Source organism: Capillibacterium thermochitinicola (assembly GCF_013664685.1).
GTDB lineage: Bacteria > Bacillota > UBA4882 > UBA10575 > UBA10575 > Capillibacterium > Capillibacterium thermochitinicola.
Genome location: NZ_JAAKDE010000004.1, coordinates 173014 through 229765 on the forward strand (window position 1 = coordinate 173014; position 56752 = coordinate 229765).

The following is a 56752-nucleotide window of genomic DNA, read 5'->3' on the forward strand; positions in this document are numbered from 1 at the left end:
TTGTTTCACCGTCGTTAAAGGTGGACTGGTGTACTGGCAGATCCGGAGATCGTCAAACCCTACCAGGGCGACATCATCCGGAATCTTGACGCCCATCTGTTGCGCTGTTTTGAGGACGCCCAAAGCCAACTCGTCATAGGCACAGAAAATGGCATCGGGAGGTTCCGGCAGTTCCATTAAATGCGTGAAAACCGTACTGATCGTTTGGGTTGGACCGCCCGCGATGTATTCAGGCTTGATTTCATAGCCGCATTCCTGTAAAGCCGCCCGGTACCCGTCCAACCTTTCCTTCCGGTCCGGCAGGTGCGGGGCTTCGTCTCCACTGATGTAGGCAATTTTTTTATAACCATGAGAGACCAGATGCATAACGGCTTTATAGGCTCCGCGCTTGTTATCCACCGTAATCGAGGGGATGTTGTACGCCTGCATGTTCCGGCCAAAAAGGATGATCGGTTTGCCGCTCTTTTTGATCTTCACCAGTTCGTCATCGGACAAGGACGTGAGAATAAAGATCATGCCGCTAATGCTTTTGTCATAGAGGAAACGGACAAAGTCCAGCTCTTTTTCGAGTTTTCCTCCCCCGTCACAGACAATTAACCTTAAATCATACTCATTGGCTTTATTCTCAATCCCCTGAATAATCTCACCGTAAAAAGAGTTGGCGATCTCAGGAACGATAGCCCCGATCACATCAGTCTGGTTTTTCCGCAAGGCTTTCGCCGAAAAGTTGGTTACGTAATTTAACTCTTCAATCACTGATAAGACTTTTTGCCTCGTCTCTTCCTTCACCCGGTCCTTATTGTTTAAAACCCGCGAAACTGTGGCGATGGAAACACCGGCTTTCTTTGCGACATCCCGAATTGTATATTTCATTGTTTACCTCTTAGCTCTAATGTAAACGTTTTTACATCCAGTATTATACTCTTTATTTACATGATAGTCAAGATTTATTTTCTTTGGTGTTACGCGGCGACTTTAGCCCAAAAACACCAACATGCTCCAAGCACCGGATGGCGAAACCGGGCAAATTGCCAATTGACAAGCCGACTCGTTTCCATTATTATTTTGGGTAATACTTAAATATGCTAAATAATATTAAAGACCAAAAACAAAGGCGAGGAAAGGGAAGAGTAAGTATAAAAAGTTTTCCCAGCGAGCCGGGGTTGGTGGAAGCCGGTAAAATGATTTATACCGAAGTTCTCCCTGGAGCCGCAGGCTGAACGCAAAAACTTATGTTATTAGGCTGCGCCGGGTTTCTCCGACCGTTATCAAAGGAGGGCATATCGGAAAAAGGCCGAAGCCGGCAATTTTTCCCGTATGCTTGAGAGTGGTTTCCTGAGCAGGATTCAATTTGGGTGGTACCGCGTGGATAATAATCTCCTCGTCCCAATCCGGGGTGAGGAGTTTTTTCTTTAAGTAAGAAGGATAGTGGGATCGCAAGGAGGGACCAAAAAATGATCGTTGTCATGCAAACAGGAGCAACCAAAGAGCAAGTCCGACAGGTCGAAGAGGTTCTGATCCAGCTGGGCTTTAAAACCCATCCCATTTACGGCGAAATAAAGACCGTCATCGGAGCGATTGGGGACAAAAGATTACTCAACCCGCAATTAATCACCGACATGCCAGGGGTGGAAGGCATTGTGCCGATCATGAAGCCCTACAAACTGGCCAGCAAAGAACTGAAACAAACCAAAACCACCATCCAAATCGATGATCTAACCATCGGCGGCCGGGAAATCGTCATCATGGCCGGGCCTTGCGCCGTCGAAAACGAACAGATCTTTTATGAAACCGCCCGGAAAGTAAAAGCCGCCGGCGCTAAAATCCTCCGCGGCGGTGCCTATAAGCCCCGTACTTCCCCCTATTCCTTCCAAGGGCTCGAAGAAGAAGGGCTCAAAATGTTGGCCCTCGCCCGCCGGGAAACAGGACTGAAGATCGTCACCGAAGTGGTAGATACCCGTGATGTGGAAAAAGTCGCCGAGTACGCTGACATCCTGCAAATCGGGGCCAGAAATATGCAGAATTTCCGCCTGCTCAAAGAAGCAGGAGCCAGCGGTAAACCGATTTTACTGAAGAGGGGACTGGCGGCCACCATTGAGGAGTGGTTGATGGCGGCCGAGTACATCATGTCTTCCGGTAATCCCCATATAATTCTCTGTGAAAGAGGGATCCGCACCTTCGAAACAGCCACCAGAAATACCATTGATATCAGCGCCATTCCGGTCGTCCAAGAACTGTCCCACCTTCCCGTTATTGTGGATCCCAGCCATGCCACGGGATCATGGAAATATGTCGATGCGCTCTCGAAAGCGGCGGTGGCGGCAGGTGCGGACGGGCTGCTCATTGAAGTCCATGATGATCCGGCCCGGGCTTTGTGTGATGGACCCCAGTCCCTCCGGCCGGATAAATTTGCCTTCTTGGTTGAAGAACTAAAAGCGGTGGCCGCCGCCGTCCACCGGAGCCTGTGAGGACAATAACAAAGGGGGTTACTTCATAGCGTTAACCCCCTCTTCCACGCCTATTACACCCAAGCACTAACTTTCGTCGCTTATTACTATCGCACGCTGCCTGTCTGCCTTGGCAAGTAAAGCAGACCCGGTTTTCGCCCTTTGGCCGTGCCCCCAGCTTGTTGGGTCAGCACCTGCCTTGAGCTCCCCGCGGTAGATTATTCGGCAAGCTCAAATTCCTCTTTACCGGCGCCACATACGGGACAGGTCCAATCTTCAGGCACATCCTCCCACTTGGTCCCCGGCGCAATACCGTCGTCAGGATAACCGGCCTCTTCATCATAGACAAAGTCACAGAACAAACAGTTATATTTTGCCATTACATCCCCATCCTTTCTGGTTATGGATTAAGTATAGTATTATTGTTCGGCTCTCCGAATTCCTCTTTCTTTGCCAATCTTTTTTAAAATATTGTTTCAATGAAATCAAAACAAGCCGAACTGACCAAAAGCGCCGGTTAATCCGGCGCTTCATCATGCCCTCAGATGACCTCTTCTTCAATACTTAATAAACTTTTCACCCGGTAATTGACAGATGGCGCACTTGTCCGGTACGGATTTTTCGATATTACCGCAGACCGGACAGAGATAATAAAAGACCTCTTCCGTCTCTTCCAAATTCTCCAGCGCTTCCTGGAAGAGTCTGGCATGGACCTTTTCCGCTTCCAGGGCGAATTTAAAAGCCCTGGCCGCCGCTTTATTCCCTTCTTCCTCGGCCAATTTTAAGAATTCCGGGTACATCTCCTTAAACTCGTGAGTTTCTCCGGCAATCGCCGCCTCCAAGTTTTCGCTGGTCGAACCAAGCTTCCCTGCCAGCTCAAACTCTTTTAAGGCGTGAATCGTTTCCGCCTCGGCGGTTACCCGGAAGAGTTTGGCCACGTTATGCTTTCCCTCCGCCTCCGCCTTTTTGGCGTAAGCAAGGTACTTCCGGTTGGCCTGGGCTTCCCCGGCAAAGGCGGCCATCAAATTACTCAGGGTCTTTCCGTCTTGCATCGATGATCCCTCCAAAATACTAAGATGGAAAACAATTTCTCCCGGCCAAACTTGTTCCCCTTTCTGTTTTCGTCTTTTTAAGCAAAATATTGCCGATTCTTCTTCATTCATTATCTCCCAATTACCCGCTGCCAATCCCACCTGGCGGCGCATACCCTATTAGGGAGGTGAGACCAATGCCGAATCAACTCGCCGGATCCCCGAAGACAAAACACGTCTTTTCCACAAAGCCCAATATTCTCCTTATTATGGTCGATCAGCAGCGTTATCCACCCGTCTATGAAAACGAAGAATTAAGAATTTGGCGCAAAAAACATCTGAAAGCCCAGAATATATTGGCGGAAAATGGCTTCACATTTAAAAACCACTATACGGGAAGCACCGCCTGTTGCCCTAGCCGGGCTACAATTTACACTGGACAATACCCGTCTCTCCACGGCGTGACCCAGACCGACGGTGCGGCCAAAGGAGCCTATGATCCGGACATCTTCTGGTTGGATCCCAATACGGTTCCGACCATGGGCGATTATTTCCGCGCCGCAGGTTACCAAACCTATTGGAAAGGCAAATGGCATGCTTCCGCCGCCGATATTCTCATCCCCGGGACCAAGACCGCCTACCTCACTTACAATCCGGATAACGGTGTGCCAATCCCCGCAGAAGAGGAACGATATCTGAGGGCCGATGTTCTTAATGCTTTTGGCTTTAGCAGCTGGGTCGGCCCCGAACCCCACGGTGCAAACCCCAGAAATTCCGGCTCTTCCGCCGCAAATGGCGTCAGCGGCCGCGATGTGGTTTACGCCGAGCAGACCGTCGCTTTGATTAGAGAATTGGATCTAGAGTACCGTAAAAAAACAGGACACCCGGTAAAACCCTGGTTTATCGTCTCCTCCTTTGTAAATCCCCATGATATTGCCATCTTTGGTGCAATTTCGCGCGCCTCGCCAACCGGCCAAGGTGGAACCAAGGAAATTTGGAAATACTCCCGTTACTTTGCCAACCCGCAATTTCAGACCGTCCCCGGCCGCCCCGAGCAGTTTCCATACCGGGGCCCAGTCGTCGAAACCTTCAACCCCGGTTGTCAAATTGATCCGCCAAACGGCAAAGCGATCCCGGACCAATATGAAATGTATAATTTAAACCGCGATCCGCTGGAAATCGATAACCTCGTCCATCATCCTACCCCGGTTCTTAAGCAAATCCGGGCAATCCTCGCCGGGCTTCTATGGGAGCAGTGCCAAAAGAAACGGCTATATCCGGGCGGTGGTTTAAACCCACCTGGCATAAAAAAACGCGCCGGTTGAACCGGCGCGTTCTCAATTCATTTTTAATCCCGCAACAAAAATACCTGCGTTTCGTCGTACCTATTACATCATATTCCCAGTATCATAGTGGCGATCCGGAAATAAATCAGCAAAGACAGCGCATCGACGATCGTCGTGATGAAGGGGCTGGCCATCACCACCGGATCAAAGCCCGCCTTTTGCGCCAGCATGGGGAAGATACACCCGGTCAACTTCGCCACACAGACCGTCAAGAACAAGGTCAAACAGATGACAAAAGCCACCAACAGGGTAACCTGGTCAAAGAACATGAGTTTGACAAAGTTGATCGCCGCCAGAGTCGCACCGGCCAAAATAGCAACCTGAAACTCCTTCCAAACAATCCGGAAAAGATCACGAAACTCCAACTCATTCAAGGAAAGACCGCGGATCACCGTGACCGACGCCTGGCTGCCCGAATTACCGCCGGTATCCATCAGCATGGGAATATAGGCCGTCAACAAAACATAAGTCTTCAAAGCATCTTCAAAATGACTAATAATCAATCCGGTAAAAGTGGCCGAGATCATCAAAACCAAAAGCCAGGGAATACGGCTTTTCCAGATCTCCAGGACTGAAGTTTTCAAATACGGCCGGTCGGTTGGCGTAATCGCCGCCATCTTTTCAAAGTCCTCGGTGGTCTCTTCCTGCAGGACGTCGATGGCATCGTCAACAGTAACAATCCCAACCAACCGCCCCTCACCATCGACGACCGGGAGCACGGTTAGATCATACTTGGCAAACATCTTCGCCACCGTTTCCTGGTCCTCCGTGGTCCGCACCGACACCACATACCGGTTCATGATCTTTTCAATCCGGTCATTCTCGTTAGCCAAAATAAGCGTGCGGATAGAGACAACCCCAATCAGACGCCGGCCGTCATCCGTCACATAGCAAGCATTAATGGTCTCGCTGTCCACCCCTAACTGCCGGATCCGCTTGATCGCATCGGCAACCGTCATATGGGCACGGAGACTGACAAACTCCGTGGTCATAATGCTCCCGGCCGAATCTTCCGGGTACTTCAGGATCTCATTAATTTGCCGGCGGGTTTCCGGGTCGGCTTGTCTAAGAATGCGTTTAACCACATTGGCGGGCATCTCCTCAATGAGCGCCGCCGCATCATCCACGTAAAGCTCGTTGACCACCGCCTGAAGCTCGGCATCGGAAAAGCCTTGGATCAAATGATGTTGCAAGTCGCTGTCCATTTCGACGAAGGTCTCGGCGGCCAAATCTTTCGGCAATAACCGGAAAACCAAAGGCAGGCTTTTTTCCGACAGTTCGCTAAAGAGCGCGGCGATGTCCGCCGGGGGCATGGTGATTAAAATATCCCGTAAACGCTGGAAACTTTTCTCCTCAATCAGCGTAAGAACGGTTTTCTTTAAGTTGGTATAAACTTCCGCCATTGGTCTTTTCTCCTTTCTGCAGATGCTAAATGAGATCGGTTATACGGTACCCTACGAGAACAGGAGTAAGACACAATACGGCTGAAGCCTCAGCGAAAAGTGGACGCTGCGGTAGCAAAGGTCCACACACGCCGGCTTCGGCCTAAAGTTGTGCCATTACTACTGTCAGCGTCCATCCTTTTCACCTCACTTTTCTTTTCAATAGTTTAAATAATGAAGGGCCATCATCCATCTCCAAAAAAATAATAACACCGCAAGTTCTTGACGTTTCGTATAGGGTGTTTCTCTACAATTTTAGAGTACTGCGAAGTGAATACCAGTGTCAAGACAAAATCCTAACGCACACCCGCCAATACTAATTCTTACCCCAAATATAAATTTCATCCTTCAGGCCGTCGCTGTATAATGATCCCATATTCTCTCCAAAGCTACAGGCATAGGTACCATAAAAAGACTATTCGCCTGCGAAGCCGACTGTGTTGTGCAATAGTCCTATGTTTAAAATCCAGTTTTCAGCTTCATCTTTATTGTTAAATACTTTAAAACTGTTTCCTTTATTGGCCTCGGTGATAAATTCCCCGAATTTACCCTTCACTTTTTGCTGATCCGGCAGGACAAGCGCCACTTTTATCCGGTAATTGATAAACTTTTGCAAGACACTTCCGGCCAAACCCGTCCGGAGGTTAAAAAAATCCTCCGCTAAAGCCGGGGCATGGATCATCACCAGATTGGGGTCGTTTTCAAAACAGGCCGACCTTCACCGTTGGATTTTGCCATGACTGGGCGCAGAATAAAAAAAGAGGCTTTGTAAAAGCCTCTTTCATCATTTTTTAAGATGGTAGTCCCAACGGGAATCGAACCCGTGTCTCCGCCGTGAGAGGGCGGTGTCCTAGGCCGCTAGACGATGGGACCAAAGATGGCTGGGGGAGAAGGACTCGAACCCTCGCTAACGGGGCCAGAACCCGTCGTCCTACCACTAGACGATCCCCCAGTGAATAATCGCATTGGTTATTATAGCACTTCTACCCGCCCGCGTCAAGGGCAGATTGCAAACCCTTTTCCGCAGAATTGTATCTCCTGTATAAGGTATACAAGATATTTACGCAATGTTCAAACCGAAAGGATTTTTTTTTCGACAATAGTTGTGCTAAAGTGTTATTATCAGTTAATATGAGGAGAATTCGATTTTTTTAGGAATCGTCCAACTAATAGTTATAGTAATGGTATTATCTCCCGAGTTCTCCTTATTTTCTGTCGTCTATCGACAAGACGCGGAGACCAATACTATAAAGTAAGGAGGATTATTCATGTTGGACAACGTCAGTCGAGCTAAACTTGAAGCCCTAAACAACCCGAAGGTCATGGCTTATGTGGAGGAAGCGATTAAAATCTGCCGCCCGGCGAAGGTCACCGTGATCACCGACTCCGAGGAAGATACCAATTACATCCGGGAACTGGCCATTAAAAACCGGGAAGAAACCCCATTAAAATTAAAAGGCCACACCATCCATTTTGACAGCCCAAAAGACCAAGGCCGGGATAAACAACATACCAGATATCTGGTGTCCAAAAAGGTAGATTGGGGTCTTGACGTTAACTATATCCTTAAGGACGAGGGCTTACCCGAGATTCTTTCCATCATCGACGGTATCATGGAAGGCAAGGAGATGCTGATCGCCTTCTTCTCCCTCGGCCCGACCAATTCCCCCTTTTCGCTAAGGGCAATGCAGATCACCGATTCGGCCTACGTTGTCCATAGCGAAAAGATCCTCTACCGCAGCGGTTATGAAGAGTTTAAACGCTTGAACGGTTCCGATGATTTCTTCTATTTCCTGCACTCGGCGGGACGCCTGGTCGACAACGTAACCGCCGACATCGATAAACGCCGGATCTACATCGACCTGGAAGAAAACCGGGTGTACACGGTGAACAACCAGTACGCCGGTAACAGCGTCGGCCTGAAGAAACTGGCCTTCCGCCTGGCCATCCAAAAAGCGCAACGGGAAGGCTGGCTGGCCGAGCACATGTTCCTCATGGGTGTTCACGGGAAACCAGGCCGCACCACCTATTTTGCCGGAGCCTTCCCCAGCGCCTGCGGGAAAACCAGTACCGCGATGCTGCCGGGGCAGAGCATTGTGGGCGACGACATCGCCTATTTCCGTAAAATCAACGGGGAAATCCGGGCGGTTAACGTCGAGAAAGGAATCTTTGGCATTATTGAAAATGTCAACCCCAATGATGACCCGTTGATCTACGAAGCCCTCACCACCCCGCGGGAGGTTATCTTCTCCAACGTCCTGGTCAACGACGGCACGCCCTATTGGTTGGGTATGGGGAAAGAGCCGCCGGCCGAGGGAATCAACTTTACAGGCCATTGGTATAAGGGGAAGAAGGATGAAAACGGGAAAGAAATTCCCTATGCGCATAAAAACGCCCGCTACACCATTGCCCTTGAAGAACTGGACAATGTTGACCCCAATTTAAACGACCCAAATGGCGTCCCGGTGAAGGCGATTGTCTACGGTGGCCGCGATTCCTATACGACGGTCCCGATTTGTGAGTCCCTCTCCTGGGCCCACGGTGTCTTCATGGGGGCGACCGTTGAGTCGGAGACGACCGCTGCTACCATCGGGAAAGAGGGTGTACGGACCCATGACCCAATGGCCAATAAAGACTTTATCTCCGTACCCCTGGCCACCTACCTGGAAAACCACATCAAATTTGCCGAGGGGCTTAAAGAAGTCCCGACCATCTTCGCCACCAACTATTTCTTGAAGAACAGTGAAGGCAAATACCTCAACGGTAAACTTGATAAGCTGGTCTGGATTCTCTGGGCCGAAGGCCGCGTCAACGGCGACTACGATGCAATCGAGACTCCAGTCGGCCGGATTCCCAAGTACGAAGACCTGAAGAACCTGTTTAAACAGCACTTGAACGCAGACTACACCGAAGAAGACTACAACGAACAGTTCGCGATCCGGATTGCCAAGTACTTGGAGAAAATGGACCGGATGACCGAGGCTTTCAGCCATATTAAGTTGCCCGCGGCGTTTGCCGCCGAAATGGAAAACCAGATTAAACGGTTGCAAGAGGCCAAAGCCATTTACGGCGATGTGGCCACTCCGGATAAATTCCGGAAATAATCTAAACTTGTGACCCACTACCAACCTCATAATAACAAACGAGCCTGTTTCACAACAGGCTCGTTTGTCTTTAACCCTCCGCCGGCAAAGCCGCCAAACACTGAAATCAAATTGTAAACAGTCACCAGAAAGGATTTAACCCTTCTTTGTGGAAATAGAACCTACCGCGGCGAAAGGAAGATCAAGCGATGGCTATGTTCGACAATAAGTTTTTTAAAATCGCCTTTTCGATCCTTCTGGTTCTCTTGATTCTCTACCTCTGGAAGCAAGTGCATTATATCTACGATCCGCTTAATTCGGTGATCGCTGTCTTGTTAACACCCTTACTGGTCAGCATCTTTTTCTACTACCTTTTGCGCCCGATCGTCCGCTTTTTAATGAAGTATCTGCGCTATAAAGTTTTGGCCATCCTCATCACTTTCTTGCTGCTTGCCGTGATCATCATCACCGTTAGTTACTTTGGCGGCAGTATAATTCAAAAACAGGTTAAGGACCTTACCCATTTGTTCTCGAACTATTATACTTCCATCCGCAACAGCCTGCGTAATGCCGATAACGAGTTACTTGCCCACTATTTCGAGAAGTATAAGATCGAAGAGAAACTCGCCGCTTTCGTCACCCGGTTACTAACGGTGATTCAGAATAACTTCTTTGGCTTTTTTTCGAAAATTACCAGCACCGGAACGGTTATTATTCTCATCCCGGTGATCGTCTATTATTTCCTCAAGGACGACCACGCGATTTACCACGGGTTGCTTAGCCTTTTGCCCGCAAAACTGAGAACACTGGGCAGAACAATCCTGGACGAAGTTGACCAGACCCTTGCCCGGTATATTTCCGGCCAACTGATCGTGGCCTTGATTGAAGGAAGTCTGGCGCTGGTTGGCTACCTCATTATTGGGCTTCCCAACGCATTGATTTTGGCGCTGACAATTACGGTAACTGCATTTATTCCGTTCATCGGTGCTATACTCGGGGCTTTACCCGCCGTTTTAATCGGGATTACCACCAGCTTTGCCCAGGCCTTTAAGGTCGTGCTCGTCCTGATTGTGGTGAACCAGTTGGAAAGCAACCTCATTGCGCCCCGGCTCCACGGGAGCAGGTTAAAGATCCATCCTTTAATTGTTATCTTCTTCGTAATGGCTTTTGTGACGGTCTTCGGTTTCCTTGGTGCGCTCTTTGCCGTTCCCTTCTGTATCGTCGCCCGCATCCTCTACCGCCAAATCCGGCAATATAAAGACGCGCAAAGCGCGGTGTAAGACACCGCGCTAGCTGCTAGGTAAGTTCCTTAATTGCCGCCCTGGCCAGCTCATCACAACGGTTGTTCTCAACCGAATCCGCATGCCCTTTGACCTTAATCCATTCAATTTGGTGTTTCCGGCTGAGCGCCAAAAGTTCCTGCCAGAGATCCTTGTTTTCCACCGGGGTTTTTTTCGCGGTCATCCAGCCGTTCTTCTCCCAATTCCGGAACCAGTTTTGCTGAAAAGCATTCACCAGATAGGCGCTGTCGGAATACAGTTTTACCCGGCAGGGATATTTAAGGCAAGACAAAGCCTCAATCGCCGCCTTTAATTCCATCCGTTGGTTGGTGGTCTCCTTTTCCCCGCCGGACAGTTCTTTCCGCTGTCCTTGGTAGAGGAGGACGGCCCCCCATCCGCCGGGGCCCGGATTGCCGCTGCAAGCCCCATCGGTATAGATCTCAACTTCCTTCATCCTCAGCCTCCCCTCAACCGGCACTGGACATTCGCCTTTCTCTTCCCCGCTTGGTCCAACCCTTGGTCCGGTCAATCTTGCACAAACTTAATCTCCCGCAGGACCCGTTTAATTACGTCCGCAGAGTTCTTCAGCTTTCGTTCTTCCTCCGGCGACAGATTGAGCATAATCCGCTTTTTAATCCCATCCCGGGCAACAACCGTGGGGATGCTCAAACAGACATCATAGATCCCATGCTCCCCTTCCAGCAGGGAAGAGACGGTGAGCACTGAGTATTCATTCCGGAGAATGCTTTCGGTGATCCGGACCAACCCAAGCCCAATCGCATAATAGGTGGCCCCTTTCCCCTTTATGATCTTATAGGCGGCATTTTTAACCTCTTCGAAGATTTCCTCTTTGGCTAACGGCCCGCAGTTTTTCCCGCATACCGGGCAGTATTCAGTAAAGCGGAGACCGGCAATGTTCGCCAGACTCCAGATGGGTACTTCGCTGTCACCGTGTTCCCCCAGGATATAGGCATGGACGTTCACCGGGCTGATCTGGCAGTGCTCGCTGAGGAGGTAACGGAAGCGGGCCGTATCCAAAACCGTCCCCGACCCGATCACTTTGTCCTTGGGCAATCCGGACAATTTTAGCGTCACATAGGTCATCACATCCACCGGGTTGGTCGCCACCAAGATCGGCGCATGCGTCCCGCTGGCCACCACTTTGGGGACGATATCCTGGAAGATTAGCACGTTCCGGTGGACCAAGTCGAGACGGGTTTCCCCTACTTTCTGGGCCGCTCCGGCCGTGATGACCACCAAGTCGGCATCCCGGCAATCCCCGTAATCCCCGGCGCGGACAATCACCGGGCGAACAAAGGGGACCCCATGGTTGAGATCCATTACTTCGCCCATGAGACGCTCTTCGTTCAGGTCAATGACAATGATCTCCGAAACCAAGCCGCTAATGAGCAGGGCATAAGCATAAGTGGAGCCCACCATGCCGGCCCCGATGATCACCACCCGGTTCGAGCGATTCCGGTTCCAATAACTTCGCTCGCCGTAAAAATCCATTGACAACAACCTCCTTTTCGCCGCTAACTTGAAAAGGAATTCTCCTCAATTAGCTTGTTCAATTTTTCAAGTTCCGCCGCCAAGGACATCAAGCCTTCGGGTCCGATCTGGTTGGCTTGCTGACGCAAGCGCCCACGGAAATCCAGATATTTTTCGTCCAACATGAGCAGGAGTTGCCGCAGTTGTTCCTGGGAATCGGGGACCTGGATCATACTTTTTTCCTCCGTCGCCTTCTCCGCCAGATCAAAACGCTGTCCCAGCTCCGGAATGATCGTGGTCATGTTCAGTGTTTCCCGAATTTTTTGTTCCCACACCGGTAAAACATCGGCATCGCCATGAACGAGAAAGACCGCGGCCGGCTTTTGGACAAAACCGCGCAGCCACTGCAACATCGCTTCCTGGTCGGCATGAGCGGAGAAACCTTCGATCTTCAGGATCTGCGCCTTCACCAGAATCTCCTCGCCGAAGATTTTTACCGCTTTCGCCCCGTCCAGCAGCCTTCTTCCTAATGTCCCCTCCGCCTGGTACCCCACAAACAAAACATGGGTCTCGGGTCGCCAGAGATTATGACGTAAATGGTGGAGGATCCTTCCCGCTTCACACATACCGCTGGCCGAGATAATAATCTGTTTCCCTTCCATCTCGTTTAAGCGTTTCGATTCTTCCGTCGTCCGGACAAAATGCAACCCTGGAAACTCGAAGGGGTTTTCCCCTTTCCGCAGAAGGTGGTAGGTTTCCTCGTCAAAATACTGGGAGTTGCGCCGGAAGATCTCCGTCGCGGAGACCGCCATCGGGCTATCGATATAAACCGGGATATCCAGGGGAATCTGGCCCGCCAGCCGCAGTTTCTTCAAATGGTAGAGGATATCCTGCGTACGGCCGACGGCAAAAGATGGAATGATCAGTTTTCCCCCCGCCTGTACGGCCCGGTTGACGGCTTCCGCCAGCCGTTCGGTCCGGTCTTCATGGTTGATGTGGTGCCGGTTTCCGTAGGTCGACTCGATAATAATATAGTCGGCCGCCTCAATTAATGCCGGATCGCGCACAATGGGCTGTTTGTACTGGCCAATATCTCCGCTAAAGACCAGTTTAATGCGTTTGTCTCCTTCATGGACCCAGATTTCCAAGATCGCAGAACCCAGGATATGGCCGGCATCACGAAAACGCACCTTTACACCTTCGCCCGCTTCAATCTCTTCCCCGTAATGGACCGGGTAAAAATATTTCAAGGCGGCCTGGGCGTCATGGACCGTATATAAAGGCTCAATCGGAGCTGCCCCTTGGCGGACCCGCTTCCGGTTGTGCCATTCTGCTTCCATCTCTTGAATATATCCGGCATCGGTCAGCATAATCTGACACAGATCGGTGGTCGCCTGCGTCGCAATAATCCGCCCGCGAAAGCCCAGCTGACAAAGCTTGGGAAGGTATCCGGAATGGTCGATATGGGCGTGGGTGAGGAGGACAAAATCCAAATCGGCCGGATTAAAGGGCAAGGACCGGTCGTTCAAATCCCGCTCTTCAGAGGAACCTTGAAATAACCCGCAATCGACCAAAAATTTACTCTTCTCCGTTTCTAAATAAAAACAAGAACCGGTAACCATCCGGGCCGCGCCTAAAAATGTAATATGCAAAGCAGATCACCATCTCTAACTCGTTTTGGCTGAAGGAATAGCCTAAATTGTCATAAACTTTTCTTTCGCGATTGAACCGGCAAATCCTCCCGGCCCTCGCTGCTTTGTTGTCTTCAACGACCCGATTGTTCAACAAAAATGAAGCAAATTCTATTAATTCCCTTTGACATTTTGCCAAAGTTTTGGTATATTAAAAAAAAGGCTCACGGGGCGTAGCTCAGCTTGGTAGAGCGTTCGGTTCGGGACCGAAAGGTCGCAAGTTCAAATCTTGTCGCCCCGACCATGTATGAATTTTTAAGCCCTAGGGAATTACCTAGGGCTTTGTTCTTTTATCAGTTTAGATTAGCAGCGGTTGACCTTGCTTTGGCAGACCGGGCAACTTTCCATCCGTGTATAGAGCATTGCGGATTCTTTGTCTCTCCAGGCATTCTTAACTTACGGTCAGCTTTACGGAAAATTTCAGCGTTGTTCCGGGTTCCAACGAGTATAATTTGCGTTCCCTTTCCGCTTTATCAATGGAATCGTAGAATCCATTACAAGGTTCCAGCGCACAATTGTAGTCCCCTCTGTAGCCACCGGCGGTAACCCAAAAACCCAAATACGGTAGTACCTCGGGGTCGTATCTAATGTTCAACCGTAAATCACTTGCCGGGTAATACACGCCGCAGATACCGTTTTCAATTCTATGGCTGAGATAGTATTTACAGCAGATGCCGCTATTCGCCGGCCATACCCGGTCCAACCGATAGCTGCGTCCATCAACAGTCCGGGTCACCGGAAATGGATGGATGGTTCCTTCCGCCCCAAGCAGGCCGGACGACACATTAACCACTTCCGTGGTGCTGGGAGGAAATATGATTTCCATATCCTCATAACAATTTAATAGACAATGAAGTGCCCAAATACACTTAATCGGTTCATCACCAAAGTTTGTTATTGCGTAATTCAAATGCAGGGTATCATCACCCAAGGATATATCTTTTTGATAGGTATAGGGTAGAATTTTACTGGTATAAGATAAGAACAACGCTTGCCCGTTCATAAAATAGTTGAATTCGGCGCTCCAGATTTCCCCGTGGTCCGGATAAGTAACATCTTGATCTTTATATTTCACAATCGAAGAATCTATCGTCGGAAAACAATCATCAAAACCGGAAGCATCATACTGGGCGAAATCGGCATACAACGAAGGCTTTCGGTATACGTCCTCCTTGTTCTGGAATAAAAATTCAAACCCCTTTTCCTTATGGTATATGGAGGCCACTTTCCCACCCAACTCGGGTAAAACAATTACCCGGAGCACCCCGTTTTCCATTAATATACCGGTCCTTCCCTTAAAAACGATCTCTTTCATCATCCTTGTTGACCGTACACCCCCAAATTAAATTTTCCAGTATTTTGGGATCAATCTTCTTCATTTTACACGGTTTTAGTAAATCCCGTCTATACTGTTTAGAGGCGTTAAAAAACGGTTGATAGTCCCATGGTTGATATTTCCCAGAGATCATGGCTTCTTGCACTGTATTCCGGTCTACTTGATCTTTTAAGATTTTTTCATTCAAACTACCATCGTCATATCCTTCCGGTACCAAGGCATGTAAAGCTTCCACCCGGGGCGGTCTTTAAGGATAGCTAGAAGGTGTTATTGACCCTGTTGATAAAGCCAAAGACCTCTTCTTCGTACATTTCCGGATGGTCGAAGAAAATATCGGCGTGGGCACTGTCGGCAACCGTAAGAATAGCCTTCTTCGCGTGGGGCACCGCCTCGTAAAGATCAAGCCCCATAAAATACGGTGTGACCAAATCGACCTGGCTGTGGATGACCAAAACCGGCACTTCTGTTTTACTGATATACCGGGACACTTCGGCGTCCTCATAGGAAAACCCCAGCTTCCATCGGGTCACCAGGTTCCCCACGGCCATTAAAAAGCCCACGGGAATCCCCAAATCCATCTCCGCCATCTCCTCACCCAACATGTATCGCATGCTGCTGATGGGCGAGTCGATAATGGCAAAATTCAAGTTCTGATTGGCATGGGCCAATCCGAGATAAACGCCGACCGTGGCCCCGCCATATGAAATGCCCCAAACCCCGACCCTTTTTCCCGCACTAAGCTTGGTTTTAATATAGTCCACGTAATCCCGGAGATCGTGGCTTTCTAGATAACCAAAGGTAGTGTACGGCGCCGTGTTCTCGCCCGCGCTCCGTTGATCGTAAGCCAACACATTGTACCCATTTTTCAGAAAGACCTCGGCCCAAGGATAAACGGACATCCGGCTGCCGCCAAGCCCGTGGACCATAATGACCGTATCCGCATCCCAGTTCCCGTCAACGCTGATCAAGTCAGCGGGAATGAGATGACCGTCCAGAGTCGAGGGAATCGTAACGGTTTCAATAACATGCTTCTCCAGGAAGGACGGTAGAGCAAAACCTTTTTGCTGCAGAAAGGATTCCATCTTCTCGCGGCCGGTTGACTCATTTGTCGACAACTGCATGGAACCCATAAAAACCGCCAGTCCGGTATAATAACAAACAGCCATGACGAGAAGGGCTATAGTTATCCCCGCCGCCAACAGGAGGCGCCCCCGTTTCTGCTTCGCTTTCACCGTTACCAACTCTCTTTCCGCAAGCTTCCGAATTTGCCGGCTCCGACCGGCATTTCGTTTGTTAAAACGCCCCAAACTTCAGATTTAAGTTGGCAACGGCACCAGTCAAGTCCTTATCGGTCACGCCTGGTAAGTTGACACCGTTTATATAACGATAACTTAAACCCAAACCTACCCGAAAATGCGCGGTCACATTTAGCTCCACACAAACACCGGGTTCAACAATGAAAAACGAATCTTCATCGTACTGATCAGACTCTTCTTTTCTACCATCATATTCGATCCCGCCGCCACCAATCAGCGTACTAAAGGTCAGGTGAACCAAACGGTGGGACTTATTCACATATTCGAAGACCAGACCGCCATAGTCCATTTCAAAATAGAGCGTTTCCCCTTTCGGGCCGGACACCGGTGCTTTAACCTCATTGGTCAAGCTGTACCAACCGCCGCCAATCAGCAAAGTATGGTTGATATACCAACCACCGTAACCTCCGATGAAAATCCCGGCTTTTTCCATGAGCGGACCTATTTAAGCGACGGACCACCATAACCGCCGTGTTCGATCGGCCCGCTAATCAGCACTTCATCCCGGGCAAAAGCGGGGGTGGCCACTAGACAAACTAAGATCACGACCAGTAAAATTCCGAACCAATGTTTCATTTCGACTCCTCCATTTTTTCGTTCTTGCAACCAAAATTGCTGATCTAAGGTGTCTTCGGATCACAATTGCGTCGATCAATAACTCAATCAACCGCACCTTTTCAACTGAAAAAACCTTTCCGGCCAGCGCAAAGACGGGCTTTATCCCTTCTTCCATGAAGGCAAAATCCAAGCAAACATCGAACCATGGTGTGGTCACACCCGTCTTCTCTCTCTTTTCAATGGTCAACCTTCATATTTAGATCTGCTTTATTGAGTTGATCCATCTTTAGCCAATGCATATAACATATATTACCATCGGTCGTTTCTCTGATCAATGACGAAATGTTTAAGAAAACCAAAGCCCACTTCAGCGCAGTATCCCTTGATTGAGACAGATCCAAGCGTTAAAAACAAAACGCCATTGTTTTTCCTTTATCAAAAAAGCCTTGGTTTCTTTCCCCGAAACCAAGGCTTTTTCCCTGTTTAACCCTTACTCCGTACGATATCCTTGACCTTCATCAACCGGACTAAATTCGCCCGTTCGTTCTCTTCCAACTTCATGGTGATGTATTTAATCTGGTCGCGTAGTTTCGGAATAAGCACGTACTCCAAGGCGTTCACCCGGCGGCGGGTCCGTTCGATCTCGGCCGCCATCAGTTCAACGGTCTTCTCCACCTGGGCCAGTTCGATCATAGACTGAAAACTGTTGGCCAGAAGGTCAATGGCCTCGTCAAACTCGGCCGAGGTTTCGGTCATCCCAAAGCCGTTGCCCAAGGCGGGCGTCATCTCCAGTTGGAAGACAGGTACTTCCACCCCCATCCGGGAAGTGGTCCCCGCTTGCAAAGCCGCTTCCCCCCGGGAAGTAACGATTGCCGCCTCCAAAACCGACCGGGAGATAACGGCCCGTGCCATGGCCATCCCGGCGAGGGCCGTCGCCAAATTCTCCTCCACCTTCCGGCGGAGGTTCCGGTTTTCTTCGACCAGATCAAAGAAGTCCTTCATCAGTTCATCCAACTTATCTTTGAGCAGTTTATGGCCGCGCACCGCCGTGGCCAACCGCTTCTTTAGCCGTGTCAACTCCATCCGAGTTGGGTTCACCCGGATCTCCAAGCGATCACCCCCAAGCCCCTAAATAGTCTCTGCCACGCCTTACGCCTTCGGGAGATATTTGTCGAGATACTCCTGGCGAATCCGTTTCAGTTCACTCCGCGGGAGGATACGCAACAGATCCCAGCCGAGGTCGAGGGTCTCTTCAATACTCCGGTTTTCCTCAAACCCTTGCCGGACATAACGGTCCTCAAACTCATCGGCAAAAGCGGCAAACTTCTTGTCCAGTTCCGTCAGGGCCGCTTCCCCCAGGATAACCGCCAGGTCTTTGGCCTCTTTCCCCCGGGCGTAGGCGGCAAAAAGCTGGTTCATGGTATCCGCGTGGTCTTCGCGGGTCTTGCCGGCACCAATCCCTTTGTCTTTCAAACGCGAAAGCGAAGGCAACACATCAATGGGGGGATAAATCCCTTTCCGGTGCAGTTCGCGGCTGAGGATGATCTGCCCTTCCGTAATATATCCGGTCAGGTCGGGAATGGGGTGGGTTTTATCATCTTCCGGCATCGTCAAAATCGGGATCAGGGTAATCGACCCGTCAATCCCCTTAATCCGGCCGGCCCGCTCGTAGATCGTCGCGAGGTCCGTATAGAGATAACCCGGATACCCGCGCCGCCCGGGCACTTCCTTCCGCGCCGCCGACACTTCCCGGAGCGCTTCGGCGTAGTTGGTCATATCGGTCAGGATCACCAGCACGTGCATCCCCAGCTCGAAAGCGAGGTACTCGGCGGCGGTCAAGGCCATCCGCGGGGTGGAGATCCGCTCAATGGCCGGGTCATTGGCCAGGTTGATAAAGAGAACCGCCCGTTCAATGGCCCCGGTCCGCCGGAAGTCGCTGATAAAGTAATCTGCCTCTTCAAAGGTGATCCCCATCGCGCCGAAGACAACGGCAAAGCGTTCTCCCTGGCCACGCACCTTTGCCTGGCGCGCGATCTGCGCTGCCAATTGCGCATGGGGCAACCCGGCCCCCGAAAAGATCGGCAGTTTCTGCCCGCGAACCAGTGTATTCAGGCCGTCAATCGCCGAGATCCCGGTCTGGATAAACTCGGACGGGTAATTTCTGGTGTACGGGTTGATGGGGGTCCCGTCAATATCCAGTTTCATTTCGGGAATGATCGGCGCGCCCTTGTCCTTCGGCCGCCCCATCCCGTCAAAGACCCGACCGAGGATGTCCGGGGATACCCCCAGTTCAATGCTGCGTCCTAAAAACCGCACCCGACTGTCTTGCAAATTCAAGCCGGTCGATCCTTCAAAGAGTTGGACCAGGGCTTTATCTTGATTAATCTCCAAGACCCGTCCCCGCCGGATCTCACCACTGGCCAGCTGAATCTCGACCAGTTCTTCATAATTGGCATCGGTCACCTTTTCCACCAACATCAACGGACCGACGACTTCCCGTACGGTACGGTATTCTTTTAACATCTAAAGCACCTCCCCGGCAAGCTCCGTGTCTTTTGCCAGTTGTTCGAGATCGGTCTGTAGCCTGGTGAATTCCTCCGTCTTGTCCTCAGGTATATACTTCGCCTGGGCAATCCGTTCCCGGATCGTCAATGCGAGGATTTTTTGAATGTCCATCCCTTTCTCCAACAAAGCCAGGCCCACATCGGCAAAGGTAAGGACAAGCCTGAGGAGCGCCAACTGCTTATTGAGGGAGGTATAGGTGTCGATTTCATGGAAGGCGTTTTGATGCAGGTAATCTTCCCGGATCGAGCGGGCGACCTCCATCGTTAATTGGTCCCGCGGTGAAAGGGCGTCGACCCCGACCAAACGTACGATCTCCTCCAGTTCGGCTTCCTGTTGGAGGATGCGCATCGCCCGCCGGCGGAGATTGACCCATTCTTCGCCGATCTCAGTACGGAAATATTCATCCAACCGTTCGTTGTATAAAGAATAACTCAACAGCCAGTTAATCGCCGGGAAATGCCGACGGTAGGCCAGGGCCGAATCCAACCCCCAGTAGACTTTGACCACCCGCAGGGTGTTCTGGGTCACCGGTTCGGAGAGGTCGCCCCCCGGCGGAGAAACGGCGCCAATCGCGGTGATCGAACCTTCCCGTCCGTCCTGGCCCAGACAACGGGTGCGTCCCGCCCGTTCATAGAATTCCGCCAGCCGCGAACCCAGATAGGCCGGATAACCTTCCTCACCCGGCATCTCTTCCAACCGTCCCGAAATTTCCCGGAGCGCTTCGGCCCAACGGGAAGTGGAATCGGCCATAATCGCCACGTTATAGCCCATATCCCGGAAATACTCGGCAATGGTAATTCCGGTGTAAATCGAAGCCTCCCGGGCGGCCACCGGCATATCGGAGGTGTTGGCCACCAAAACGGTCCGCTTCATCAAGTCTTCCCCGGTCCGGGGGTCCCGCAGTTGCGGGAATTCGTTTAAGACGTCGGTCATTTCGTTACCCCGTTCGCCGCAACCCACGTAGACAATAATGTCGGCATCGGCCCACTTGGCCAACTGGTGTTGAACCACCGTTTTTCCGCTCCCGAACGGACCGGGAATCGCCGCCGTCCCGCCCCGGGCAATCGGGAAAAAGGTATCGATGATCCGTTGCCCGGTCGTCATAATCCGGTCCGGGGCCAGTTTCTCCCGGTAAGGACGGGCACGCCGCACCGGCCACCGCTGCATCATGGTCAGTTCCCGCGGTCCGGCTTCGGTCTCGATCACGGCGATCGTTTCATCGACCGCGAATTCACCCTCTTCAATCTTGGCAATCTTCCCCTTGACCCCCGGCGGGACCATGATCCGGTGCTCCACAACAATGTTCTCCTTAACAACGCCAAGGATATCACCGGGTTCAACCTCATTCCCCACCGCCAGCCGGGGTGTAAAGCGCCACTTCTTGTCCCGTGGCAGACCGGGAACCTCAATCCCCCGGGCCAAGCGGTTCCCTTGCAAAGCCAAAACGTCAAGCGGGCGCTGGATTCCATCGTAAATCGAACTAATGAGCCCGGGCCCCAGCTCCACGCTTAACGGGAGACCAGTCGAGACCACCGGTGCACCGGGGCCAATCATACTGGTGTCTTCGTAGACCTGAATCGAGGCCACATCTCCGCGGAGCTCGATAATCTCTCCGATTAACCTTTCGTGACCGACCCGGACCACGTCAAACATCTTCGCACCCGGTATGCCCTCGGCCTCAACCAAAGGCCCGGCCACTCGAATAATTTTTCCAGTACTCACTTGTTACCGACCTCTTTCCCCTTTTCGATATCTACACCGACCGCTTTCTCCACAATCCGGCGGATCCGCTCCGCAGCGTAGCCTTGACTTCCGGCTACGCCCGGAATATAGGTGATGCATGGTAACGGTCTACTGCCCCATTCTTCGATCTCACCCGTAAAACCCTGGGCAATGGATTCGGTGATATAAATCACCCCGTAATCCTGGTCGTCCTTTAACTTGAAGAGTACGTCTCTGGCTTCCCGACCGCTGGCCACCGGAAAGAGTTCGAGCCCCAGCAGGCCAAAACCCCGGATCAAATCCTCTTCCCCAATGACGGCCATCTTAAAAGTAGACATTCCGCAACCTCCTCCTGATCGTCTCCTCCGGAAGTTTATTCAGTTTACCGGTGATCACCAGGCGCAAATTCAGAATCTCCCTTTCTTTCGCCAGTAAAAAACCGATCAACGGCTCAATCCCCAGAGGAATCCTTTTCGCAGTAGCAATCATTTCCAAGAGCAGGTTATCGATGGCCCGCTCCACTTCGGGAAGGGCGGTCCGCAGTTCCTCCTCTTCAAGCCCCAAGTCCCGGTAAGGAGTAAACTCCAATACCTTTGTCACCTGCGGTTGGTCTTCGGTATAGTAGTCCAGCCACTGGCGATGGTCAATCAGCCCCGGCTCTACCATAAACCCGGCGAATTCCTGGACGGAAACACCTTTTTTCCGGAGGCGAAGAAAGAGCAAAAGATTTAAAAGGTCCCGCCGGGCCTGCCAATAATCCCGGAGGAGGGCCGGCCCTTTGGCCAAAACCCGCCGGCCGTACCGGTAGTAGGCGCGGTCCAAAGCCGCCGCCCGCGCCGGGCTGCTGCTGGGTAACTGCCGCAAAGCATCCGCCAGTTCCTGGGGTAATCCGGTATAATCGCCATCGGCAACCATCCGTTTCAGTTCGGCAAAGGGAATAACCCCCAGCCTGCTGGGTTGTCCATGCCCGCCGGCCACGACCAATAATTTTAAATTATGCACATCCCAACGGTGCAGGAAGACCACAAGTTCCGGGGCATCGTTGGTTAAACCGCGGAGAAAACGATAGAGTTTTTCCAGTTCCTCTTCAAAAGCCTCTTCATAATCGACGGCCAACGCTTCCGCGGGGTACTCCGTCTCCGCCAAGAGGCGCAGCGTTTCCTGGACCGAAGCGGTTTTGAGCAACCGCTCAAAAAAACTGGCGGGGAGCAATTTGGTTTCTAGGATGCGAATCCGTCCCACAGCATAGGCGTAATCTTTTTCTGCCATAAAACTCCCTCCCCGTCACGAAAATAGGATCCCGGCAACCTCCGGAAAGTACCGCTCCTCCAAATCGGCCACAATCGACTCCAAGGAGGCGTTCACTTCATAATTGGTGCCGATGAGGAGGAAGCCTCCTTTGATCGGAGCCGGTTCCGGCCTTAATTGCAACTTCCCGCTCCGGCCTTTCTTCACCAATTCCTGGTTCACTTGGGAAATAATACGCTGCCAGAGTCCTTTTTCCGCGGTGGAAACGGCCACCGTCTCCTCGCCGCTCTCCACCGCCGCCAGGAGCAATTCTTGATAAAGGGCGGCCTTTTCCGCCTCCGGCATCTCCGCCAAGGTAACCATCGCCTGTTCAAAAGCGTCGTGGATCAATTCTTGCTTCGTCTGCAAAAGACGGAGTCTCATTTCGAGTTCCGCTTCCCGCATCAGGCGGCGTGCTTCTTCTTCTCCCTGCTGCCGGAAATCTTCCCGGATGGCTTTAACCATTTCCGCCGTTTCTTTCCGGTAATCTTCCGCCAGCCGCTGGGCTTCTTCCCGGCTCTGGGCCGCAATCTCCGCGGCTTCCTTCCGGGCCGCCTCCATGATCCGGTTGGTCAGCACCGTTAATTCTTGGGTCATCATCGATCCCACCTAAAGCGTAATCGTGTTATAGAGGAAGAAGGAGATAATAAAGGCCAAAATGGCATACGTCTCCACCAAACCGGCGTAGACAATCCCTTTCGCCGCCTCCTCCGGCCTTTTAGCGACAATACCTACCCCGGCCGCCGCCACTTTCCCCTGGTAAATCGCGGAGAAAAGGCCGACAACCCCGATGGGCAACCCGGTAATGAGAAAACGGAACCCGGCCTCTAAAGGAATCGGTCCAGAGACCGCGGCAAATTTAAAGACCATCAGCATGCCTATGACGAAGCCGTAAATACCCTGGGTGCCCGGAAGAGCCGTTAAAACTAGGGTTTGTCCGAATTTTTTCGGATCTTCCGTAATCACACCCGCTGATACGCGCCCAGCGATACTTACCCCGTAGGCGGACCCGATTCCCGACAGCAAAACCGCAATTGCCACACCTAGAAATGCATACAAAGTACCCAGTTCCATCTTTTTATACCTCTCTTTCTTTTTCTAAGTAAACATTTTTGTTCTCCAGTTTCAAAGGCGCAAAAGGCCGCCCTCCACCGGTGAAAAAGGTGTTGAAAAACTCCAGATACTGTAGTCTGCTGCTGTGTACGTAGGCCCCAAGCAGGTTCAAACCAAAATTGAGCCCGTGGCCGACGAGGAAAATCAGAAGCGCAAAGAGCCAGCCAAGCGGTGCGCCCCACGTCATCTCCACAAATAAATTGATGATCGAGGCCATCACCGCACCGGAAAGCCCCAGGGCCATCAACCGGGAATAAGACAGCACATCACTGAAAAAACTGACGCTGCCGTAGATCTTTAACAACCCCCCCGGGATCGCCTTCAAAATCTCGACAAGTCCCTTTTTCCCCCGGGCGTTGCCAATGACCAATAGAAGCGCCGCGGTCAGGGTTCCGTACTTAAAATATCCGGCGTAGTCCTCGAGCCCGATGTAGGAGCCGCCCACCGTTAGCAGGATTCCCGTCAGAAAGAGGAGCCAGACCCCTTTCTCCCAAAATGCGCCCGCCACATCGCCGTGTTTAATGCTGATCCAGGCGCTAATGATCGTTCCGGTATACAACTGGATTAAGCCCAGTCCTAAGGAGAGTACTAATAATAGTTGGGGGCTGTCCATCACGTTGAAAGCGCCTTTGAAAAAGGAATAACCAAAGATACTGGAAGTGACCAGTCCGAAAAGGACCGCGCCCAACCCGCTGAGGATAAACAACCCCGCCATCTTCCGGCCGCCCGGCCCCATCGTCAGTTTCGCCATCAGCACCGCACAGAGCAGGGCCAGGACCGCCCCATAACCGGCGTCGCCCAACGCCATCCCGTAGCAAAGGAAGAAAAACGGGGCGATCGCCGCCGAGGGATCCACCTCATCCTGCCGGGGATAACTGAAGGACTCCACCAGTTTTTCGAAGGGGGTAACCACTTTCGGGTTCTTCAAGAGGATAGGGATCTCCTCGCCGGGCTGTGGTTCAAAAATCCGTAAATAATGGGGGAGTTTCAACGCGGCCAGCACTTTCTCCACCCGCCCTGCTTGCTCGGCCGGAACCCAGCCTTGCAGGCCAAAAACCGCTTTCCCCACCAACAATTGGCGGTGGGCTTCCACTTGCCGCTTTTGGTTATGCCAGTAATCATAGAGGGTTTGGAAGAAGGGACGTTCGTTCGCCAAGTTCTGCAAAGCGGCAACCAGTTTGGCCTTTTCCGCCTCCAGTTGCTGCTTCTTTTCGTTTAAAGCCGCCAGCCGTTCGCCAACGGTCCCGGCCGTCACCTCCGGCCTGGCCGGGACAAACCCCTTCGCCCTTAAAATCTCCGCAGCCTGGGCGTCCCGCCAACAGAAAAAGACGGCATAAAACCGGTTCTCATACTCGCCAAGCTCCCGGTAACAGTGGGCGATCTCCTCCGCGGCCAACGCTTGGGATAAAAGCTGCGGATCCCGGTCGGAACTGCCAAGCAGGACCGCAATCCGCCGTGAACCGTCCCATGCTTCCACGGGCAGATCCAGCTCCGCCCAAGGCTGTAAGGCCTTAAGCTCCCGTTCAATCCTGACTATTTCCTGCTCAAGGATGTTATGTTCGTACTCGGCGGTAAAAACCTGTTCGGCCAGGTCCTTGGCTTTTTCCCGCTTGGCCAAGTAATTCTGTTGTTCTTCCCAAGTCAAGATCGTCTTGATCCCGGCAAACTGCTCAATAAAGTTCGGCTTCAGCGGCGCAAAACGTTCAAAAATGGTCAAGACCCGGTTGATCTCACCGAGTTTTTCTTCCACCTGGCGCAGCTTCTCCGCAATCTCCTCTTCCGTTCCCAAACGTTTTTCCTCCTCAGCTGGCTCGATCAGTTCCACCAAGCCGAGGCGTTGCAGCTCCGAAAGAAAAGAGGATTTGTGCTCAACCAAGCCGTACAGCTCCAGGCGTCTCATCGGTACAATCGCCATCTATCCTCTGATCCTTTCTTTAATAAAATCAACGACCGCGGGTACCTTCGCCGTTGCTTTACTGCGGAGCTCTTTAATCTCCAGATCCGTCCGCCGCCGGAGTTCGGCAACGGCCTGTTCCGCCTCGGCCAGCTTTTTGGCCAGCTCCGCTTGGCCTTCTTTCCGCGCGGTCGCCAGCATCAACTCCCGTTCGGCCGCCAATTCCTGGCGCTGTTGCGTCAGATAGGTATTGGCTTCCTGTCTTGCCGCACTAATCAGTTGATCCGCTTCTTCCTCCACGGCAGTCAACTCTTGCCAGATCGCATTCGCCATTCTTTTCCCTCCTTCGCCAGACCAGCCAGAAGTGGTTCGACAACACAAACAAGATCTTCTCTTCGCTAACCGACAACAAAAGTCCTCTTAAAGTGCTTAAAATTCTTGTTTCACCCCTTTAGGTTTCCCCCCTGGCCAGGAAAATAAGGCCGGTGATCCCCACCAGAAAACCAACCAACGCCCCCACCACGCCGGTCAACGGTTCCCGCCCGGAGTTCCGGCCGCTTAAATAACCGAGGTAAAACCCCAGAAGCACGGAGACGGTCAAACCAAAAGCGGCAGCAAACAAGACCAGCCCGCGCGGCTGGCGCGCCTTCCTTTTCCTACCTTGAACCATCGTTTCGTTGCCAGTTGCCACCGGCAAGTCTTGTTCCTTCTCCGATTACCTGCTGCGTTTCCTCATCCCAGAGCCGGCAGGCTCCCCGGAGCATCCGGGTTTTTATCTTACCCGGGGCCACCGTTGATCCTTTAAGCTGCGGGGCATCCAAGATCCCCAAAGCAACCGCCTTCGCCAGGGTTCCCGGATCGGACAGGGGATCCGCGGTTTCCGCCGCCCCCAACCGCCGGATCGCGTCCAGGATCAATTCCGCTTCGGCCATGAGTTCGTCGCGCCGGGCCACGACCCGCCGGTCTCCCGTCGGATCGGGGGCGTCGTACAGACAATTCTTCAGCACCCCATGGACAATTTCACAACTCTCAATAATCTCTTCCGGCGTGGCAATATGGTCGGCTTCGCAATAGGCCACCACATGGATAATCTGGGGGTTCAAGGCCAGGCCCAGAACAGCGGAAGCCGCCAGTTGTCCCTTGGCCACGTGCGGCTTCACCGAAAGACTGGCTAGTCCGGCCCGGACCTGGCGGTAGACTTTAAAGTCCGCATCTTCCAGACGGGCGACCAGTTCCAAGCCGGCCAGCGCTTTGCCCAGATCCATTGCCCCGCTGGTCCCCGGCGGGTTATTCAACATAATCTGTGCAATATAATCTTTCACCCCCGCTTTTTTGGCATTATAAGCGGCGAGATAAAAAGCGGCCACCGCCACCGAATCCGGAGCACCCCTTAGACTCCAGTGGTGGGCTTCATTCACTTCGACCGGGATCCCGCGGGCACCGTGCCAGGCCATGGCTTCCTGGTTCTCCCGGATCGCCTCGGCCACCGGACGGTTGGATCGCCCGTCCAACTGGCTATACCAATATAAAGGGATGGCCGCCCAGGCATTTTTGATCGTCCGCGCGGTCAAATCGGCCCATTTGAGTAAATCCCTGGTCCCACTGTAACAGCGGAGGAGCGGCCGGTTTCCCGTCCGCGAAGCTTCATACAGACGGACCAGATCCTCTTCCTTACGCAGGGGAACGCCGCCGGCCCCTTCCTGCTGCGGGTCCATCTCCGCGGGGCGGAAAAAGGATTCTTGCGCGTTCTGGTCCGGACCGATTGAGATGACGTCGAGGACTTTTGCCGCCGCCAGCCGGGCTACTCCTTTCACCGTCTCCTCCAAACTTGGCAAGCCAAAATGGTGCCGGAGCAACGGATAAGGGTGTTTCTGCGCCAGGCGTTCCACCAGGGTATCACCGCCAAACCGCGCCTCTTCCCCCGCTGTCTCCCCTTTCAGGAAAGCGACCACCGCCCCTTCTTCCTCTTCCCCGCTGAAGATCCGGCAAAAAAGCCCGCTTTCCGCCGCCACTTTGGCCACCGCCGGGGTCCCGCCAAAGATGATCTTTTGGTGGCTAAGGCCCGCTTCCTGCAGGGCATTTTTCAATTCCGCAAAAAGCTTGTCCGCCACTTCCGGAGTCAAACGGTAGCTTAAAGCCAAGTAATCCGGCTCTACTTCTTGCAGGGCACCGATGATCCGGGCCGGTTTCACCCCAATCCCGAGGAAAGTAGTCTGGTACCCGCAGAGTTCGGCCAAATTAAGGAAATTGTAGATCCCGGCAACGTGCACACAATTTCCGATCGTCGCGGCAACAATTTTCTTCATTACACATCACCCTCCAAAGCCAACCGCCGGATCTGGGCCACCGTCAAGCCGGCCAGTCCCATCTTTTCAATGGTCCGTCCTTCCTTCCAGTAATCAGTCTGGTTCATCAGGGAGGCCAGATGAATAATATTCTCAATCGTCGGGGTCGGGACGTTTAAGTGTCGCCCCAGGGACGCGATGGGGACAAGGCTCATCGAGACATCCTCCCACAGATACCGGTGGTCAACCATGGACGGGGCGTTAATCCCTTTATAACCCGGGTTATTGCGCATCGCCTCAAAGAGCGTTTTCCCGGGCGCGTCATAGGCCACATACAGCCATTCCCGGGCCGACATGGCCCGGATCCCCAGGGCGGCCGCGACCGCAACCCGTTCCTGATCCAGTGCTTCCAACACATGGGCGACGGACGGGGTAACCCCTTCCATATAAAACTGGAATTCACCGCGGGTCGACTCGATCCGGGCCGCATTTAATACGGTCAGGGCGGGGTGAAAAATGGCCCCAATATTGTTCAAACTCGTTTTCAGCACATTATCACCCGGCACAAATTGGGGAAAGATCGTCCGGAGTCTGGCCACCAGCTCGGCCGTTAAGTTGCCGGGCAGCGCCGCAATGGGAATATTGTTTTTGATGCCGAAGATCCGCACCTGTGCCGGATTGATATTCCGGCTGGCGTATAAAAGGGTCTGGGCCTCGCCGAGGATAACCTGGGCTTGGCAGCCCATCCGCCTTAAAACCGCCCGGAATTCCAAAGCACCGCCCGTCCGTCCCGGATTCAAGAGAATATACTGCCCGTCCCGGAGGTAGGGCGCCACCTGCTCCGCAATGGACGCGTGGCCATTGGCGGGTACGACCACCATCAAGATGTCCGCATCCTGAATCGCCTCGGCAATATTACTGGTCGCCAAATTAATCGGGCCAAACCCTTCAATCGCCCCGGAAAGTTCGATGCCGCCCAACAACCGGACCGGTTCCAAACGCTCTTCCGAACGATTGTATAGATTTACTTTATATCCAGCCATCGCTAAATGTCCGGCCATTGCCATGCCACCATGTCCCGCGCCCAGAACACAAATGCGCGGATCGTGATCCAGATTTCTGCTTTCGTTGATTAAAACCATACAATCACCTCACCGTTCTTCATCATCTTCCTTCGGAAGTTGCTAAGGGGTTACTAAAAATTGTACCATAAAACGTTCACCGTCAGAAGTAAATATCCTTAATTATATCCTATTAATCATATTAACTGGCCTGGTTTTCTTATTCCCCCGCAAAATTTTCCGTTCAACAGAATTGGCCCTTAAGAAAAAAGGAAGAGGTGAAGGCCTCTCCCCTCTTCCTTTTTCTTCCTTCAGTCACCGTCCGCTCATTGGTGAACGGCGTAATAATTAATTAAAGACCCCGCTAAGATAATCTCCCGCTCGTTAGGGGAGAGGTTCTCCAGTTTAAGCCGGATGGTGTTGCCCCCGGGGACAAGATAAGCGGTAACCTCCTCCGCTCCCGAACAGACCGCCGCCCGGATTCCCGGGATATACAAGATACTGTCGACGGTTAGTTTCGCCTGGTCTGCCGGGTCGATGGTAAACGGTAGCATCCCCCAGTTGATTAAGTTGCTCCGGTACCGTTTGGTCGCATACTCAATGGCCAGATTCGCCCAGCCGCCTAAGACTTTCTGGCAGGAAGCCGCCTGTTCGCGGGCGGAGCCGTCGCCCGGTTTCACCGCAAAGATCGCGCTCCCCAAACCGGTGTCGGCCACCAATTTTTCGGTCTTCTTCCCGGTCACGGCCGCCACCGCCGCAAAAAGTTCCGCCAGATCCGGCGGGAGCGCCTGCCCCGCTGTCCAGCGCCGCCGTTCTTCCTCCAGGCGGGCAATGGCTTTGGCCTTTGGCACGTAACCGGGCTCTTTCCGGGAGAGGGTGAATTCGGCCAGTTTCAAGGGGTTCGAACGGTAAGAAGAAGTCTCCCCGGAGGGGATCAGTTCATCCGTCGTTGTCACGGGATCCGTAATGACCGCCGCCAGTTTTAAAATTAACCCGTCCGGAAGCGGAATCATCTCCGGCCAGTCCGCAATATTCGGACCGTATTTCAGAGCAACACTGGGGTCCGCCTTCCCATACCCGTTGTAAACCCGGTGTGCATAAATTTGCGGGTCAAAATGGTAGCGGACCGTTTGTTTTGGCGGTAATTCCAATTCATTGGCGGCCGTGAGCACACCCCCGCGCATAGCCGTCGCCGCAATCGAACGGGCATCCATCAGGGCCACCGCCGCCAGTTGACCATCCCGCGGCTTCGACCCTTCCCGGTTGGGGAAGTTACGGGTTGTGTGGCGGATACTCAACATCCCGTTGGCCGGGATATCCCCGGCCCCGAAACACGGGCCGCAAAAGGCCGTCCGCAGAGTCACCCCGGAGGAGAGTAACTTCGCCGCAGCACCCTGGTTAATTAAGGCCAAATTAATCGGCTGGCTCGCCGGGTAAACACTGAGGGCAAACTCACCGTTGCCAATGGGTTTCCCCGCCATCATCTCCGCCATGAACCAGAGATTCTCAAACGATCCCCCGGCGCAACCGGCCACCACCCCTTGGTCAACACAAACCGCACCGCCTTTCACCTTTCCCGTCAGGTCCAGCTTGACCTCCGGGTGGGGGAATAGCTTTTTCGCCTCGGCCTCGACCGCCGCCAAGATATCACCCGCGTTCTCCTTAAACTCACGAATCGAATAAGCGTTGCTCGGGTGGAAGGGGAGGGCAATCATCGGTTCGATTTTACTCAGATCAATCCGGATTAACCCGTCGTAGTAGCTGACCGTCGCCGGTTCCAAACGGCGGTAATCATCGGGGCGGCCGTGCTCCGCCAGATACGCGGCCACCTGCTCATCGGTCTGCCAGATCGAACTTAAACAAGTGGTCTCCGTCGTCATCACATCGATACCGTTCCGGTAATCAACGGATAAATTTGCCACCCCGGGCCCGATAAACTCCAGCACCTTGTTTTTAACATACCCGCCGGCAAAGACCGCTTTAATCAGGGCCAGGGCCACGTCTTGCGGGCCAACGCCCCAGGCGGGCTCGCCTTCCAGATAGACCGCGATCACCTCGGGGTAAACCAGGTCATAAGTCCGCCCGACCAGCTGTTTCACCAATTCCGGGCCGCCTTCCCCGATCCCCATCGTTCCCAACGGACCGTAGCGGGTATGGCTGTCGGAACCCAGGATCATCCGCCCGCCGCCCGCAAACATTTCCCGCATATACTGGTGAATAACCGCCTGGTGCGCCGGGACAAAAATCCCGCCGTAGCGCCGGGCGGCCGACAAGCCGAAGACATGATCATCCTCGTTGATCGTCCCGCCCACCATGCAGAGGCTGTTGTGGCAGTTGGTCAAGACATAAGGAAGGGGGAATTCCTTCAATCCGCTGGCTTTCGCCGTCTGGATAATCCCGACATAAGTGATGTCGTGCGAAGCCAGGGCGTCAAATTTCAGTTTTAAATGCTCCGGGTCACCGGAGGTGTTATGGGCCATGAGAATTCCGTAGGTAATCGTGCCGGTTTTTGCCGTTTGCGGCGCCAACGCCTCGGCAGGAATGGGGGCCAGGCCTTCCTGTTGTAAACGCTGATTAATCTCCGCCGGCGTCAACTCCGCATCGAGAAACAACCGGTTGTACAGAAGATAAACCCCTTTATTGCCATGTATCTTTACCAAATAAATCCCCCACTTCTAACAATCTCATTACCCAATTAAAACATGACTTCCTACCCCTGTCAAGGCAACCACCGGGCTGGGAAACAGATATAATGTATACATCCCGGCCGCGGTCAATAGTAAAAAAGGAAGGCCGGCGTACCGGCCTTCCTTTTTCACAGGTTCGAAGCCAAAAGTAACTGTTTTGGTTTTAACGCCGCGAAGGATCGTTCAACGGAGCAAAATAGCCCTGGGGATGAGCACATGCCGGGCAAGTGGCCGGCGGTTCCGTTCCTTCGTGGACATAACCGCAGTTGTGGCAGATCCAGGTGATCGCCTTGTCCTTTTTAAAGACGGTTCCCGCTTGGATGGCGGCCAAACGTTCATTGAAGCGGCGTTCATGGTTTTTCTCGGAAATGGCGATCGACTCAAAAACCTTGGCAATATCTTCAAACCCTTCCTCCCGGGCGATCTTCGCATATTCCGGGTACATCTTGGTCCATTCAAAATTCTCACCCGCCGCGGCCTGTTCCAGGTTTTCGGCGGTGTTTCCAATCTTCCCGGCGGGGAAACCGGCCTGGATCTCCACTTCGTGCCCGCCTTCCAACAGTTTAAAGAGCCGTTTCGCGTGCTCTTTCTCGTGATTGGCCGTCTCTTCAAAGAGCTCGGCAACCTCGACAAGACCTTCTTTCTTTGCTTGTGCCGCATAGTATGTATACCTGTTTCTGGCCTGCGATTCGCCGGCAAAAGCGGTCAAAAGGTTTTTCTCCGTACGGGTTCCTTTTAAACTCATTAATCTCCACTCCTTTCACGATATTCCAAACTCGCTAAATACCAGAATTCCCCTCATTAACAATATTACCATTTTAATGGAATTATATCCAATTTCCGCAGATGAGTCAAGCTGATTTAAGTTCATCCTGGTTAATATTTAGCTATTTTAATTAATTTCGCCGGCAAACCGAACCTGTTCCGGTTACCGGCCGACACTGAGGTGGTCTAGAACCGCCTCGGCAATGTTGTTCCGATTTTACCCTTGTTCCCCGCGCCCAAGCCTTTCCTGTAACTCCTGGATAATCTTCACCCCGGCACTGGCCCCAATCCGGTTGGCTCCGGCTTTCACCATTGCTTCCGCAGTCGCCAGGTCACGGATCCCGCCGGAAGCTTTGACGCCCATCCGTCCACCGACAACCCGACGCATTAAAGCCACATCCTCAACGGTAGCGCCGCCTTTGCCAAACCCGGTTGACGTCTTCACGAAATCGGCCCCGGCGTACAGCGCAAGGAGACAGGCTTTGATCTTTTCTTCCGTCGTTAATAAACAGGTTTCGATGATCACTTTGGTCAAAGCCTGCGCCCCGGCGGCTTCCACCACCGCTTTGATGTCCTGGTAGACCAGGTTATAAAAGCCTGACTTCAAAGCCCCAATATTGATCACCATATCGACTTCGGCGGCCCCACTTCCCACCGCTTCTTTCGTCTCCTCCGCTTTGACCTGATGCGTGGTGGCGCCCAGCGGAAAGCCAACCACGGTACATACTTTGACCGCACTCTTGCCCAAAAGGCGCACCGCCAGACTGACATTGGCCGGATTGACACAAACGGAAGCAAAACCGTACTCCTTGGCTTCGGCGCACAAGCGCTCAACATCATTATAGGTGGCTTCCGGTTTTAAGAGCGTATGGTCGATGATTCCGGCCAAAGCAGCAGGATCGCTTAGCGAAATTACTTCGCTGATCTCGCCGGTCCGGTCAGCCTGCCGGAAACCTTCTTCCCCCAGTTCCACCGTTAACTCCCGTTCAATCTTGGCAATTAACTCTTCCATCCCACCACAAACCTCCGTTTATAAATTTTACCCTCTATGGTTTCTTGGCACGCCCGTTATTTCCTGCCGTCGTCCCATACCCTTCTCTCAATATTAACCAGCGCCGCCGGATAAAAAAAGAGAAAGGGAAAACCCTTTCTCTATACGAACTATCTCGCTAAACGCAGAAAATTCCGGTTTGCCGTGCTCCCGACACCGGCAGGCGCTCCGCATAACCGGCACTTACATCTGTTTCGGTGCGGCCGGTTCGGAAATCTCGCCCAAAGTTTTCGCTATTTCAACCTCCGTCTTGGCCTGCGTTGCCAGATCTCCCAGGGAGACCATACCGACGAGGCGGTTGTTGTCAACCACCGGTAACCGCCGGATCTGTTGGTTCGACATTAACGTGGCCACCTGGTGAACATCGGTCTCCGGCGAAACCGTCACCACCCGCTGGGTCATTACCTCGCGGATCGGTGTCGTCGCCAAATCTTTACCAGTGGCTACGCTCCGTACCACAATGTCCCGGTCGGTCACAATCCCGACCAGATCCGGCCCGTCGCAAACCGGAAGCGAACCAATATCGTGTTTCTGCATTAAACGGGCTGCTTCGACCACCGTCGTCTCCGGACTAACCGTCGCCACTTCATCGGTCATAATGTCTTTAATTTTCAGCAGCATCAACCCCCTTTACCTTAGCTTGCCCGCTGAACGTTAATTAATACATGGGGCATCGGTAGGCGATGTCTGCTGTTAAAGCCAAAGGCTCTTTTCCGCCGGCTTTTGGCACTCACGCCAACTCTTCCGCGATCACATCGGTAATCCCGTCCACGATCTTCCGGATCTCCTCCTCATCCGGGCCTTCCACCATCACCCGGATTAAGGGTTCCGTCCCGGAAGCCCGGACAAAGATCCGGCCTTTCTCCCCCAATTGCTGTTGGAATTGGGCGATTACCTCATTGATCCGCTCGTTTTTCTTCCACTCGTCTTTCCTGGTTACGGGTACATTCTGTAAAACCTGGGGGAACTTCCGGACCTTCTTTTTCAGCTCGGAAGCAGGCTGCCCGGACCGGAGGAAGGCGTTCATCAACTGTAAAGAGGTGAGAATCCCGTCACCGGTACTGTTATGCTCCAGAAAAATTATATGTCCGGACTGTTCGCCGCCTAAAACCAGACCCTTTTCCAACATGGCGGATAAGACTTTCCGGTCGCCGTTCTCGGTCACCACCACGTCACCGCCCGCTTCCCGGAAGGACTCAAGCAAGCCCAGATTGCTGTAAACCGTAACCGCAATCGTCTTTTCGGGCAAACGCCCGTCGGCCAAAAGTTGAAAACCGCAGATCCCCATGATCTGGTCTCCGTCAATCAACTCTCCCTTTTCATCGACCGCAATCACCCGGTCCCCATCGCCGTCGTAGGCGAAGCCGATCTGGGCACCCTGCCGGACCACTTCCTCCTGCAAAATGCTGGGATGGGTCGAACCGCACCGGACATTAATCCGCGACCCGTCGTCCTCCGCATGAAGGGCAATGACCTTGGCACCGAGTTCCGTGAAGACTTGGGGTGCGGTATTGTAGGTGGCGCCAAACGCACAGTCAAGGACGACGGTTAAACCCGCAAAACTCCGCCCGGCGGTGGCCACCAGAAACTTCACATACTCATCCACCGCCGCGGTCCGCCGTAAAACCCGTCCGACCTCCAATCCAACCGGACGTGGAATCTCTTTCCGCCGTTCCTCAGAGGTAAGAAAACTTTCAATCTCCTCTTCAAGATCATCATCGAGTTTATACCCGTGTTCAGCAAAGAACTTAATACCGTTGTCACCAACCGGGTTATGGGAGGCGGAGATCATCACCCCGGCATCCGCCTTCAACTGGCGGGTCAAATAAGCAACCCCGGGGGTCGGAAGTACACCCAACAGTTCAGCCTGGACTCCGGTGGAAGTAATCCCGGCCACTAACGCCGCTTCCAACATCTCCCCGGAGACCCGGGTATCCCGGCCAACCACCAGCCGGCCGTTCCCGGCGTTCCGCCCCTTTTTTTTCGCCAGGACATAGGCCCCCACCCGTCCCAGCTGAAAAGCCAGTTCCGGGGTGAGATCCTGGTTTGCCACACCACGTACCCCATCGGTCCCAAAAAATCGGCCCATTTTGCTCCTCCCTTGTTCTGCTTTGACTAAGGCGTGAAATACCTCAAAGAATAATGCTCTATTTTTAATGTTTATTCCTTACCTTTTCCCGTCTCCACTAATTTGGTCAACAATCTCCCGGCCGAAAGCCTCCGCCGCCGCCGGCCCGTTGCCGGTAATGATCCGGCCGTCCCTTTCCACACTTTGGCCGGTATAAACGGCGCCCCCCTGTTCCAATTCGGGAATTCCGTCGGGGTAGACCGTGGCCCGTTTTCCTTTCAACAGACCGGCCCGGGCCAGGATCACCGGGGCGATGCAAATCGCCGCCACCACTTTCCCGGCTTCGGCAAACTGGCGGGCCAAGGCATGGACCGCTGTATCCGCAAAATACTGGGACGCGCCGCCACCTCCAACAAAAACGATCGCTTCATAGTCATCAGGCTTGATCTCCCCCACCAGCAGGTCGGGCTTGACCTTGAGGCCTAATTTCCCGACGGCCTCCTCCGTGGTGGTGGAAGCAGTCACCACTTCGATCCCGGCCGCTAACAGAATATCCTTCGGCACCTGGTATTCTTCATCCCGGAACTGCTGCTTGGCAATGATAAAAACCGCTTTCTTTTTCATCACTGGTCCCTCCTTCCTTTTGATAATTTCAAGGAGCCTTTACCCCTTACGCCCCTTGCAAAACCGTCACGGCTTGCCAAAGCCGTTGCAACACTTTTTTCTTACCGAGAGCGGCTAAAAGTTCAAATAAACCCGGCGTTGCTGTCTGCCCGGTCACCGCCACCCGCACCGGCATAAAGATCTGTCCCGGTTTCAGTTGCAACTCTTCCGCCAGGGCCCGCAAGACGCGCTCCAGGTTTTCCTCACTAAAATCATCAATTTGGTTTAAAACGGCCCCAACCTTCCCTAAGATGTCGGCTATTTCTCCCGCCGTTCCTTTCTTCCCAACCAAAAGTTCCGGCGCCGGCGGGTCGATCTCCTCCCGCAGGAAATAACCGACGGCATTCGAAATCTCGGACAAAAGTTTAATCCGCTCCTGAACCAGCGGCATCAACCGGACTAAATAGGCAAACTGTTCCGGCGGGCAAGGATCCGGGAGTAACCCGTCCTTCTGTAAAAACGGGAGCGCCCGCTTGGCCAATTCTTCATGGGATAACTTCCGGATGTAAATCCCGTTATACCAGTCCAGTTTGTCGAGGGAAAAGTTCACCGGCGAAGTATTGAGCCGGTCAACCGAAAACGCCTCCACCGCCTGGTCCAAGGTGAACAGTTCCTGGTCCGTCGGGGGATGCCAGCCTAAAAGCAAGAGAAAATTGACGAGCGCCTCCGGCAGATAGCCCTTCTCGCGAAACTCCCTGACCCCCGTCGCGCCGTGGCGCTTACTGAGTTTTCCTTTTCCGTCCGGGGCAAGAAAGATCGGCAGGTGGATGAAGACCGGCGGGTTCCACCCGAAAGCGGCGTACAATAAAAAGTGCCGGGGCAGACTGACGATCCACTCCTCACCGCGGATCACGTGGGTGATCCCCATGAGGTGGTCATCCACCACACTGGCCAAATGGTAGGTGGGAAAACCATCCGACTTGAGAATAACAAAATCATCCAGGGTCTGGTGGTCGAAGACCATCTCACCCCGGAGCTCGTCCCGGACTTTGGTTTGCCCGGTGAGGGGGACTTTAAACCGGATCACATATTTATCCCCCGCGGCCAGCTTCCTTTCAACCTCTTCCGCCGGCAACTCCCGGCAATGCCGGTCATAACCGGAAGGTTGGCCCGCCTCTTCCTGCTTTTTCCGCATCTCCTCCAAACGCTCGGGCGTACAAAAACAATAATAGGCCTTCCCCGCTTGCACCAATTGGGTGGCATATTTTTGGTAGATAGCCAGTCGCTCCGACTGGAAATAGGGTCCGGCGTCACCGCCGGCGTCCGGTCCTTCGTCCCAGTCCAGCCCCAACCAGCGCAGACTCTCTTTGATGTCCTGGACCGCATCGGCCACCAGCCGGTTCCGGTCCGTATCTTCAATCCGCAATATAAACTGGCCCCCGGTCTTGCGCGCCAGCAACCAATCGTAGAGGGCGGTACGGGCACCGCCAATATGTAAATAACCGGTTGGACTGGGGGCAAACCTTACTCGAACCGCTTCCATCACGAAACACCTCTTCTGGTTTATACTCATTACTTGTCGCTCCGTTTTTGCTTGCCTTTCCTTCCATTTTGTCCTGCCCTGGAACGACCACCCTTTATTTCGTCTTGTACCCGGTATATTCCTGCCCTGAACGAAAAGATAACCGCCCGCAAGCGGGCGGCCATTTTCTTTCGCTAATCAAGGGGGATCAAGCCCAAACTAATCTTTAACGCTTCATCGACTTTACTCATATATTCCTCGTTCAGTTCGCCAATCTTCTCACTCAGGCGTCTTTTATCGATCGTCCGGATCTGCTCGCAAAGGATCACCGAATTCCGGTCCAGTTTCGTATAGTCTTTCTTAATCTCCACGTGGGTGGGGAGGCGGGCCCGTTTAATCTTGGAAGTAATCGCCGCCACAATCGTCGTCGGACTGTAGGTGTTCCCGATGTTGTTCTGGAGAATAATCACCGGCCGCAGTCCACCCTGTTCCGAACCGACCACCGGGTTCAAGTCGGCAAAGAAAAGGTCGCCCCGCTTGACGATCAATAATCCTCACCCGCCGCCAACCGGTCCAGATAGTGGTCGAACTCTACCAGATCCTGACCGATCCCTTCTTCCGCCAGTTCCAAGTTGAGGGGGCCCATCTTTTGGTAGCCTACCGCCATTTTCTCCCGCTTTTCGGTCCGTAATTTTTCCGCCAATAAATGGCGCATGGCGTCACGAATAAAGGCACTGCGGCTGCCGTACTCCCTGTGCGCAACCCGATCCACCTCGCGCAGCAAACTTTCGGGAAGAAGAACAACCACCCGACGGTTAACCATTCCCTAGCACCCCCAGGTTATTCTCAACTATTATTATATACTTTTCGCCAAATTCCAGTCCGACTGGGGTCCGTCCCTTTTAACCGGTGGAAAGTTGTTGCGAGGTCTAGTTACTGCGGTTTGCGCCGTGCCTTTTTCGTCTGATTACAACGATTGCTGGTGGAAAGAAACAAAAATACCGGTCATTTCGCTTATTACTGTTTCGCGGAAAAACTGCTGTTTCCTGCTGTTTTTACCTTGGTAGTCGTTGGAAGAGCGTTCTTCCCTCCGGGCAATGCCGTAACCCTTCCACAATGATCAGCAGGGAACCGGCCTCAAGTTCTACCTCGACCGGTCCGGTTAAAAATTCATTATGTATCCCCCGGGTTGACCCCAGCTCTAAAGTAGCCCTTTCCAAGGGATATTTGGCCCCCCAGATGCTGACCCCCTGCGCGTTAAAGGGGTAGGGGAGCAGCGAAAAATGGCCGCCGGGAAAGGGGAATATCCTTATTCTGCCCTGACCGGTCATTAAAGTAACCGCCTGTTCATCGCCAATTAAAACCAGCTCGGTTCCGGACTGCTCCATTCTGTACATTAATGAGATATTGACGAGGGTATGATCGAGACGCCCGCCCAAAGCGCCAAAGACCAACATCGTGTGGCACTGCTGGGCAGCAATTTGATTTAAAGCAAGCTCAAGGTCGGTCCAGTCTTTTTCCTGCTGATAGCGGAGGACTTGGACTCCCTTGGCTGCCAACTCGTTTTGATAAGATAACGGGAGAGAATCAAAATCCCCGAGCAAAAACTGGGGTTGATAACCCAAATCAGCGAGGGGTTTTCCTCCCCCGTCGACCGCGAACAACAGATCGTAACCGGCCGCCAATGCCGTCCGGAGAAGTCCATAATGAACCGGCCCCCCGCCGACGAGAATGGCCTTTTTCCCAGTTGCTTGCATCTCATCCCCGCCTTCCGGTGAAAAGAAAAGACACGACCGGTCAGTCGTGTCTTGCCAGTACCACCAATTACCGTTTGGAGAATTGTGGCGCTTTCCTTGCTTTCTTCAAGCCGTACTTCCGCCGTTCCTTCACCCGCGGATCACGGGTCAAGAAACCGGCGCGCTTTAACGGAATTCTATACTCCGGATCTACTTTCAATAAAGCGCGGGCAATGCCATGACGGACGGCGCCAGCCTGTCCGCTGATGCCACCACCGCGCACGGACGCAATCACGTCATATTTCCCAACGGTTCCGGTCTGGTGTAAAGGTTGCTCCACCATGACTTCCAAAACTCTGCGCCCGAAATAACTTTTCGCATCGCGCTTGTTGATCATGATCTTCCCTTGGCCGGGCACCAACCAGACCTTCGCCACCGCTGTTTTCCGCCGCCCGGTGCCGTAATATTTAGGCTCCGCGATTTTTGCGCTAGGCAAGGATCGTTACCTCCCTTCGACTTTAGCCCTTGATCTCCAACGGCTCGGGTTTCTGAGCCGCATGGGGATGTTCCGGTCCACGATAAACTTTTAACTTTTTGATCTGGGCACGCCCTAACCGGTTGTGGGGAATCATTCCGTAGATCGCTTTCTTCACCACAAACTCCGGTTTGTTCTCCATTAATTCTTGGTAAGACCTTACCTTCAAACCTCCCGGATAACCGGAATGGTAATAATACTTCTTTTTCTGTAGTTTTTTGCCGGTCAGCACAACTTTTTCGGCGTTGATCACGATCACATGATCGCCGCAGTCAACATTAGGGGTGTAATCCGGACGGTGTTTCCCCCGGAGAATCCTGGCAACCACACTGGCCAATCTTCCTAAAGTCTGACCGCTCGCATCAACCACATACCATTTTCTTTCTCTCTGATCTGGTTTGGCCAGATAAGTTCGCAACTTTAAAACCTCCCTTGCAACCGAGGCGCCTAAAACCACAGACCCGGGGCTCACAGTCTGAGGTAAGATTAACCTCTTTGATGCACTTCTCAATTATACCAAGAAGAAATAATTAGGTCAAGGGCAAGCACGGAAAAGGTTTTACGTTATAGAACACCATTTTTGAAATTATCCTTGACAGTAAATATCGGGTTTACTATAATTAGTGAAAAATTAGCAAAGCCTGTGACCATCCATACCGGATAGAACACGGTGCGAAAAACAATTTCAGCATCGACACCAAAATCAGTTCAGCAGAGAGAACTTTCAGTTTATAGAGTTGAGCTTAGCAGAGTTATAGTTGAGTGGAGCGAAGACGAGCTGAGTAGTATGGTTCTTTAGTTTGTTCCTTTTTAAGACCATGCTCTTAGGAGTCGTGGTCTTTTTTAATATCTCATAAAGAGAGGAGCTGAGTTGAGTTGAGACGAGAACGGTTGTGCCCAGGTTTTGCTGCAGGGGGTCTCTCAAACCCCTCCAGTGGTTGTTCCGGCAGGAGCCGCCTGGATCTGGAAAGGTTCCGGCAATTGGCGGCCGCCGGTTACCGGTATATCCCCGTCTATTCCGAACAACCGAACGACATGGAGACCCCGGTGACGATCTTTTACAAGTTAACCGAGGGGAAAGGCCGTTTTTTGCTGGAAAGCCTCGAACAGGATCACCAAAGAAGCCGTTATTCTTTTATCGGTTGGAATCCGTTGTTGACCTTAAAAGCCTCCGGGGATGAAATGACCTTTTTTGAAAAGGGCCGCATTAACGAGGGCAGAGGTGATCCGTTGACGGAACTCAAAAAGAAGCTGGACACTTTTCAAGTCGCCCCTTTACCCGAGCTTGGCCCCTTTTATGGCGGCGCGGTCGGTTATATCGGCTACGATTACGTGCGGCTGCTTCAAAAGCTCCCGGTCGAAACCCAACCACTGACCAACCTCCCCGATTTGCACTGGGTTATCCCCCGGTACCTTGCCCGGATTGACCATCGCACGCACAAAATTACCCTCATTGTCCTGGCCGCGGTCAATCCGGACGATATCGACGGTTCCTATGAAAAAGCCGTCCGTGAACTGGTGATGATCAATAACCGGCTGGACCGGTCCCTCCCCATGGCACCGCTTCCCAATGCCGTACCAATCAAAGATCCCGTCTCCCGGCTCACGACCATTTCCCGTCACGAGTTTATGGACCTCGTCGCCCGCGTGAAAAAACACATCCAGTCCGGGGAAGTCCAGCAAGTAGTCCTCTCCCAAAGAATCATCCAAGAATACACCGGGGATCCTTTCTGCTTTTACCGGGTATTACGGTTGCTTAATCCTTCCCCCTATCTTTTCTATCTCGATTTCGGCGACCATCAGCTGGCCGGCTCTTCACCGGAGACAATGGTCCGTCTGGAAGACGGTCTCGTTACGCTAAAACCTATTGCCGGGACACGACGCCGCGGCTCCTCCACCGCCGAAGATGAACGCCTCCGCCGCGAGCTCCTGGCGGATGAAAAAGAACAGGCCGAACATCTGATGCTGGTGGAACTCGGCCGCAATGAACTCAGCCAAGTTTGTCGGTTTGGAAGCATCCGGATAACCGAACTGATGGCGGTTGAGTTTTACTCCCATGTCATGCACCTCGTCTCAACCCTCCAGGGAGAATTACGGCCTGCCTATTCCGGTGCTGACTTGATCCGGGCCGTCTTTCCGGCCGGAACCCTTTCCGGAGCCCCAAAACAACGGGCGCTGGAGCTCATTGAAAGACTGGAGCCAACCCGGCGGGAGTTTTACGGCGGTTGTGTTGGTTATCTTGGTTTCAACGGGAATCTCGATACTTGTATTACAATCCGCACGGTTTTGTTTCATGGTCGGCAAGCCCACCTACAAGTGGGGGCCGGGATTGTTGCCGCCTCGGAACCGGCAAAAGAATACGAAGAAACCCTGAATAAAGCAGCCGCCCTGATCGTCGCCCTAGACCAAGCCCAGGGCCGAGCCATCAGTTAGTAAACCTCTTTCCTTTGCCCGATTAAATAAAGAGTCGAGAGGAGTTGAGCAGAGATGATTAAGGAGAGTTTAGCCAAGCTAGCCCGGGGTGAACACCTCGAGGAAAGCGAGATGATCGCCGCCACCAAAGCGATCATGGAAGGCCGTGCTTCACCCGCCCAGATCGGCAGTTTTTTAACGGCGTTACGGCTGAAAGGAGAGACCGTGGCCGAGATTACCGGTGCCGCCAGGGTGATGCGGGAAAAAGCAGTTAAGATCAGTTTTAAAGCCCCAACGGTGATTGACACTTGCGGAACCGGGGGCGACGGCGCCCAGACCTTTAATATTTCAACCACGGTTGCCTTCATTGTGGCCGCCGCCGGGATTCCGGTGGCCAAACACGGTAACCGGGCCATCTCCAGTCGCTGCGGGAGCGCGGATGTGCTGGAAGCCTTAGGCGTTAAAGTTGACTTGTCCCCGGAGCAAGTTGAAGTCTGTCTGCGGGAAGCGGGAGTTGGCTTTTTATTTGCCCCCCTTTTCCACCAGGCCATGAAGCATGCCGCCGGCCCCCGAAAGGAGTTGGGCTTCCGGACTGTCTTCAACCTCCTGGGACCGTTAACCAATCCCGCCGCCGCCAACTGCCAGTTAGTCGGGGTCTTCGCCCCGGAATTAACCGAAGTGGTCGCCCAGGTGCTCCAACGCCTCGGGGTCGCCCGGGCGGTCGTTGTCCACGGCGGTGACGGTCTCGACGAGTTATCCCTTGACGGAGTGAATAAAGCCACTATCCTGCGGAGCGGTCAGATGCAGACCGTCCATTTCCAGGCGACTGATCTGGGCCTGCCGTCCGCTCCCAAAACCTCCTTGGTCGGTGGGGGGCCGGCGGAAAACGCCCGGATCACAGAGGCTATCCTCCGGGGGACCGAGACCGGTCCACGGTTAAACGTCGTCCTGCTCAATGCGGCCGCCGCCTTACTGGCCGCCGATGTGGTTAACGACCTGAAAACAGGGATCGCCTTGGCCCGTGATCTGGTGCGGGAGGGGAAGGCTTATGCCAAGTTGGAACAGTTACGGCACGTGGGGAGGCGAGCCTAATGTTCTTGGCGCAGATTCTCCAGTCCAAGGCAGCCGAAGTGCAGGCGCGTAAATCGCGAACCCCCCTCGCCCAATTGGAACTGAAATTAAAAGAAGCCCCAGCCACAAGGTGTTTTCGGGAAAGTTTGACCGGCGAACAGATTCAAGTAATCGCCGAAATTAAAAAGGCCTCTCCCGCCAAGGGCCTTTTATGCCCTGATTTCCAGCCGGTGCAGTTGGCGCAGGCTTATGAAGCTTCGAGTGCCGCTGCGATCTCGGTGTTAACCGACGAAAAATTCTTTTTAGGCTCCCTCGATGACTTGGCGCAGGTGAAAAGGGCAACAAGGAAGCTTCCGGTCCTACGGAAGGATTTCATCATCGATCGCTATCAAATCTACGAAGCACGCGTTTATGGGGCCGATGCAGTCCTTTTAATCGGGGCCATCCTGAACGGGTCGGAACTCGCCGGCTATATAAAGGAAGCAAAAGCTTTGGGGATGGATGCTTTAGTTGAGGTCCATAATGAGGCGGAACTTGCCACCGCCTTGGCGGCCGGGGCCGAAATAATTGGGATTAATAACCGGGATTTAAAGACCTTTCGGGTTGACCTGGAGACCACCCTCCGTTTGCGGGAAGCAATTCCCAAAGACAAGGTGGTCGTCGCCGAAAGCGGGATCAAATCCAGTGCCGACTTGAAACGGCTGGCCCACGCCGGTGTCAACGCCGTCCTGGTCGGCGAAGCACTGGTCACCGCCGCCGATCCCGGTACGGCCTTGAAAAAGCTCCGCGGAGGCAACAATGATTCCGGTTAAGATCTGCGGGATTACCAACTTGAACGACGCTCTGGTCTGCCAGAAGTTGGGCGTCTCCGCCCTGGGTTTCGTTTTTGCCCCCTCCCCGCGCCGAGTCTCGGTCGAACAAGTTGCACAGATTACCCGTCACCTTTCTCCTTTGATCCTCAAAGTCGGAGTTTTTGTCGATGAGGACCCCCTCCGCATCCACGAGGTTATGGAGGCTTGCCGTCTTGATTTGGCGCAGTTGCATGGGGCGGAAAAACCGGAGCATTGTCAGATCCTGGGAGGACGGGTGATTAAAGCCTTTCGGGCCGGTCGCGACCAGCCTGATCCCGAATGGCGAGGAGCGCCCCTCCGCGGGATCCTCGTTGACTCCTATGCCGCTAATGTCTACGGCGGAACCGGTCAGGTCTTCGACTGGGCACTGGTGGCGAACTACCGGAAACTCGGTTTTCCGCTGATCTTGGCCGGCGGCTTAAACCCGGAAAACATTGGAGCCGCCCTCCGCCGTGTGCAGCCGGACGGGATTGATTTATCCAGTGGAGTAGAGAAAAGTCCGGGAATTAAGGACCCGGATAAAATCGCCCGCTTGATGGCGACAATCCGGAATTCTTCGTCGCCTTGAACTGCTTGACCAAGGAGGTGTTTCCCATCGCGAACTTTCATGAATGGTATTTTGGAGACTATGGCGGCCGTTATGTACCGGAAACCCTGATGGCCGCTTTAGACGAACTGGACGAGGCGTACCGACGCTACGCCATGACCCCCGAATTCCAGGAGGAGCTGGCAGCGCTCAACCGCTTCTATGCCGGTCGCCCCACCCCTTTGTATCATGCCGAACGGTTCAGCCGGGAGCTCGGCAAGGGCCAGATTTATTTTAAACGGGAAGATCTGATCCATACCGGTGCCCATAAGATCAATAACGCCCTGGGCCAAATTTTGCTGGCCAAACGCATGGGTAAACGGCGGATCATCGCCGAAACCGGTGCCGGTCAACATGGTGTCGCCACGGCCACCGTCGCCGCCAAGTTTGGGCTGGAATGCGTGGTTTATATGGGAGAATTGGATATGGCCCGCCAAGCCCTGAACGTCTTCCGCATGCGCCTTTTAGGTGCCCAGGTGCGCCCGGTCACCTCCGGCAGCAAAACCCTAAAGGATGCCACCAACGAGGCCATCCGGGACTGGGTGACCAATGTCGATAATACCTACTACCTTATCGGTTCCGTCGTCGGGCCCCACCCCTATCCCAAGATCGTCCGGGATTTCCAGGCGGTAATCGGCCGGGAAACCAAGGCCCAGTTGGCTGAACTTACCGGCCGGCTTCCCAACTATGTGGTGGCTTGCGTGGGGGGCGGGAGCAACGCCATGGGGATTTTCACGGCCTTTCTCGCCGACGCCGGCGTAAAACTGGTCGGGGTCGAGGCGGCAGGTAGAGGTTTACAGACCGAACAGCACGCCGCCGCCCTGGCAAAAGGAAAACCGGGCATCCTCCATGGAGCGAAAAGTTATGTCCTCTCGGATGCGGACGGGCAGATTCGGGAGGCCTCATCCATCTCGGCCGGCCTGGATTACCCCGGCGTCGGCCCGGAGCACAGTTTTCTCAAGGACAGCGGCCGGGTCGAATATCAGACCATTGATGACCAGGAAGCCCTGGCTGCCTTCGCCTATTTGACCCGAACCGAAGGGATCATCCCCGCCTTGGAAAGTGCCCATGCGGTCGCCGCCGGCATGAAGCTCGCCCGTACGCTAAAGCCAGGTGAAATCATGGTCATCAACCTCTCCGGGCGGGGCGACAAAGATATCCCCACAGTCGCCGAAACAATGGGGGTGAGTTTATGAACAGGATAGCATTACGCTTCCAAGAACTGCAAAAAGAGGGCCGTAAAGCCTTCATCCCTTATATCGTGGGCGGTGATCCGGATTTACCGAGTTTACCACGGGTATTGGACACCCTGGTCCAAAGTGGTGCCGACCTGATCGAAATCGGCGTTCCCTTTTCCGACCCCCTGGCCGACGGACCGGTAATCCAAGCCGCCAGCGTCAGGGCGCGGCAAAACGGTTGTACCCTGGCTAAACTGTTGTCCACCATCCAACCAGTGGCCGCCCGCCTTCCGGTTCCACTCACCCTGATGGTCTATTACAACCAACTCTACCAGCGGGGTGTCGCCCGTTTCTTGGCGGAAGCAAACGCCGCCGGGGTAGCCGGATTGATCATCCCCGACCTGCCGCCGGAGGCCGCTACAGAGTTGCAAAATTTGGCCGCTGCCTCCGGGATCGCTTTGAACTTCTTAGTTGCCCCCACCAGCAGCAAAGAGCGCATTCGTTTGGCCGCCACCGCCAGCACCGGATTCCTGTATACCGTCTCCGTAAAAGGGGTGACCGGCGCCCGGAGCAGCCTTCCCCAAGAATTACCCGCTTTTATCCAGCGGGTTAAAGAATTAAGTCCGCGCCCGGTAGCGGTAGGTTTTGGCATCAATACTCCGGAGCAGGCCCGAATGATCGCGAACCTCGCCGACGGGGTCATCGTCGGCAGCGCCCTGGTCCAGGCGATTGCCGCCGATCCGGAGTTAAAAAAAAATGGCTTCTCTCGCCCGCACCCTGCGAGAAGCCATTTGAGAGTACGGAAGAAAGAAATACCATTTGGCTTTAATACTCCACACTCAACAGCGTCAACCCATGCGGCGGCGCGGTCGGCCCGGCCGCGCGCCGGTCCCCATGAGCCAGAATCTCCTCAACCAAAGCGGGCTCCGCTTTCCCACTGCCAATCAGCAACAAAGTCCCGACGATATTCCGCACCATCTTATATAAGAAGCCATTCCCCCGCAGAGTGAAGAAGAGCTCCTCCGCCTCTTCCTCCACCACCACCCGGTCCAAACGGCGGACCGTCGTCGCCACCGCCGAACCGGCGGCGGCAAAACCTTTGAAATCATGCTCGCCCACCAAAGCGGCGGCCGCCGTCCGGAGCTTGGCCACGTCCAGGGGATGGGGATAATGATAGGAGAAGCGGCGGAGAAACGGATCGGGCCACCGGCGGCGGGAAACAATATATTGATAGGTTTTGGTTTTTGCGCTGTACCGGGCGTGGAAAGTGGCCGGTACAGCTTCGGCCTGCCAGACGATGAGGTCCGGCGGGAGATTGGCATTGAGGGCGGCCGGCCACCGTTCCACTGGAATCCGGGCTGCGGTGGTAAAACTGACCACTTGTCCTTTGGCGTGGACCCCGGCATCGGTCCGTCCGGCGGCAATCAGTTTGGGAACCTCGCCGGTTAGGCGCTGCAAAGCCTTTTCCAGTTCGGCTTGGACCGTCCGTTCGCCCTGCGCCTGTCGCTGAAAGCCGCAAAAATCCGTCCCCTCGTAGGCGATGGTCAGTTTAACTGTCGTCATCCCTGTCCCGTCACCTCCTACCGCCCCGCTTTGCCCTGTCATGCCCCTTAACCTAACCTGTTTACTTCACTCTTTTATCGGGATCATCACTCGTATCTATAGTCACACTCTACCCGCATCAAAAGGAAATACCATTCGCCCCGGTGGAGATTGTAACCGGATTTATTTCACCGGAGCAACCTGTACCCCCACCAAAGCAGAACCAAAGACAGAACGAGCAAAGCGCCCAGACTGTCTTTTTTTCCCCAAGCAAGCTCATAGAGGGAACCCCGGGGCGCACCGGGAACATAACCTCTGGCTTCCATAGCTTGCGCAATCTCCAAGGCCCGCCGGAGCGCCGATAGGAACAGGGGGATGACCATGGCCAGCAGGCCCCGCAATTTCTTCGCCCAATTGGTCTGAAAATTGACCCCGCGGGCCTGCTGGGCCAGCATGATTTCGCGCGCTTCGGTCAAAAGCAGCGGGAAAAAACTGAGGGTCAATCCGAGCACCATTGCCATCTCCCCCACCGGCAACCAGCGTCGAAACGGCTGTAAGCTGAGCTCCAATCCTTTGATCAAGGTCAGGCTTTCGGTCACCCCTAACAGCCAGGAACTCATCAATAACAAATTGAGAAGCCGCAATAAGTACCGGACAGCATCACCCAGGCTTCCCGACCATAGGTTGAGAAGAAAGGTGATGAGTAAAAGCCAACGAAAGGTCTTTACTATCTGCCAAACCCGTTTAAGCGGCAGCCGTCCGGTGAAAAAGAGGAGAAGGTGCAGGAAAAAAAGGGCCAACTGGCCGCCCAAAGCACTTTCCGTTAAGACCAGCATCGCGCCGGCAATTACAACCAGAAGTTTAAAACGGGGGTCCCGCCGGTGCCAGTAGGAAGCAGCCGGGTAATAAGCGACGCTCTCCATCAGTCTGGTCCCCCCTTCTCCCGGGCCCTGCGGAGGCGGGACAACTCGTACCACGCTTCCGCCGGTGTCGCCGGGGCCGCATTCACCGGTGCACCCGCCTCGGCCAAGCGGCGCAGCAGTCCAAGTAAAAAGGGAAGTTTCAAGTCCGGTGCCACCGCAGACGCCTTTTGCGCCCAGGCACTCCAGGTGGTGTCGGCCCGCAGTTCTCCATTGACCAAAACCAAAACCCGGTCGGTGAACATGTAAAGAAAATCGGGATCATGGGAAGCCACCAAAAGACCAATTCCCATCTCCGTCTTAATCCGCTGTAAGGTTTGGCGCAAAGCTTCTTCCCCCGGGCCGTCCAATCCGATCGTCGGTTCGTCCAGAAGTAAAAAACGGGGTTTCATCGCCAGCGCAGCCGCCAACGCCACCCGTCTTTGTTCCCCACCGGAGAGTTTAAGCGGCGAAGTTTCCCACTTCTCCCGCTCCAGACCAACCGCCGTTAATGCCCAGGCCACCCGCGCCTCGATCTCCGCCCGGTTCAGGTCAAGATTTTCCGGACCGAAAGCCACTTCTTCCCGGACCGTAGCCGCGAAAAAGCCCCGCTGTGGCTCCTGGATGGAGAGGACGATCGGGCCATCCTGTCCACCCACAGAAAGTCGCCCCGAAGTGGGTTTAAGGAGTCCGGCCATCACCTGCAAAAGAGTGGACTTTCCGGAGCCAATCGGTCCAAGCAGGGCAACTGCTTCACCCGTTTTTATGGTAAAACTAACGTTATTTAGGGCCTTAAGCGGTGCATCCTTCCGGGCATAGACCACCGAAATCTCTTCCAACTTTATTTCCATAATACTGCCACCAGTTCATCTTCGTCGGCCACTAGCGAATTGCCAATCCCCAGCGTGGAAGCGACCTGCGTGGCCGGCGGAAGGGTGATCCCCCAGGCCCGGGCCTGCCCGGCCATGCGCAGCAGCGCCGCCGGTTGGCCGCGCCACACCACCCGGCCGTCCACCATCACCAACACCTGATCGGCGGTCATCACTTCCGCCAGACCGTGGGTGAACCAGATCATACTCTGCCCGTGGGTTTTCAGCTCCTGTAAGATCCGGGTTATCCGTTGCTTGGTACCCGGATCAAGCATCGCTAACGGCTCGTCCACTAAAATCAGTTTTGGTTTCAACGCCCAGACATCCGCCAAGGAAAGTAAGCGTTTCTCGCCACCGGATAGGGAATGGGGCTGGGCCGTCTTTAAATCCGTCAAACCGAACCGGGCCAGTTCCTCGTCGACCACCCGCCGGATCTCCCGGGACGATAAACATCTGTTTTCCACCCCAAAAGCGATCTCCCGTTCAACGGTACTGGCCACAAATTGGTTCTCCGGATGCTGAAACACAATGCCAACCTGCTGGTAGATATACCTTAGTTCCTCATCGTTGGCGGTCGAATACCCCTCGACCAGAACCCGGCCGGCGGTTGGTTTTAAAAGACCACAACACAAACGGGCCAGTGTTGATTTTCCCGACCCGTTGGCCCCGAGTACCGCCAGAAAAGTTCCCGGTTCAAGCTCCAGATTAACCTGACAAACCCCGGTCTTGACAGATCCGGGGTAGCAGTAGGAGACATCATCTAAAACAAAGAAACGTCCCATGGGATTAGACTAGTTCGATCACAGCCATCGGCGCGGCATCGCCACGACGGGGTCCGATTCTCACCACGCGGGTGTAACCCCCGTTCCGATCCGCATACCTGGTCGCAACCTCGTCAAAGAGTTTTTTGACCACGGCTTTATCCATGATCACTTTGGCAACTTCACGACGGGCACTAAGGTCCCCTTGTTTCCCCAGGGTAATCATTTTTTCGGCCAAAGCCCGAATCTCTTTTGCCTTTGTCTCCGTAGTGGTAATCTTCTCATGTCTAATGAGTTCGGTAACCAAATTACGGAAAAGCGCTTTCCGGTGGCCCGCCGGGCGACCTAAACGTCGTAAGTTCATGGTAATTCCCTCCTTCAGGATGAAATTGGACCGGGTTCTTGAAATATTTATCGGTGAAAACAGGTGGAAGGAATTATTCTTCCGACTTCCGGAGGGAGAGACCAAGTGCGGCAAGCTTCGACTCCACTTCCTCGAGGGATTTCTTCCCGAGGTTACGCACTTTCATCATATCCTCCGGCGTCTTTTTGATTAATTCTTGCACCGTATTAATTCCGGCTCGTTTCAGGCAGTTGTACGACCGGACCGACAAATCCAGCTCTTCGATGTTCATTTCCAGGATCTTATCCTTCGATTCTTCCTCTTTCTCCACCATGATCTCGGCCTCGCTGACCGTGTCACTTAAGTTGACGAAGAGCATCAAATGTTCAGTCAGGATTTTCGCCGCTAAACTCACGGCTTCCACCGGGTTGATACTACCGCTGGTCCACAACTCCAGAACTAACCGGTCATAATCCGTAATCTGACCTACACGGGTGTCTTCCACCACATAATTGACCTTGTGCACCGGGGTAAAGATGGAATCAACCGGAATTGTCCCGATCACCGCATCCGGTTTCTTGTTCCGTTCGGCTGGAACATATCCTCGACCTTTGTCGAAAGTGATCTCCATCACCAGACTACCACCCTCACTCACGGTGGCAATGTGATGGTCCGGGTTTAAAATCTCCACATCACTGGGGACCATAATATCGGCCGCCGTCACCTCTTTGCTCTCCCTCACTTCGAGCCGGGCAACCTGCGGGCCATCCCCGTGAATCTTTACCATTATCTTCTTCAGGTTCATAATGATCTCGGTGGTATCTTCCACTACCCCCGGGATCGTCGAAAACTCATGCAGGACACCTTCGATCTTCACCGCCGTAACCGCTGCCCCCGGTAAAGATGACAACAGCACCCGCCGCAAAGAATTACCGAGGGTCGTCCCGTATCCTCGCTCCAACGGCTCAACGATGAAGCGACCATACCGGTCGTCTTTGATTTCGTCGATGATCACTCTGGGTTTTTCGATTTCGATCATACAAAAGCCTCCCTTCCATCCTTAGGTCCAGGCGTAGACCATGAGTTTAACGGGAGTATAGCTCGACAATGAGGTGTTCCTGAACCGGAACGTCGATCTGTTCCCGCGTAGGGATCGAAACAACCCGTGCGGTCCAGTTGTTAGTATCCAATTCTAACCATTCAGGAATATTTTTGCCATCATTCGCCTCGAGAATACCTTTAATCAACGGCGACTTGTTGGCATTCTCTTTCAAGGTAATGACATCGCCCGGTTTTACCTGGTAAGAAGGGATGTTAACTTTACGGTCATTAACACGGAAGAACCCATGCCTGACCAGCTGCCGTGCTTCCCGCCGGGATCCGGCCAGCCTTAAACGGTAGACCACATTGTCCAACCGGGTTTCCAGGAGCTGCAACAGGTTCTCACCGGTAATACCCTTTTTCCGTTCGGCCATCTCAAAGTACCGGCGGAACTGGGTCTCCAAAAGGCCATAAATCCGGCGGCATTTTTGTTTCTCCCGGAGCTGCAAACCATATTCGGACAATTTGCGGCGCGCTTGTCCTTCCCCGTGCTGTCCAGGGGGGTAGCTCCTCCGGTTAAAACTGCATTTATCGGAAAGGCAACGGTCCGCTTTGAGAAACAGCTTTTCCCCTTCGCGACGACAAATTTTACATACTGCACCGATATATCTTGCCATCTAGTTTTTACACCTCCTCTAGTTAGACCCGACGCCGTTTCGGTGGACGGCAACCGTTGTGCGGAATCGGAGTAACGTCTTTAATCATGCTCACTTCCAAGCCGGCCGCTTGCAAAGAGCGAATCGCCGCTTCCCGTCCCGCGCCTGGCCCCTTCACATAAACCTCAACTTGTTTGAGACCATATTCCATCGCTGCTTTCGCCGCACTTTCTGCTGCCATACCGGCCGCGTAAGGGGTATTCTTCCGCGAACCCTTAAAACCCATTGCTCCGGCCGAAGACCAGGATAAAACATTACCGTTCAGGTCGGAAATGGTCACGATCGTATTGTTAAATGTAGACTTAATATGGGCCGCACCGTTCTCTACATATTTCTTCTCTCTTCTTCTGCTTCTGGTTCCTTTACGCGGAGAAGCCATTGCTTATCCCTCCTTTATGCCTTTTTCTTACGTCCTACCGTTTTCGCCGGGCCTTTTCTGGTCCGGGCGTTCGTTTTCGTCCTTTGCCCGCGGACCGGTAAACCCCGACGGTGCCGGAGCCCACGATAACTTCCGATCTCAATCAGCCGTTTGATGTTCATGCTTTCTTCCCGGCGGAGATCCCCTTCGACCTTATACTCATGATCGATCACTTCACGGAGCCTTGAGATCTCGTCTTCGGTCAGATCCCGCACTCTGGTATCCGGGTTGACGCCGGTTTTTGCCAGAATCTCACGGGATAAGGATAACCCAATACCATAAATATAAGTCAAGGCAATTTCCAATCGTTTATCCCTTGGTAAATCGACACCCGCAATACGTGCCACTCTTTTTCCCTCCTTTAACCCTGTTTCTGCTTATGCTTGGGATTAACACAGATTACCATAACCCGCCCTTTTCGACGGATAATCTTACAATGCTCACATATTGCTTTCACAGACGGCGCAACTTTCAATGGTTTACCTCCTCACTTTTACAAATTGAAATCACTACCCGAGCCGAGGGAAAATGCAAAGAAGGATTATTTATAACGGTAGACAATCCGGCCGCGGGTCAAGTCGTAAGGAGATAATTCCACCGTCACCCGGTCCCCGGCCAAGATTCGAATAAAGTTCATCCGCATTTTCCCGGAGATATGCGCCAAAACGACATGGCCATTGGCCAACTCTACCCGGAACATTGCGTTCGGCAACGGCTCAATTACCGTCCCCTCGACTTCGATAATATCATCTTTCCCCAAGGTTAACCTCACCTTCCTTTAAATTTTCCCCCAAACGCTGGATAGCGTCGACAATCTCTTCATCCGCTACCGGCTGACCGGCAGACAGTTTTTTCGCAATCGCCGTGTCCACTTGTAGGGTGAGGGAGAGGTGTTTCCGGTTTTTCTTCTTCGGCCGCTCCATGGAACGTTTTCGCCCGTCCGCCACCAGAACATAGTCTTCATTGAGCAAGCCGACAACAAGGAAAATGCTCCCGGCATCCCGCCCGCGGGTTGAGATCACCTTTTGTCCCAAACGGACTTCCGTCACCGCCGTCTTTACCATTGCACCATGCCCCCGTCATCCCCCCGGCTCTCCCGCAGTTGGGTTAAGATCTCGGGCTCTCCCTCGGTCACCAATACGGTATGCTCAAAGTGGGCCGAATAGGACCCGTCCATTGTTGTCACCGTCCAGTGGTCGCGGGGGTCGATCTTAACCTGATAGGAACCGGCATTGACCATCGGTTCAATCGCCAGGGTCATGCCCGGCTTCAAGACCGGGTTATAACTTTGGAGAGGGGAAACATAGTTGGGCACCTGTGGTTCTTCATGCATGGCCTGCCCGATCCCGTGACCGACAAAATCACGAACCACCGAAAACCCGTTGCTCTCCACATGTTCCTGAATGGCCCGGGAGATCGCCGACAACCGGTTTCCCGCCCGGGCCGCGTTGATCCCCTTCCATAAAGCCTCACGCGTGACTTCCAGTAACCGCTGATGTTCAGGGGCAATCTCACCGACTCCTACTGTTACCGCCGCATCACCGTAATATCCTTTATACACCACGCCAAAGTCCAGACTGATAATATCCCCGGTTTTCAACTTCCGTGGTCCGGGTATCCCATGCACCACCTGCTCATTGACTGAGGTACAAACACACGCCGGGAAACCTTGATAACCCTTGAACGCCGGTTTAACCCCAAACTCCTTGGCCGCCGCCTCCGCCAGTTCATCCAGTTCCTTTGTGGTAATCCCAGGTTTGACCGCCGCCGCAATCCGGCCCAGGATCAACCGGGTAATTTCCCCGGCTTTCCGCATCCGGTCAAGTTCAAACAGGGATTTCCTAGTGATCATTGGCCTACCCGTTGGCGGACCCCAGTCACAATCGCCTGGTAAACATCGTCGATGGGCTGGGCGCCATCAACCGTCAATAATAGTCCGGCTTCGCGGTAGTACTTAATTAAGGGCGCGGTCTGCTGGGCATAAACCGTCAGCCGGTTACGGACCGTCGCTTCCGCGTCGTCTTCACGCTGGATCAGTTGGCCTTGGCAAAGATCGCAGACCCCGGGTTGCCTTTCCTTCTTGGTCACCACATGGTAAACTGCACCGCAATCCCGGCAGATCCGGCGACCCGACAGGCGCTCCACTAAAATCTCCGGATCAACTTCGATATTGATCACCGCCGTCAAGGCTTGCCCTTTTTCCGCCAGGTACCGGTCAAAAGCAACCGCCTGTGGCAGGGTCCGGGGAAAACCGTCAAGGAGAAAGCCCTGGGCGGTGTCGGGCGCGGCCAAACGCTCTTTGACGATCCCGAGCACCAACTCATCGGGGACCAGTTCCCCGGCCTTCATGTATCTTTCGGCCTGCTCGCCCAGGGGAGTCTTCTTTTTAATTGCTTCCCGGAAGATATCACCAGTGGAGATCGGTGGGATCTTAAATTCCGCACCAATGCGGGCGGCTTGCGTTCCTTTTCCCGCCCCCGGTGGACCCAGAAGAATAAGTTGCAAAAAACTCACCTACTCAATTCCTTACTACTTGAGAAAACCTTCATACTGACGCATCACGAGCTGCGCCTCAATCTGTTTCATCGTATCAATCGCCACCCCAACGGCAATCAAGAGGCTGGTACCGCCAAACCCAATCTGCCGAATTCCCGTTAAAGGGCCCAGCAGATAGGGGAGTAATGCGACAAAGGTTAAAAAGAGTGCCCCGGCCGTTGTGATGCGGGTTAAAATCTTATCCAGATACTCGGCGGTCGGGCGTCCCGGACGAATACCCGGAATAAAACCGCCGTATTTCTTCAGATTATCGGCTACTTCCATCGGGTTAAAGGTAACAGCCGTGTAAAAATAGGAGAAAAGGAAAATAAAGATCGCATAAAGGACCAAGTAAATTGGCTGACCAGGAAAAAGGAACTTCTGGACAAACTTGATGAAACCGCTCTCCGGCGGGAAGAAAGTGGCAATGGTCACCGGGAAGGCCAAGACCGATGAAGCAAAGATCACCGGAATAACACCAACCTGGTTGACGCGGAGCGGCATATGGGTGGCTTGCCCCCCGTACATTTTCCGCCCAACGACCCGTTTGGCATACTGCACCGGAATCTTTCTTTCCCCTTGCGTTACGATGACCACAAAGGCCACAATCAAAACGGACAAGATTAAAAAGAGGATCAACCCAATGAGTGAAGGTCCCCCTTCTCCGACCGTTTGCAGGGTCAGGACCGCATCCGGGACAAAACGGGCGACAATACCGGCAAAGATCAGCATGGAAACTCCGTTCCCGATTCCCCGTTCGGAGATATGCTCACCAAGCCAAGTCAGGAAAACCGTTCCGGCCGTCATGATTAAGACAATACTAAGCAAGGACCCCACGCTGTTCGGGTCGTCCATTGCCCCCCGGAAATTCATGGTGATCGCAAAAGCCTGAATCAAACCGAGGATGACGGTGCCGTACTTCGTATACCGGGCTAGAACTCTCCGCCCTTCGGGGCCTTCCTTGGAAAGCTCCTGCCACCCCGGGATCACCACGGTTAAAAGGTTGATGATGATCGAAGATGTGATGTACGGTTGGACCCCGAGCGCGAAGAGGGACATATTGCTGAGCGCCCCTCCGGAAAACATATCCAGGAGGCTAAAGAGACCATGCTCCCCTAAATCAAAGGAGCTCATTCCTGGTACAACAATATACGAACCCAAGCGAAAAACCGCCAACAGGAAAACAGTCCACCATATTTTCTTCCGGATCTCCGGAATGCGGAACGCAGTTTTAATTGACTCCCACATCCTATATCACCTCTGCTTTACCGCCGGCCGCCTCAATCTTGGTGGTGGCTGATCCGCTAAAAGCATGGGCTTTTACGGTCAGTTTCTTCTCCAGTTCGCCCCGGCCTAGTACTTTCACCCCATCGTAAACTTTTTTGATCAAACCGTTTGCCAGTAAAAGTTCCGGGGTAACTTCCGTCCCATCCGCAAAACAATTCAAACTTTCAATATTAACTTCCGCCCAGATTTTACGGTTAAAATTCTTAAAACCCCGCTTTGGCAACCGACGCTGCAAAGGGGTCTGCCCGCCTTCAAAGGTCGGTCCTTTCGCCCCGCCGGAGCGTGCCTTCTGGCCTTTATGACCACGCCCGGAGGTTTTCCCTAAACC

The 56752-nt window shown here is 53.4% G+C and carries 60 protein-coding genes, 3 tRNA genes, 3 pseudogenes and 1 other annotated feature (2 of these 67 running past the window's edge); of the genes and pseudogenes, 11 read left to right on the forward strand and 55 right to left on the reverse strand.

Annotated elements, in window-relative coordinates:
• Window positions 1–873, reverse strand: the 5' portion of a protein-coding gene (locus tag G5B42_RS02885) for a LacI family DNA-binding transcriptional regulator (protein ID WP_181338937.1). It extends 129 nt beyond the left edge of the window; only the first 873 of its 1002 coding nucleotides appear in the window; it begins with the start codon at window positions 871–873; its stop codon lies off the left edge, out of view.
• A 235-nt stretch (window positions 874–1108) separates the two neighbouring features.
• Window positions 1109–1392 (forward strand) — a binding site (T-box leader).
• Between the two features lie 62 nt (window positions 1393–1454).
• On the opposite strand from G5B42_RS02885, the gene aroF reads away from it, so the two are divergent.
• The gene (gene aroF / locus G5B42_RS02890; protein WP_181338938.1) at window positions 1455–2468 is read left to right on the forward strand and encodes a 3-deoxy-7-phosphoheptulonate synthase; all 1014 of its coding nucleotides are present in this window, start codon (window positions 1455–1457) and stop codon (window positions 2466–2468) included.
• Between the two features lie 197 nt (window positions 2469–2665).
• Here aroF and G5B42_RS02895 read toward each other — a convergent pair whose 3' ends face one another.
• Window positions 2666–2827 (reverse strand): rubredoxin, encoded by a 162-nt coding sequence (locus tag G5B42_RS02895; RefSeq protein ID WP_181338939.1) that lies wholly within the window; start codon window positions 2825–2827, stop codon window positions 2666–2668.
• 177 nt (window positions 2828–3004) lie between these two features.
• A complete protein-coding gene (locus G5B42_RS02900) occupies window positions 3005–3499 on the reverse strand; it encodes a rubrerythrin family protein (RefSeq protein WP_181338940.1) in 495 nt (164 codons plus the stop codon).
• Window positions 3500–3675: 176 nt separating this feature from the next.
• Between G5B42_RS02900 and G5B42_RS02905 the strand changes: the two are divergent.
• A pseudogene (locus G5B42_RS02905) lies at window positions 3676–4446 on the forward strand (sulfatase-like hydrolase/transferase); the annotation flags it as partial.
• Window positions 4447–4871: 425 nt separating this feature from the next.
• Here G5B42_RS02905 and mgtE read toward each other — a convergent pair.
• The 4 genes and pseudogenes from mgtE to G5B42_RS02925 form a co-directional block, all read right to left on the reverse strand.
• Complete coding sequence (mgtE, locus tag G5B42_RS02910) at window positions 4872–6227, reverse strand: magnesium transporter (protein WP_181338942.1); 1356 nt, start codon at window positions 6225–6227, stop codon at window positions 4872–4874.
• 454 nt (window positions 6228–6681) lie between these two features.
• A pseudogene (locus G5B42_RS02915) lies at window positions 6682–6966 on the reverse strand (DUF4180 domain-containing protein); the annotation flags it as partial.
• A gap of 97 nt (window positions 6967–7063) precedes the next feature.
• Window positions 7064–7139, reverse strand: a tRNA-Glu gene (locus tag G5B42_RS02920).
• Window positions 7140–7144: 5 nt separating this feature from the next.
• A tRNA-Gln gene (locus G5B42_RS02925) sits at window positions 7145–7218 on the reverse strand.
• Window positions 7219–7534: 316 nt separating this feature from the next.
• Between G5B42_RS02925 and G5B42_RS02930 the strand changes: the two genes are divergently transcribed.
• Together G5B42_RS02930 and G5B42_RS02935 are read left to right on the forward strand one after the other, a co-directional pair.
• Window positions 7535–9370 (forward strand): phosphoenolpyruvate carboxykinase (GTP), encoded by a 1836-nt coding sequence (locus G5B42_RS02930; protein WP_181338944.1) that lies wholly within the window; start codon window positions 7535–7537, stop codon window positions 9368–9370.
• Window positions 9371–9558: 188 nt separating this feature from the next.
• The gene (locus G5B42_RS02935) at window positions 9559–10629 is read left to right on the forward strand and encodes an AI-2E family transporter (protein WP_181338945.1); all 1071 of its coding nucleotides are present in this window, start codon (window positions 9559–9561) and stop codon (window positions 10627–10629) included.
• Between the two features lie 16 nt (window positions 10630–10645).
• Here G5B42_RS02935 and rnhA read toward each other — a convergent pair whose 3' ends face one another.
• The 3 genes from rnhA to G5B42_RS02950 form a co-directional block, all read right to left on the reverse strand.
• Complete coding sequence (gene rnhA, locus G5B42_RS02940; protein WP_181338946.1) at window positions 10646–11083, reverse strand: ribonuclease HI; 438 nt, start codon at window positions 11081–11083, stop codon at window positions 10646–10648.
• Window positions 11084–11154: 71 nt separating this feature from the next.
• A complete protein-coding gene (locus tag G5B42_RS02945) occupies window positions 11155–12141 on the reverse strand; it encodes an L-lactate dehydrogenase (protein WP_181338947.1) in 987 nt (328 codons plus the stop codon).
• A gap of 23 nt (window positions 12142–12164) precedes the next feature.
• Window positions 12165–13772 carry an MBL fold metallo-hydrolase RNA specificity domain-containing protein gene (locus tag G5B42_RS02950; protein WP_181338948.1) on the reverse strand — a complete coding sequence of 536 codons (1608 nt, stop codon included), beginning with the start codon at window positions 13770–13772 and terminating at the stop codon, window positions 12165–12167.
• A gap of 206 nt (window positions 13773–13978) precedes the next feature.
• On the opposite strand from G5B42_RS02950, the gene G5B42_RS02955 reads away from it, so the two are divergent.
• Window positions 13979–14055, forward strand: a tRNA-Pro gene (locus G5B42_RS02955).
• Window positions 14056–14202: 147 nt separating this feature from the next.
• Here the strand turns inward: G5B42_RS02955 and G5B42_RS02960 are convergent.
• The 29 genes from G5B42_RS02960 to rplM all read right to left on the reverse strand — a co-directional run bounded on the left by G5B42_RS02960 (window position 14203) and on the right by rplM (window position 40333).
• Window positions 14203–15129, reverse strand: coding sequence for a DUF5107 domain-containing protein (locus G5B42_RS02960; protein WP_181338949.1), 927 nt, complete (start codon window positions 15127–15129; stop codon window positions 14203–14205).
• Entirely contained in the window at window positions 15107–15382 is a 276-nt protein-coding gene (locus G5B42_RS02965) for a hypothetical protein (RefSeq protein ID WP_181338950.1), read from the reverse strand. The genes G5B42_RS02960 and G5B42_RS02965 overlap by 23 nt, the downstream gene beginning before the upstream one ends.
• A 22-nt stretch (window positions 15383–15404) precedes the next feature.
• Window positions 15405–16379: an alpha/beta hydrolase gene (locus tag G5B42_RS02970; RefSeq protein WP_331274026.1), complete on the reverse strand. Its 975-nt coding sequence runs from the start codon at window positions 16377–16379 to the stop codon at window positions 15405–15407.
• Window positions 16380–16440: 61 nt separating this feature from the next.
• A complete protein-coding gene (locus tag G5B42_RS02975) occupies window positions 16441–16896 on the reverse strand; it encodes a hypothetical protein (RefSeq protein WP_181338951.1) in 456 nt (151 codons plus the stop codon).
• Window positions 16897–16904: 8 nt separating this feature from the next.
• A complete protein-coding gene (locus G5B42_RS12075) occupies window positions 16905–17039 on the reverse strand; it encodes a hypothetical protein (protein ID WP_269206138.1) in 135 nt (44 codons plus the stop codon).
• 465 nt (window positions 17040–17504) lie between these two features.
• Complete coding sequence (locus tag G5B42_RS02980; protein ID WP_181338952.1) at window positions 17505–18131, reverse strand: V-type ATP synthase subunit D; 627 nt, start codon at window positions 18129–18131, stop codon at window positions 17505–17507.
• Between the two features lie 39 nt (window positions 18132–18170).
• On the reverse strand, window positions 18171–19544 hold the full coding sequence (locus G5B42_RS02985; RefSeq protein WP_181338953.1) for a V-type ATP synthase subunit B: 1374 nt from the start codon (window positions 19542–19544) through the stop codon (window positions 18171–18173).
• Window positions 19545–21308 carry a V-type ATP synthase subunit A gene (locus G5B42_RS02990; protein WP_181338954.1) on the reverse strand — a complete coding sequence of 588 codons (1764 nt, stop codon included), beginning with the start codon at window positions 21306–21308 and terminating at the stop codon, window positions 19545–19547. It abuts the gene before it with no gap.
• Window positions 21305–21646 (reverse strand): V-type ATP synthase subunit F, encoded by a 342-nt coding sequence (locus G5B42_RS02995; RefSeq protein WP_181338955.1) that lies wholly within the window; start codon window positions 21644–21646, stop codon window positions 21305–21307. The genes G5B42_RS02990 and G5B42_RS02995 overlap by 4 nt, the downstream gene beginning before the upstream one ends.
• Entirely contained in the window at window positions 21633–22577 is a 945-nt protein-coding gene (locus G5B42_RS03000) for a V-type ATPase subunit (protein WP_181338956.1), read from the reverse strand. The genes G5B42_RS02995 and G5B42_RS03000 overlap by 14 nt, the downstream gene beginning before the upstream one ends.
• Window positions 22578–22592: 15 nt before the next feature.
• Window positions 22593–23192 (reverse strand): V-type ATP synthase subunit E, encoded by a 600-nt coding sequence (locus G5B42_RS03005; RefSeq protein ID WP_181338957.1) that lies wholly within the window; start codon window positions 23190–23192, stop codon window positions 22593–22595.
• Between the two features lie 12 nt (window positions 23193–23204).
• Entirely contained in the window at window positions 23205–23669 is a 465-nt protein-coding gene (locus G5B42_RS03010; RefSeq protein ID WP_181338958.1) for a V-type ATP synthase subunit K, read from the reverse strand.
• A gap of 4 nt (window positions 23670–23673) precedes the next feature.
• Complete coding sequence (locus G5B42_RS03015) at window positions 23674–25623, reverse strand: V-type ATP synthase subunit I (protein WP_181338959.1); 1950 nt, start codon at window positions 25621–25623, stop codon at window positions 23674–23676.
• Window positions 25624–25935 carry a hypothetical protein gene (locus G5B42_RS03020; RefSeq protein ID WP_181338960.1) on the reverse strand — a complete coding sequence of 104 codons (312 nt, stop codon included), beginning with the start codon at window positions 25933–25935 and terminating at the stop codon, window positions 25624–25626.
• A 118-nt stretch (window positions 25936–26053) separates the two neighbouring features.
• Window positions 26054–26272 carry a hypothetical protein gene (locus tag G5B42_RS03025; RefSeq protein ID WP_231133185.1) on the reverse strand — a complete coding sequence of 73 codons (219 nt, stop codon included), beginning with the start codon at window positions 26270–26272 and terminating at the stop codon, window positions 26054–26056.
• On the reverse strand, window positions 26259–27908 hold the full coding sequence (locus tag G5B42_RS03030; protein WP_181338962.1) for a cobalamin B12-binding domain-containing protein: 1650 nt from the start codon (window positions 27906–27908) through the stop codon (window positions 26259–26261). The genes G5B42_RS03025 and G5B42_RS03030 overlap by 14 nt, the downstream gene beginning before the upstream one ends.
• A complete protein-coding gene (locus tag G5B42_RS03035) occupies window positions 27908–29029 on the reverse strand; it encodes an NAD/NADP-dependent octopine/nopaline dehydrogenase family protein (RefSeq protein ID WP_181338963.1) in 1122 nt (373 codons plus the stop codon). The genes G5B42_RS03030 and G5B42_RS03035 overlap by 1 nt, the downstream gene beginning before the upstream one ends.
• 245 nt (window positions 29030–29274) lie before the next feature.
• Window positions 29275–31608: a hydratase gene (locus tag G5B42_RS03040; protein WP_181338964.1), complete on the reverse strand. Its 2334-nt coding sequence runs from the start codon at window positions 31606–31608 to the stop codon at window positions 29275–29277.
• A 190-nt stretch (window positions 31609–31798) separates the two neighbouring features.
• Window positions 31799–32380: a rubrerythrin gene (gene rbr, locus G5B42_RS03045; RefSeq protein WP_181338965.1), complete on the reverse strand. Its 582-nt coding sequence runs from the start codon at window positions 32378–32380 to the stop codon at window positions 31799–31801.
• 237 nt (window positions 32381–32617) lie between these two features.
• Window positions 32618–33412, reverse strand: coding sequence for a deoxyribose-phosphate aldolase (gene deoC, locus G5B42_RS03050; protein WP_181338966.1), 795 nt, complete (start codon window positions 33410–33412; stop codon window positions 32618–32620).
• Between the two features lie 222 nt (window positions 33413–33634).
• Window positions 33635–34066, reverse strand: coding sequence for a CBS domain-containing protein (locus G5B42_RS03055; RefSeq protein WP_181339027.1), 432 nt, complete (start codon window positions 34064–34066; stop codon window positions 33635–33637).
• Window positions 34067–34181: 115 nt separating this feature from the next.
• A complete protein-coding gene (gene glmM / locus G5B42_RS03060; protein ID WP_181338967.1) occupies window positions 34182–35540 on the reverse strand; it encodes a phosphoglucosamine mutase in 1359 nt (452 codons plus the stop codon).
• A gap of 78 nt (window positions 35541–35618) precedes the next feature.
• Entirely contained in the window at window positions 35619–36143 is a 525-nt protein-coding gene (locus G5B42_RS03065) for a DJ-1/PfpI family protein (RefSeq protein WP_181338968.1), read from the reverse strand.
• 46 nt (window positions 36144–36189) lie between these two features.
• Window positions 36190–37665 (reverse strand): glutamate--tRNA ligase, encoded by a 1476-nt coding sequence (gltX, locus tag G5B42_RS03070; RefSeq protein WP_231133186.1) that lies wholly within the window; start codon window positions 37663–37665, stop codon window positions 36190–36192.
• A 173-nt stretch (window positions 37666–37838) separates the two neighbouring features.
• Complete coding sequence (locus G5B42_RS03075; RefSeq protein ID WP_181338970.1) at window positions 37839–38192, reverse strand: type II toxin-antitoxin system PemK/MazF family toxin; 354 nt, start codon at window positions 38190–38192, stop codon at window positions 37839–37841.
• Window positions 38189–38467: a CopG family ribbon-helix-helix protein gene (locus G5B42_RS03080; RefSeq protein ID WP_181338971.1), complete on the reverse strand. Its 279-nt coding sequence runs from the start codon at window positions 38465–38467 to the stop codon at window positions 38189–38191. The genes G5B42_RS03075 and G5B42_RS03080 overlap by 4 nt, the downstream gene beginning before the upstream one ends.
• A gap of 232 nt (window positions 38468–38699) precedes the next feature.
• Window positions 38700–39401, reverse strand: coding sequence for a thiamine diphosphokinase (locus G5B42_RS03085; RefSeq protein WP_181338972.1), 702 nt, complete (start codon window positions 39399–39401; stop codon window positions 38700–38702).
• A 67-nt stretch (window positions 39402–39468) separates the two neighbouring features.
• The gene (gene rpsI, locus G5B42_RS03090) at window positions 39469–39861 is read right to left on the reverse strand and encodes a 30S ribosomal protein S9 (protein ID WP_181339028.1); all 393 of its coding nucleotides are present in this window, start codon (window positions 39859–39861) and stop codon (window positions 39469–39471) included.
• 37 nt (window positions 39862–39898) lie between these two features.
• A complete protein-coding gene (gene rplM / locus G5B42_RS03095) occupies window positions 39899–40333 on the reverse strand; it encodes a 50S ribosomal protein L13 (protein ID WP_181338973.1) in 435 nt (144 codons plus the stop codon).
• Between the two features lie 458 nt (window positions 40334–40791).
• On the opposite strand from rplM, the gene G5B42_RS03100 reads away from it, so the two are divergent.
• The 6 genes and pseudogenes from G5B42_RS03100 to trpA form a co-directional block, all read left to right on the forward strand.
• A complete protein-coding gene (locus G5B42_RS03100; protein WP_181338974.1) occupies window positions 40792–42348 on the forward strand; it encodes an anthranilate synthase component I family protein in 1557 nt (518 codons plus the stop codon).
• 54 nt (window positions 42349–42402) lie between these two features.
• The gene (trpD, locus tag G5B42_RS03105; RefSeq protein WP_181338975.1) at window positions 42403–43419 is read left to right on the forward strand and encodes an anthranilate phosphoribosyltransferase; all 1017 of its coding nucleotides are present in this window, start codon (window positions 42403–42405) and stop codon (window positions 43417–43419) included.
• Window positions 43419–44210 carry an indole-3-glycerol phosphate synthase TrpC gene (gene trpC / locus G5B42_RS03110; protein ID WP_181338976.1) on the forward strand — a complete coding sequence of 264 codons (792 nt, stop codon included), beginning with the start codon at window positions 43419–43421 and terminating at the stop codon, window positions 44208–44210. Before trpD ends, trpC begins: the two co-directional genes overlap by 1 nt.
• Window positions 44197–44817, forward strand: a complete 621-nt coding sequence (locus G5B42_RS03115; RefSeq protein WP_181338977.1) for a phosphoribosylanthranilate isomerase — start codon at window positions 44197–44199, stop codon at window positions 44815–44817. Before trpC ends, G5B42_RS03115 begins: the two co-directional genes overlap by 14 nt.
• 5 nt (window positions 44818–44822) lie before the next feature.
• A complete protein-coding gene (gene trpB, locus G5B42_RS03120; RefSeq protein WP_269206139.1) occupies window positions 44823–46031 on the forward strand; it encodes a tryptophan synthase subunit beta in 1209 nt (402 codons plus the stop codon).
• Window positions 46028–46717 (forward strand): annotated as a pseudogene (gene trpA, locus G5B42_RS03125) (tryptophan synthase subunit alpha); the annotation flags it as partial. The gene trpB and the pseudogene trpA, both read left to right, overlap by 4 nt.
• A 121-nt stretch (window positions 46718–46838) precedes the next feature.
• On the opposite strand, the gene truA reads toward trpA, so the two are convergent.
• From truA to rplO, 16 genes are all read right to left on the reverse strand, one after another.
• Entirely contained in the window at window positions 46839–47576 is a 738-nt protein-coding gene (truA, locus tag G5B42_RS03130) for a tRNA pseudouridine(38-40) synthase TruA (protein WP_181338978.1), read from the reverse strand.
• Window positions 47577–47743: 167 nt separating this feature from the next.
• Window positions 47744–48478 (reverse strand): energy-coupling factor transporter transmembrane component T, encoded by a 735-nt coding sequence (locus G5B42_RS03135; RefSeq protein ID WP_181338979.1) that lies wholly within the window; start codon window positions 48476–48478, stop codon window positions 47744–47746.
• Complete coding sequence (locus G5B42_RS03140) at window positions 48478–49305, reverse strand: energy-coupling factor ABC transporter ATP-binding protein (protein ID WP_181338980.1); 828 nt, start codon at window positions 49303–49305, stop codon at window positions 48478–48480. Before G5B42_RS03140 ends, G5B42_RS03135 begins: the two co-directional genes overlap by 1 nt.
• Window positions 49296–50105 carry an ATP-binding cassette domain-containing protein gene (locus G5B42_RS03145; protein ID WP_181338981.1) on the reverse strand — a complete coding sequence of 270 codons (810 nt, stop codon included), beginning with the start codon at window positions 50103–50105 and terminating at the stop codon, window positions 49296–49298. Before G5B42_RS03145 ends, G5B42_RS03140 begins: the two co-directional genes overlap by 10 nt.
• A 4-nt stretch (window positions 50106–50109) precedes the next feature.
• Window positions 50110–50448: a 50S ribosomal protein L17 gene (gene rplQ, locus G5B42_RS03150; RefSeq protein ID WP_181338982.1), complete on the reverse strand. Its 339-nt coding sequence runs from the start codon at window positions 50446–50448 to the stop codon at window positions 50110–50112.
• Between the two features lie 73 nt (window positions 50449–50521).
• Window positions 50522–51466, reverse strand: a complete 945-nt coding sequence (locus G5B42_RS03155) for a DNA-directed RNA polymerase subunit alpha (protein WP_181338983.1) — start codon at window positions 51464–51466, stop codon at window positions 50522–50524.
• 46 nt (window positions 51467–51512) lie between these two features.
• On the reverse strand, window positions 51513–52145 hold the full coding sequence (gene rpsD / locus G5B42_RS03160; protein ID WP_181338984.1) for a 30S ribosomal protein S4: 633 nt from the start codon (window positions 52143–52145) through the stop codon (window positions 51513–51515).
• Window positions 52146–52167: 22 nt separating this feature from the next.
• On the reverse strand, window positions 52168–52563 hold the full coding sequence (gene rpsK, locus G5B42_RS03165; protein ID WP_181338985.1) for a 30S ribosomal protein S11: 396 nt from the start codon (window positions 52561–52563) through the stop codon (window positions 52168–52170).
• Window positions 52564–52577: 14 nt separating this feature from the next.
• Window positions 52578–52949 carry a 30S ribosomal protein S13 gene (gene rpsM / locus G5B42_RS03170; RefSeq protein ID WP_181338986.1) on the reverse strand — a complete coding sequence of 124 codons (372 nt, stop codon included), beginning with the start codon at window positions 52947–52949 and terminating at the stop codon, window positions 52578–52580.
• A 14-nt stretch (window positions 52950–52963) separates the two neighbouring features.
• The gene (gene rpmJ / locus G5B42_RS03175) at window positions 52964–53077 is read right to left on the reverse strand and encodes a 50S ribosomal protein L36 (RefSeq protein WP_181338987.1); all 114 of its coding nucleotides are present in this window, start codon (window positions 53075–53077) and stop codon (window positions 52964–52966) included.
• 66 nt (window positions 53078–53143) lie between these two features.
• Complete coding sequence (infA, locus tag G5B42_RS03180) at window positions 53144–53362, reverse strand: translation initiation factor IF-1 (protein WP_181338988.1); 219 nt, start codon at window positions 53360–53362, stop codon at window positions 53144–53146.
• Window positions 53349–53666 (reverse strand): KOW domain-containing RNA-binding protein, encoded by a 318-nt coding sequence (locus G5B42_RS03185; RefSeq protein WP_181338989.1) that lies wholly within the window; start codon window positions 53664–53666, stop codon window positions 53349–53351. Before G5B42_RS03185 ends, infA begins: the two co-directional genes overlap by 14 nt.
• Window positions 53660–54454 carry a type I methionyl aminopeptidase gene (gene map / locus G5B42_RS03190; RefSeq protein ID WP_181338990.1) on the reverse strand — a complete coding sequence of 265 codons (795 nt, stop codon included), beginning with the start codon at window positions 54452–54454 and terminating at the stop codon, window positions 53660–53662. The genes G5B42_RS03185 and map overlap by 7 nt, the downstream gene beginning before the upstream one ends.
• Window positions 54451–55107, reverse strand: a complete 657-nt coding sequence (locus tag G5B42_RS03195) for an adenylate kinase (protein ID WP_181339030.1) — start codon at window positions 55105–55107, stop codon at window positions 54451–54453. Before G5B42_RS03195 ends, map begins: the two co-directional genes overlap by 4 nt.
• A gap of 24 nt (window positions 55108–55131) precedes the next feature.
• Window positions 55132–56385 carry a preprotein translocase subunit SecY gene (gene secY, locus G5B42_RS03200; RefSeq protein ID WP_181338991.1) on the reverse strand — a complete coding sequence of 418 codons (1254 nt, stop codon included), beginning with the start codon at window positions 56383–56385 and terminating at the stop codon, window positions 55132–55134.
• A gap of 1 nt (window position 56386) precedes the next feature.
• On the reverse strand, window positions 56387–56752 hold the 3' portion of the coding sequence (rplO, locus tag G5B42_RS03205; RefSeq protein WP_181338992.1) for a 50S ribosomal protein L15. 75 nt of this gene lie beyond the right edge of the window; only the last 366 of its 441 coding nucleotides appear in the window; its start codon lies off the right edge, out of view; it ends in the stop codon at window positions 56387–56389.

Coding starts and splice junctions, on each gene's coding strand:
- aroF (WP_181338938.1), top strand. CDS start 1,455: ATGATCGTTGTCATGCAAACAGGAGCAACCAAAGAGCAAGTCCGACAG.
- G5B42_RS02895 (WP_181338939.1), bottom strand. CDS start 2,827: ATGGCAAAATATAACTGTTTGTTCTGTGACTTTGTCTATGATGAAGAG.
- G5B42_RS02900 (WP_181338940.1), bottom strand. CDS start 3,499: ATGCAAGACGGAAAGACCCTGAGTAATTTGATGGCCGCCTTTGCCGGG.
- mgtE (WP_181338942.1), bottom strand. CDS start 6,227: ATGGCGGAAGTTTATACCAACTTAAAGAAAACCGTTCTTACGCTGATT.
- G5B42_RS02930 (WP_181338944.1), top strand. CDS start 7,535: ATGTTGGACAACGTCAGTCGAGCTAAACTTGAAGCCCTAAACAACCCG.
- G5B42_RS02935 (WP_181338945.1), top strand. CDS start 9,559: ATGGCTATGTTCGACAATAAGTTTTTTAAAATCGCCTTTTCGATCCTT.
- rnhA (WP_181338946.1), bottom strand. CDS start 11,083: ATGAAGGAAGTTGAGATCTATACCGATGGGGCTTGCAGCGGCAATCCG.
- G5B42_RS02945 (WP_181338947.1), bottom strand. CDS start 12,141: ATGGATTTTTACGGCGAGCGAAGTTATTGGAACCGGAATCGCTCGAAC.
- G5B42_RS02960 (WP_181338949.1), bottom strand. CDS start 15,129: ATGATGAAAGAGATCGTTTTTAAGGGAAGGACCGGTATATTAATGGAA.
- G5B42_RS02975 (WP_181338951.1), bottom strand. CDS start 16,896: ATGGAAAAAGCCGGGATTTTCATCGGAGGTTACGGTGGTTGGTATATC.
- G5B42_RS12075 (WP_269206138.1), bottom strand. CDS start 17,039: ATGAAACATTGGTTCGGAATTTTACTGGTCGTGATCTTAGTTTGTCTA.
- G5B42_RS02985 (WP_181338953.1), bottom strand. CDS start 19,544: ATGTTAAAAGAATACCGTACCGTACGGGAAGTCGTCGGTCCGTTGATG.
- G5B42_RS02995 (WP_181338955.1), bottom strand. CDS start 21,646: ATGTCTACTTTTAAGATGGCCGTCATTGGGGAAGAGGATTTGATCCGG.
- G5B42_RS03000 (WP_181338956.1), bottom strand. CDS start 22,577: ATGGCAGAAAAAGATTACGCCTATGCTGTGGGACGGATTCGCATCCTA.
- G5B42_RS03005 (WP_181338957.1), bottom strand. CDS start 23,192: ATGACCCAAGAATTAACGGTGCTGACCAACCGGATCATGGAGGCGGCC.
- G5B42_RS03010 (WP_181338958.1), bottom strand. CDS start 23,669: ATGGAACTGGGTACTTTGTATGCATTTCTAGGTGTGGCAATTGCGGTT.
- G5B42_RS03015 (WP_181338959.1), bottom strand. CDS start 25,623: ATGGCGATTGTACCGATGAGACGCCTGGAGCTGTACGGCTTGGTTGAG.
- G5B42_RS03020 (WP_181338960.1), bottom strand. CDS start 25,935: ATGGCGAATGCGATCTGGCAAGAGTTGACTGCCGTGGAGGAAGAAGCG.
- G5B42_RS03025 (WP_231133185.1), bottom strand. CDS start 26,272: ATGGTTCAAGGTAGGAAAAGGAAGGCGCGCCAGCCGCGCGGGCTGGTC.
- G5B42_RS03030 (WP_181338962.1), bottom strand. CDS start 27,908: ATGAAGAAAATTGTTGCCGCGACGATCGGAAATTGTGTGCACGTTGCC.
- G5B42_RS03035 (WP_181338963.1), bottom strand. CDS start 29,029: ATGGTTTTAATCAACGAAAGCAGAAATCTGGATCACGATCCGCGCATT.
- rbr (WP_181338965.1), bottom strand. CDS start 32,380: ATGAGTTTAAAAGGAACCCGTACGGAGAAAAACCTTTTGACCGCTTTT.
- deoC (WP_181338966.1), bottom strand. CDS start 33,412: ATGGAAGAGTTAATTGCCAAGATTGAACGGGAGTTAACGGTGGAACTG.
- glmM (WP_181338967.1), bottom strand. CDS start 35,540: ATGGGCCGATTTTTTGGGACCGATGGGGTACGTGGTGTGGCAAACCAG.
- G5B42_RS03065 (WP_181338968.1), bottom strand. CDS start 36,143: ATGAAAAAGAAAGCGGTTTTTATCATTGCCAAGCAGCAGTTCCGGGAT.
- gltX (WP_231133186.1), bottom strand. CDS start 37,665: ATGGAAGCGGTTCGAGTAAGGTTTGCCCCCAGTCCAACCGGTTATTTA.
- G5B42_RS03080 (WP_181338971.1), bottom strand. CDS start 38,467: ATGGTTAACCGTCGGGTGGTTGTTCTTCTTCCCGAAAGTTTGCTGCGC.
- G5B42_RS03085 (WP_181338972.1), bottom strand. CDS start 39,401: ATGCAAGCAACTGGGAAAAAGGCCATTCTCGTCGGCGGGGGGCCGGTT.
- trpD (WP_181338975.1), top strand. CDS start 42,403: ATGATTAAGGAGAGTTTAGCCAAGCTAGCCCGGGGTGAACACCTCGAG.
- trpC (WP_181338976.1), top strand. CDS start 43,419: ATGTTCTTGGCGCAGATTCTCCAGTCCAAGGCAGCCGAAGTGCAGGCG.
- G5B42_RS03115 (WP_181338977.1), top strand. CDS start 44,197: ATGATTCCGGTTAAGATCTGCGGGATTACCAACTTGAACGACGCTCTG.
- truA (WP_181338978.1), bottom strand. CDS start 47,576: ATGACGACAGTTAAACTGACCATCGCCTACGAGGGGACGGATTTTTGC.
- G5B42_RS03135 (WP_181338979.1), bottom strand. CDS start 48,478: ATGGAGAGCGTCGCTTATTACCCGGCTGCTTCCTACTGGCACCGGCGG.
- G5B42_RS03140 (WP_181338980.1), bottom strand. CDS start 49,305: ATGGAAATAAAGTTGGAAGAGATTTCGGTGGTCTATGCCCGGAAGGAT.
- G5B42_RS03145 (WP_181338981.1), bottom strand. CDS start 50,105: ATGGGACGTTTCTTTGTTTTAGATGATGTCTCCTACTGCTACCCCGGA.
- rplQ (WP_181338982.1), bottom strand. CDS start 50,448: ATGAACTTACGACGTTTAGGTCGCCCGGCGGGCCACCGGAAAGCGCTT.
- G5B42_RS03155 (WP_181338983.1), bottom strand. CDS start 51,466: ATGATCGAAATCGAAAAACCCAGAGTGATCATCGACGAAATCAAAGAC.
- rpsD (WP_181338984.1), bottom strand. CDS start 52,145: ATGGCAAGATATATCGGTGCAGTATGTAAAATTTGTCGTCGCGAAGGG.
- rpsK (WP_181338985.1), bottom strand. CDS start 52,563: ATGGCTTCTCCGCGTAAAGGAACCAGAAGCAGAAGAAGAGAGAAGAAA.
- G5B42_RS03185 (WP_181338989.1), bottom strand. CDS start 53,666: ATGGTAAAGACGGCGGTGACGGAAGTCCGTTTGGGACAAAAGGTGATC.
- map (WP_181338990.1), bottom strand. CDS start 54,454: ATGATCACTAGGAAATCCCTGTTTGAACTTGACCGGATGCGGAAAGCC.
- secY (WP_181338991.1), bottom strand. CDS start 56,385: ATGTGGGAGTCAATTAAAACTGCGTTCCGCATTCCGGAGATCCGGAAG.